Annotated in this window: 55 protein-coding genes, 2 tRNA genes and 1 pseudogene (1 of these 58 only partly in view); 37 read left to right on the forward strand and 21 right to left on the reverse strand. The window is 73.0% G+C overall.

All coding sequences use genetic code 11. The features are described from left to right. Positions 1 to 26 precede the first annotated feature (26 nt). Positions 27 to 1,145, reverse strand: a complete 1,119-nt coding sequence (locus AB0L34_RS02440) for a globin domain-containing protein (RefSeq protein ID WP_357462760.1) — start codon at positions 1,143 to 1,145, stop codon at positions 27 to 29. 143 nt (positions 1,146 to 1,288) lie between these two features. Between AB0L34_RS02440 and AB0L34_RS02445 the strand changes: the two genes are divergently transcribed. Then, entirely contained in the window at positions 1,289 to 2,059 is a 771-nt protein-coding gene (locus tag AB0L34_RS02445) for a CPBP family intramembrane glutamic endopeptidase (protein WP_363701222.1), read from the forward strand. A gap of 120 nt (positions 2,060 to 2,179) precedes the next feature. Here AB0L34_RS02445 and AB0L34_RS02450 read toward each other — a convergent pair whose 3' ends face one another. After that, positions 2,180 to 3,571 carry a hypothetical protein gene (locus AB0L34_RS02450; RefSeq protein WP_363701224.1) on the reverse strand — a complete coding sequence of 464 codons (1,392 nt, stop codon included), beginning with the start codon at positions 3,569 to 3,571 and terminating at the stop codon, positions 2,180 to 2,182. 499 nt (positions 3,572 to 4,070) lie between these two features. Between AB0L34_RS02450 and AB0L34_RS02455 the strand changes: the two genes are divergently transcribed. The 7 genes from AB0L34_RS02455 to AB0L34_RS02485 all read left to right on the forward strand — a co-directional run bounded on the left by AB0L34_RS02455 (position 4,071) and on the right by AB0L34_RS02485 (position 6,824). Further along, positions 4,071 to 4,161: transfer RNA gene (locus AB0L34_RS02455), tRNA-Ser, on the forward strand. Between the two features lie 36 nt (positions 4,162 to 4,197). Next, a tRNA-Arg gene (locus tag AB0L34_RS02460) sits at positions 4,198 to 4,270 on the forward strand. Between the two features lie 231 nt (positions 4,271 to 4,501). Next, complete coding sequence (locus AB0L34_RS02465) at positions 4,502 to 5,002, forward strand: hypothetical protein (RefSeq protein WP_363701226.1); 501 nt, start codon at positions 4,502 to 4,504, stop codon at positions 5,000 to 5,002. Further along, positions 4,962 to 5,264: a hypothetical protein gene (locus tag AB0L34_RS02470; protein WP_357462732.1), complete on the forward strand. Its 303-nt coding sequence runs from the start codon at positions 4,962 to 4,964 to the stop codon at positions 5,262 to 5,264. The genes AB0L34_RS02465 and AB0L34_RS02470 overlap by 41 nt, the downstream gene beginning before the upstream one ends. A 59-nt stretch (positions 5,265 to 5,323) precedes the next feature. Then, positions 5,324 to 6,052, forward strand: a complete 729-nt coding sequence (locus AB0L34_RS02475; RefSeq protein WP_363701228.1) for a hypothetical protein — start codon at positions 5,324 to 5,326, stop codon at positions 6,050 to 6,052. Next, a complete protein-coding gene (locus AB0L34_RS02480; protein WP_363701230.1) occupies positions 6,049 to 6,462 on the forward strand; it encodes a hypothetical protein in 414 nt (137 codons plus the stop codon). Before AB0L34_RS02475 ends, AB0L34_RS02480 begins: the two co-directional genes overlap by 4 nt. Beyond that, the gene (locus tag AB0L34_RS02485) at positions 6,462 to 6,824 is read left to right on the forward strand and encodes a YbaB/EbfC family nucleoid-associated protein (protein ID WP_363701232.1); all 363 of its coding nucleotides are present in this window, start codon (positions 6,462 to 6,464) and stop codon (positions 6,822 to 6,824) included. The genes AB0L34_RS02480 and AB0L34_RS02485 overlap by 1 nt, the downstream gene beginning before the upstream one ends. Positions 6,825 to 7,091: 267 nt before the next feature. Here AB0L34_RS02485 and AB0L34_RS02490 read toward each other — a convergent pair whose 3' ends face one another. Together AB0L34_RS02490 and AB0L34_RS02495 are read right to left on the reverse strand one after the other, a co-directional pair. After that, positions 7,092 to 7,739 carry a response regulator transcription factor gene (locus AB0L34_RS02490; RefSeq protein ID WP_363701234.1) on the reverse strand — a complete coding sequence of 216 codons (648 nt, stop codon included), beginning with the start codon at positions 7,737 to 7,739 and terminating at the stop codon, positions 7,092 to 7,094. 5 nt (positions 7,740 to 7,744) lie between these two features. Next, positions 7,745 to 8,926, reverse strand: a complete 1,182-nt coding sequence (locus AB0L34_RS02495; RefSeq protein WP_363701236.1) for a sensor histidine kinase — start codon at positions 8,924 to 8,926, stop codon at positions 7,745 to 7,747. Between the two features lie 142 nt (positions 8,927 to 9,068). Between AB0L34_RS02495 and AB0L34_RS02500 the strand changes: the two genes are divergently transcribed. Next, on the forward strand, positions 9,069 to 9,521 hold the full coding sequence (locus tag AB0L34_RS02500; RefSeq protein WP_363701238.1) for a hypothetical protein: 453 nt from the start codon (positions 9,069 to 9,071) through the stop codon (positions 9,519 to 9,521). A gap of 9 nt (positions 9,522 to 9,530) precedes the next feature. After that, on the forward strand, positions 9,531 to 10,289 hold the full coding sequence (locus AB0L34_RS02505; RefSeq protein WP_363701240.1) for a hypothetical protein: 759 nt from the start codon (positions 9,531 to 9,533) through the stop codon (positions 10,287 to 10,289). Positions 10,290 to 10,411: 122 nt separating this feature from the next. On the opposite strand, the gene AB0L34_RS02510 is transcribed toward AB0L34_RS02505, so the two are convergent. Further along, complete coding sequence (locus AB0L34_RS02510) at positions 10,412 to 11,617, reverse strand: LuxR C-terminal-related transcriptional regulator (RefSeq protein ID WP_363701242.1); 1,206 nt, start codon at positions 11,615 to 11,617, stop codon at positions 10,412 to 10,414. A 147-nt stretch (positions 11,618 to 11,764) separates the two neighbouring features. Here AB0L34_RS02510 and AB0L34_RS02515 point away from each other — a divergent pair, with 147 nt between their 5' ends. Together AB0L34_RS02515 and AB0L34_RS02520 are read left to right on the forward strand one after the other, a co-directional pair. After that, positions 11,765 to 12,850, forward strand: coding sequence for an S-(hydroxymethyl)mycothiol dehydrogenase (locus AB0L34_RS02515; RefSeq protein WP_363701356.1), 1,086 nt, complete (start codon positions 11,765 to 11,767; stop codon positions 12,848 to 12,850). After that, positions 12,847 to 13,479: an MBL fold metallo-hydrolase gene (locus tag AB0L34_RS02520; RefSeq protein WP_363701244.1), complete on the forward strand. Its 633-nt coding sequence runs from the start codon at positions 12,847 to 12,849 to the stop codon at positions 13,477 to 13,479. The genes AB0L34_RS02515 and AB0L34_RS02520 overlap by 4 nt, the downstream gene beginning before the upstream one ends. A gap of 262 nt (positions 13,480 to 13,741) precedes the next feature. On the opposite strand, the gene AB0L34_RS02525 is transcribed toward AB0L34_RS02520, so the two are convergent. Continuing rightward, positions 13,742 to 14,449, reverse strand: a complete 708-nt coding sequence (locus tag AB0L34_RS02525) for a glycosyltransferase family 2 protein (RefSeq protein WP_363701358.1) — start codon at positions 14,447 to 14,449, stop codon at positions 13,742 to 13,744. A gap of 122 nt (positions 14,450 to 14,571) precedes the next feature. On the opposite strand from AB0L34_RS02525, the gene AB0L34_RS02530 reads away from it, so the two are divergent. Both AB0L34_RS02530 and AB0L34_RS02535 read left to right on the forward strand, forming a co-directional pair. After that, positions 14,572 to 16,806, forward strand: a complete 2,235-nt coding sequence (locus tag AB0L34_RS02530) for a hypothetical protein (RefSeq protein WP_363701246.1) — start codon at positions 14,572 to 14,574, stop codon at positions 16,804 to 16,806. Between the two features lie 261 nt (positions 16,807 to 17,067). Then, complete coding sequence (locus AB0L34_RS02535; protein WP_363701248.1) at positions 17,068 to 18,666, forward strand: ricin-type beta-trefoil lectin domain protein; 1,599 nt, start codon at positions 17,068 to 17,070, stop codon at positions 18,664 to 18,666. Positions 18,667 to 18,794: 128 nt separating this feature from the next. Here AB0L34_RS02535 and AB0L34_RS02540 read toward each other — a convergent pair whose 3' ends face one another. From AB0L34_RS02540 to AB0L34_RS02560, 5 genes are all read right to left on the reverse strand, one after another. After that, positions 18,795 to 19,376: a hypothetical protein gene (locus AB0L34_RS02540; protein WP_363701250.1), complete on the reverse strand. Its 582-nt coding sequence runs from the start codon at positions 19,374 to 19,376 to the stop codon at positions 18,795 to 18,797. A gap of 59 nt (positions 19,377 to 19,435) precedes the next feature. Beyond that, positions 19,436 to 20,875: a HAMP domain-containing sensor histidine kinase gene (locus AB0L34_RS02545; RefSeq protein ID WP_363701252.1), complete on the reverse strand. Its 1,440-nt coding sequence runs from the start codon at positions 20,873 to 20,875 to the stop codon at positions 19,436 to 19,438. After that, positions 20,868 to 21,560 carry a response regulator transcription factor gene (locus tag AB0L34_RS02550; protein ID WP_363701254.1) on the reverse strand — a complete coding sequence of 231 codons (693 nt, stop codon included), beginning with the start codon at positions 21,558 to 21,560 and terminating at the stop codon, positions 20,868 to 20,870. Before AB0L34_RS02550 ends, AB0L34_RS02545 begins: the two co-directional genes overlap by 8 nt. A gap of 68 nt (positions 21,561 to 21,628) precedes the next feature. Continuing rightward, positions 21,629 to 22,141, reverse strand: a complete 513-nt coding sequence (locus AB0L34_RS02555) for a hypothetical protein (RefSeq protein ID WP_350702644.1) — start codon at positions 22,139 to 22,141, stop codon at positions 21,629 to 21,631. Positions 22,142 to 22,255: 114 nt separating this feature from the next. Then, on the reverse strand, positions 22,256 to 23,257 hold the full coding sequence (locus AB0L34_RS02560; RefSeq protein WP_363701256.1) for a phosphotransferase: 1,002 nt from the start codon (positions 23,255 to 23,257) through the stop codon (positions 22,256 to 22,258). Positions 23,258 to 23,402: 145 nt separating this feature from the next. On the opposite strand from AB0L34_RS02560, the gene AB0L34_RS02565 reads away from it, so the two are divergent. Next, the gene (locus tag AB0L34_RS02565) at positions 23,403 to 24,056 is read left to right on the forward strand and encodes a class I SAM-dependent methyltransferase (RefSeq protein WP_363701258.1); all 654 of its coding nucleotides are present in this window, start codon (positions 23,403 to 23,405) and stop codon (positions 24,054 to 24,056) included. A 16-nt stretch (positions 24,057 to 24,072) separates the two neighbouring features. Here the strand turns inward: AB0L34_RS02565 and AB0L34_RS02570 are convergent, their stop codons facing one another. Next, the gene (locus tag AB0L34_RS02570; RefSeq protein WP_363701260.1) at positions 24,073 to 25,245 is read right to left on the reverse strand and encodes an acetyl-CoA C-acyltransferase; all 1,173 of its coding nucleotides are present in this window, start codon (positions 25,243 to 25,245) and stop codon (positions 24,073 to 24,075) included. A gap of 88 nt (positions 25,246 to 25,333) precedes the next feature. On the opposite strand from AB0L34_RS02570, the gene AB0L34_RS02575 reads away from it, so the two are divergent. After that, positions 25,334 to 25,765, forward strand: a complete 432-nt coding sequence (locus AB0L34_RS02575) for a PH domain-containing protein (RefSeq protein ID WP_363701262.1) — start codon at positions 25,334 to 25,336, stop codon at positions 25,763 to 25,765. A gap of 7 nt (positions 25,766 to 25,772) precedes the next feature. Here AB0L34_RS02575 and AB0L34_RS02580 read toward each other — a convergent pair whose 3' ends face one another. Continuing rightward, the gene (locus tag AB0L34_RS02580; protein WP_363701264.1) at positions 25,773 to 26,687 is read right to left on the reverse strand and encodes a rhomboid family intramembrane serine protease; all 915 of its coding nucleotides are present in this window, start codon (positions 26,685 to 26,687) and stop codon (positions 25,773 to 25,775) included. A gap of 94 nt (positions 26,688 to 26,781) precedes the next feature. Continuing rightward, on the reverse strand, positions 26,782 to 27,312 hold the full coding sequence (locus AB0L34_RS02585; RefSeq protein ID WP_350682508.1) for a peptidylprolyl isomerase: 531 nt from the start codon (positions 27,310 to 27,312) through the stop codon (positions 26,782 to 26,784). A gap of 84 nt (positions 27,313 to 27,396) precedes the next feature. On the opposite strand from AB0L34_RS02585, the gene AB0L34_RS02590 reads away from it, so the two are divergent. After that, the gene (locus AB0L34_RS02590) at positions 27,397 to 28,209 is read left to right on the forward strand and encodes a hypothetical protein (protein ID WP_363701266.1); all 813 of its coding nucleotides are present in this window, start codon (positions 27,397 to 27,399) and stop codon (positions 28,207 to 28,209) included. A 76-nt stretch (positions 28,210 to 28,285) separates the two neighbouring features. Here the strand turns inward: AB0L34_RS02590 and corA are convergent, their stop codons facing one another. From corA to AB0L34_RS02610, 4 genes are all read right to left on the reverse strand, one after another. Next, positions 28,286 to 29,428, reverse strand: coding sequence for a magnesium/cobalt transporter CorA (corA, locus tag AB0L34_RS02595; protein WP_363701268.1), 1,143 nt, complete (start codon positions 29,426 to 29,428; stop codon positions 28,286 to 28,288). Between the two features lie 353 nt (positions 29,429 to 29,781). Next, a complete protein-coding gene (locus tag AB0L34_RS02600; RefSeq protein ID WP_363701270.1) occupies positions 29,782 to 30,876 on the reverse strand; it encodes a PLP-dependent aminotransferase family protein in 1,095 nt (364 codons plus the stop codon). Between the two features lie 106 nt (positions 30,877 to 30,982). Beyond that, a complete protein-coding gene (locus AB0L34_RS02605) occupies positions 30,983 to 31,441 on the reverse strand; it encodes an ester cyclase (protein ID WP_363701272.1) in 459 nt (152 codons plus the stop codon). A 91-nt stretch (positions 31,442 to 31,532) separates the two neighbouring features. Next, the gene (locus AB0L34_RS02610) at positions 31,533 to 31,925 is read right to left on the reverse strand and encodes a CBS domain-containing protein (protein ID WP_363701274.1); all 393 of its coding nucleotides are present in this window, start codon (positions 31,923 to 31,925) and stop codon (positions 31,533 to 31,535) included. A 115-nt stretch (positions 31,926 to 32,040) separates the two neighbouring features. Between AB0L34_RS02610 and AB0L34_RS02615 the strand changes: the two genes are divergently transcribed. From AB0L34_RS02615 to AB0L34_RS02635, 5 genes are all read left to right on the forward strand, one after another. Continuing rightward, on the forward strand, positions 32,041 to 32,490 hold the full coding sequence (locus tag AB0L34_RS02615; RefSeq protein WP_350682518.1) for an NUDIX domain-containing protein: 450 nt from the start codon (positions 32,041 to 32,043) through the stop codon (positions 32,488 to 32,490). Next, on the forward strand, positions 32,487 to 33,254 hold the full coding sequence (locus AB0L34_RS02620) for a hypothetical protein (protein ID WP_363701276.1): 768 nt from the start codon (positions 32,487 to 32,489) through the stop codon (positions 33,252 to 33,254). Before AB0L34_RS02615 ends, AB0L34_RS02620 begins: the two co-directional genes overlap by 4 nt. 79 nt (positions 33,255 to 33,333) lie before the next feature. Further along, the gene (locus AB0L34_RS02625) at positions 33,334 to 34,065 is read left to right on the forward strand and encodes a phosphocholine cytidylyltransferase family protein (RefSeq protein ID WP_357450650.1); all 732 of its coding nucleotides are present in this window, start codon (positions 33,334 to 33,336) and stop codon (positions 34,063 to 34,065) included. After that, a complete protein-coding gene (locus AB0L34_RS02630) occupies positions 34,053 to 35,120 on the forward strand; it encodes an iron-containing alcohol dehydrogenase family protein (protein ID WP_357450522.1) in 1,068 nt (355 codons plus the stop codon). Before AB0L34_RS02625 ends, AB0L34_RS02630 begins: the two co-directional genes overlap by 13 nt. Further along, positions 35,095 to 35,817 carry a CDP-alcohol phosphatidyltransferase family protein gene (locus AB0L34_RS02635; protein WP_363701277.1) on the forward strand — a complete coding sequence of 241 codons (723 nt, stop codon included), beginning with the start codon at positions 35,095 to 35,097 and terminating at the stop codon, positions 35,815 to 35,817. The genes AB0L34_RS02630 and AB0L34_RS02635 overlap by 26 nt, the downstream gene beginning before the upstream one ends. A gap of 572 nt (positions 35,818 to 36,389) precedes the next feature. Here the strand turns inward: AB0L34_RS02635 and AB0L34_RS02640 are convergent. Next, on the reverse strand, positions 36,390 to 37,664 hold the full coding sequence (locus tag AB0L34_RS02640; protein ID WP_363701278.1) for a glycosyltransferase: 1,275 nt from the start codon (positions 37,662 to 37,664) through the stop codon (positions 36,390 to 36,392). 24 nt (positions 37,665 to 37,688) lie between these two features. Between AB0L34_RS02640 and AB0L34_RS02645 the strand changes: the two genes are divergently transcribed. The 5 genes from AB0L34_RS02645 (at position 37,689) to AB0L34_RS02665 (ending at position 43,286) form a co-directional block, all read left to right on the forward strand. After that, a complete protein-coding gene (locus tag AB0L34_RS02645; RefSeq protein ID WP_357450513.1) occupies positions 37,689 to 38,549 on the forward strand; it encodes a DNA-formamidopyrimidine glycosylase family protein in 861 nt (286 codons plus the stop codon). A gap of 265 nt (positions 38,550 to 38,814) precedes the next feature. After that, positions 38,815 to 40,386 (forward strand): sugar transferase, encoded by a 1,572-nt coding sequence (locus tag AB0L34_RS02650; protein ID WP_363701360.1) that lies wholly within the window; start codon positions 38,815 to 38,817, stop codon positions 40,384 to 40,386. Between the two features lie 39 nt (positions 40,387 to 40,425). After that, on the forward strand, positions 40,426 to 41,652 hold the full coding sequence (locus AB0L34_RS02655) for a histidine kinase (RefSeq protein ID WP_363701279.1): 1,227 nt from the start codon (positions 40,426 to 40,428) through the stop codon (positions 41,650 to 41,652). A gap of 126 nt (positions 41,653 to 41,778) precedes the next feature. Further along, on the forward strand, positions 41,779 to 42,540 hold the full coding sequence (locus tag AB0L34_RS02660; protein ID WP_350682550.1) for a LytTR family DNA-binding domain-containing protein: 762 nt from the start codon (positions 41,779 to 41,781) through the stop codon (positions 42,538 to 42,540). 95 nt (positions 42,541 to 42,635) lie between these two features. Then, on the forward strand, positions 42,636 to 43,286 hold the full coding sequence (locus tag AB0L34_RS02665) for a DUF5701 family protein (RefSeq protein WP_363701280.1): 651 nt from the start codon (positions 42,636 to 42,638) through the stop codon (positions 43,284 to 43,286). Positions 43,287 to 43,365: 79 nt separating this feature from the next. On the opposite strand, the gene AB0L34_RS02670 is transcribed toward AB0L34_RS02665, so the two are convergent. Further along, positions 43,366 to 44,640, reverse strand: a complete 1,275-nt coding sequence (locus AB0L34_RS02670; RefSeq protein ID WP_363701281.1) for a sialidase family protein — start codon at positions 44,638 to 44,640, stop codon at positions 43,366 to 43,368. Next, positions 44,627 to 45,148: a sigma-70 family RNA polymerase sigma factor gene (locus tag AB0L34_RS02675; RefSeq protein WP_363701282.1), complete on the reverse strand. Its 522-nt coding sequence runs from the start codon at positions 45,146 to 45,148 to the stop codon at positions 44,627 to 44,629. Before AB0L34_RS02675 ends, AB0L34_RS02670 begins: the two co-directional genes overlap by 14 nt. Before the next feature lie 285 nt (positions 45,149 to 45,433). Here AB0L34_RS02675 and AB0L34_RS02680 point away from each other — a divergent pair, with 285 nt between their 5' ends. From AB0L34_RS02680 to AB0L34_RS02725, 10 genes and pseudogenes are all read left to right on the forward strand, one after another. Continuing rightward, positions 45,434 to 45,847 (forward strand): hypothetical protein, encoded by a 414-nt coding sequence (locus tag AB0L34_RS02680; protein WP_363701362.1) that lies wholly within the window; start codon positions 45,434 to 45,436, stop codon positions 45,845 to 45,847. A 1-nt stretch (position 45,848) separates the two neighbouring features. Beyond that, on the forward strand, positions 45,849 to 47,489 hold the full coding sequence (locus tag AB0L34_RS02685; RefSeq protein ID WP_363701283.1) for a cation acetate symporter: 1,641 nt from the start codon (positions 45,849 to 45,851) through the stop codon (positions 47,487 to 47,489). A 96-nt stretch (positions 47,490 to 47,585) separates the two neighbouring features. After that, positions 47,586 to 48,350, forward strand: coding sequence for an ABC transporter ATP-binding protein (locus tag AB0L34_RS02690; RefSeq protein ID WP_350702602.1), 765 nt, complete (start codon positions 47,586 to 47,588; stop codon positions 48,348 to 48,350). Continuing rightward, positions 48,335 to 50,035, forward strand: a complete 1,701-nt coding sequence (locus tag AB0L34_RS02695; RefSeq protein WP_363701284.1) for an ABC transporter permease — start codon at positions 48,335 to 48,337, stop codon at positions 50,033 to 50,035. Before AB0L34_RS02690 ends, AB0L34_RS02695 begins: the two co-directional genes overlap by 16 nt. A 103-nt stretch (positions 50,036 to 50,138) precedes the next feature. Beyond that, positions 50,139 to 50,630, forward strand: coding sequence for an SRPBCC family protein (locus tag AB0L34_RS02700; RefSeq protein WP_363701285.1), 492 nt, complete (start codon positions 50,139 to 50,141; stop codon positions 50,628 to 50,630). 216 nt (positions 50,631 to 50,846) lie between these two features. Further along, positions 50,847 to 51,377 (forward strand): annotated as a pseudogene (locus tag AB0L34_RS02705) (flavin reductase family protein); the annotation flags it as partial. 284 nt (positions 51,378 to 51,661) lie between these two features. Continuing rightward, positions 51,662 to 52,033 carry a DUF485 domain-containing protein gene (locus AB0L34_RS02710; RefSeq protein ID WP_350702596.1) on the forward strand — a complete coding sequence of 124 codons (372 nt, stop codon included), beginning with the start codon at positions 51,662 to 51,664 and terminating at the stop codon, positions 52,031 to 52,033. Then, positions 52,011 to 53,684: a cation acetate symporter gene (locus tag AB0L34_RS02715; RefSeq protein WP_363701286.1), complete on the forward strand. Its 1,674-nt coding sequence runs from the start codon at positions 52,011 to 52,013 to the stop codon at positions 53,682 to 53,684. Before AB0L34_RS02710 ends, AB0L34_RS02715 begins: the two co-directional genes overlap by 23 nt. An 84-nt stretch (positions 53,685 to 53,768) precedes the next feature. Continuing rightward, a complete protein-coding gene (locus AB0L34_RS02720) occupies positions 53,769 to 54,746 on the forward strand; it encodes a UDP-glucuronic acid decarboxylase family protein (RefSeq protein ID WP_357450479.1) in 978 nt (325 codons plus the stop codon). Positions 54,747 to 54,824: 78 nt separating this feature from the next. After that, a protein-coding gene (locus AB0L34_RS02725; protein ID WP_363701288.1) for an LCP family protein crosses the window boundary here: on the forward strand, positions 54,825 to 55,863 show its 5' portion. It continues 209 nt past the right edge of the window; only the first 1,039 of its 1,248 coding nucleotides appear in the window; it begins with the start codon at positions 54,825 to 54,827; its stop codon lies beyond the right edge, outside the window.

Genomic DNA, 55,863 nt, shown 5'->3' on the forward strand with positions numbered 1-55,863 from the left:
GCCCCGGTTTGGGGGGAGGAACGCTTCTAGAGGCCGCCGAAGGTGTCGTAGCGGGTGTTCTCCGGCGGGACGTCGTCCTCGGCGAGGACGCGCAGGGTGGCCCGGACCATCCGGGCGGAACCCGAGACGTAGCAGTCGTGCGCCGTCCACGGCCCGTACCGGCTGGCAACGTCGGAGATGTCGCCCAGCTCGCCGTCGAAGTCCGGGTCGTCGCTGCACGCCGGGGTCACCGACAGCCACGGGTGCGCCGCCACCAACTCCCGGAGCGCGGCCAGGCCGTACAGGTCCGCCTCCGTGCGGGCGCCGTAGAAGACGTGCACCCACCGGGTCCGGTTGTAGCTGGCCAGCTCCTCCACGAGCGCCTTCACCGGGGCGAGCCCGACGCCGCCGGCCACGCAGAGGACGTCCCGCTCGGAGGAGCGGTCCAGCGTCATCGACCCCATCGGCGCCGCCACCCGGAGCAGGTCACCCGGCTTCACCCGGCGGACCAGCGCCCCCGAGACCCAGCCGGCGCCGGCCGGCGTACGGACGTGGAACTCCAGCACGTTGTCGTCGTTCGGGGCGTTGGCGATCGAGTAGGTGCGCCACACCCGGGGCTGGTGACGGGGCACCTCGACGCTCACGTACTGGCCGGCCCTCCAGCGCAGCGGGTGCTGCAACGCCCGGCAGGTGAGCACCGCCGTGTCCGTGCCGTACCGCTCGTGCGTCAGCACCTCCGCGTGCCAGAACGGCGGGTTGTCGTCGGCCGCCGCTCCGGCGAGCATCTTCTCCGAGATCGCCGCGTACGCGTCCCGCCACGCCTGGTCGTACTCCAGGTTCCAGCCGTCGCCGGCGGTGCTGCGCAGCGCGTCCAGCAGCGCGACGCCCATGGTCTCGTAGTGCGCCGCCTCGACGTGGTACTTCCGGTGGTCCCGGCCCAGCGAGCGCAGGTACTCGTCGAAGCTCTCCGGGTCGCCGACCGTCTGGCTGGCGGTGACGATCGCCTCCAGGATCCGGTCGCCCTGCCCGGTCATCTGCACCGGGAAGAGCTTCCGCAGCTCGGGGTCGAGGAGGAAGAGCCGGGCGTAGAAGTGACCGCCCAGCCGCTCCCGGTGCTCCTCGACCAGGGTCCAGCTCTCCTTCAGCAGCCGTGCGAAGTCGTCCACGAGCGCGCTCCTTCTCCTGACGGCGGATCGGGCGCCCATAGAATGTCCACGGAGCGTGTCGACCGGTCGCACAGAGTGTGCGATCGGCTCGTGAGGTTGGTTCGGCGCTGCCGCCGGGCGTCGTCGTCGGGCACAGTGGTGCGGTGACCGTTGAGCTGGACCGCCCGGCGACCCACCGGATGCTCGGCACCGAGACGCTGCTGGTGCTCGGCCTGTCCCTCGGCCAGTCCGCCGTCTACGCGACGGTGTCGATCGTCGCGAAGCTGACCGCCGACGGGCCGCTGTCGAAGCAGACCGCCGCGCTCAACACCTCGGTGTCGCCCCGGCCGTGGCTGGACCTCACGTACCAGCTGCTCGGGATCTGCTTCGCGCTGCTGCCGGTGCTGCTCGCCGTACACCTGCTGGCACGGGACCCCGGTGACCCGGCGCGGACGCTCGGCCTGGACGCCCGGCGGCCCGGCCAGGACCTGGCCCGGGGCGCCGGGCTGGCCGCGCTGATCGGCCTGCCCGGCCTGGCGCTGTTCTGGATGGCGGCCCAGCTCGGCGTCAACGCCACGCTGGTGCCGGCCGCGCTGCCCGAACTCTGGTGGACGGTGCCGGTGCTGGTCCTGGCCGCCGTGCAGAACTCGGTGCTGGAGGAGGTGATCGTGGTCGGCTACCTGGTCACCCGGCTGCGTCAGCTCCGGTGGCGACTCGGTGCCATCATCGCGACGAGCGCTCTGCTGCGCGGCTCGTACCACCTCTACCAGGGCTTCGGCGCCTTCGTGGGCAACGTGGTGATGGGCGTCGTGTTCAGCCTGTTCTACCTGCGCACCCGCCGGGTCATGCCGCTGGTCGTCGCGCACACCCTGCTCGACGTGTTCGCCTTCGTCGGCTACTCCCTGCTGCCGAGGGAGTGGTTCGACTGGCTGTGAGCCCCGTCCGCTGGCTGTGAGCCGGTCCGCGCCGCCGCCTGCCCGCCGGCTTCCGCCCTTCCGCCGGCACCCGACCGGCCGTCGTCGGCTCAGCCAGCCGCTGTTCGCCGGTAGGCGGGCTCAGCCGGCCGCTGTCCGCCGGTAGGCGCTGATCGCGCGGGCGGCGAGGCGCTCGGCCCCCGCCGCGTCGCCGGCCGCTGCCGCGAGCACCGCCGCGCCCGGCAGCAGCCGGGACGCCGCCCGCAGCGCCAGCCAGCCACCGGCCTGGGCGGCGAGCGGCGCGGCCAGCCGCCACGCCGCCTCCGCCGCCCGCGGCCACGGCGCCTCACCGGGCCCGTCCGCCGCCCGGGCCGCCGCCAGCGCCGCCTTCGCGCTCCCGGCATCCGGGTGCACGCGAGTCAGCACCAGCAGCTCCACCGCCCGGTCCGGATGGGCCGGGTCCCGGCCGTACGCCGCGGCCAGGTGCAGCACCAGGTTGGCCTGGGTCCACAGCACCGCCGCCAGCTCGGCCAGCGGCGCGAACAGTCCCGCCAGCGCGGCCGTCGCCCCACCCGCCCCGGCCTGTCGCACGAACCGCCGGGTCGCGAGCCGGGCCAGCCCGTCGGCACCCGCATCGGGGTACGCGTCACGCAGCCCCTGCGCCCAGTCACGGGCACGCGGGCCGAGCACCTCGACGGCGGCCAGGGCCAGCAGTTCCGGAGCGAACCCGGGATGGCCGAGCACCCGCGAGGTGATCCCCCGCAGGGCCGGTTCCGGCGTACGGCCCGACGGGGTGCTCGGCGGCCGGGCGTCGGCTGTGGTGCTCGGCACACCGGCTCCCGCGCTCTCGAACAGGGCGCCGGGGGCGGCGGTCGGTGTGTCGGCGCTCCCGATCCCGGCCCCGGCCTCGGCGATGTCGGGGGTCGCGGCGCTGCGGACGGCGGTGCTCGCGCCCACGTTCGCGGTGCTCGTCTCCTCCGCGTTCGTGCCCACGCCTGCGCTGCTCACCTCCCGCGCGTTCGTGCCGGTGGCTACGGTACGCGCAGGTGTGGCCTTCCTCGCGGTCGTCGCCTTCCGAGCGGGTGTGACCTTCGTCGCGGCGGACGTGTCTGCCGTCGCGGCCGGCGGCAGGTCGACGGCCTCTCGCGGCTGCTCGGCCGGTGGGGCCTTCGTGGCGGCCGCCGTCCTCGCAGGGGTCTTCTTGGCGGTGGCCTTCTTGGCCCCGGTCTTCTTGGCCGGGGTGGCGGTGCCCGCGGTGGCCTCCCGCACCGGGGTGGTGGCCCGCGCTGCGGCGACTTCCTCGACCGGGGTCCCGGCGGCGGCCTTCTTCGCGGGGGTCTTGCTGGCGGGGGTGGCGCGGCGCGTTCGCTCCGCGACGGCCGGCGCGGGCGGCCCCTCGCCCGGCGCGCTCCGTGCCTGCGCCGCCACCGGCCCCGCTGACTCGCCCTCGCCCTCGCCCTCGCCCGGACCGTTCGTCCCCGCCGTCCCGGCAGGGACGTCGGTCGGTGCCCCCTGACGGGCTCCGGTGGTCACGGGATCCGCGCCGCTCGTGTTCGGGACGTCACTCTGCCCGACCGCCCCGGCCCGGTCGGCGCGCCCCCGGGGTGCCGGACCGGCCGAACGATCGGCTTGGCGAGGCAGCGGCGGGTCGTCCGCAGGTGGCTGGAAGAGCACCGCCGGGGCCGGCTTCACCCGCCGGGGGCGTTCCTCGGCATCCTCCGGTCGCCGGGTCGACGGCGAGGGCGCGGGCGGTGCCGGCTCCGGTGGCGCGGGCGGCGGCGTGAAGGTCGGCTTCGGGGAGCGCCGCCGCGCCCCCTCAGCAGGCTCTCGTCGGGTCGGCTCCCGCGGCGGCTGCTCCTGCATATCGATGGAGCCTAGTCCCGATAAGGCTCGCGCACAGCCGGGAAAGCCGGAACCGGCCGGGCCCCACGCGCTCCGGCACGCCGGGCGGCCGGTCGTACGGGGAAGTCGCTTTGCTCCTGATCGCTGCGGGCATGTATCCTCGGGCGCGGTGGTCTGCAGGGGCCACCAGGGAGACTTCGCCTAGTCTGGTCTATGGCGCCGCACTGCTAATGCGGTTGGGGTCTTAAAGCCCCTCCCGGGTTCGAATCCCGGAGTCTCCGCGCGAAAGCCGGTTGTGTAGACTGGCCGAGCACCAAGCGCCCGTAGCTCAATGGATAGAGCATCTGACTACGGATCAGAAGGTTAGGGGTTCGAGTCCCTTCGGGCGCACAAGATCGGAAGAGCCTGACCTGCCGAAACGCGGGTCAGGCTCTTCGCTTGTCTGCCCTTGTGGACGCGCGACTGCTCGATGGCTGCTCGTCCGACAACATCCCCCATGTCCCGCCCTGTCGGGTGCGGTGTGAGGGTGTCCGGTCCAGTCCGGTCCAGCGGCCGGTTACGCCGACGATCTCCGCCGTCTCCTTCAGGGCATCGATGGTGGGCGGTCTCGGGTAGTGGGCCATGGACGTGCTCAGTGGGCCGCGAAGGAGAGCAACCGACCGTCCGCTGGACAAGTGGCGCCAGCAGACACGGACCACGCAGCGGGATCGCAGACGACAGTTGGCCATCTACTCGGTGATCGCCGTGCGGGCGGGGCTGGCTGCTGGCCTGGCATGGATCGTGGCGCGCAGACCGGGGCAAGTATCGGGATGCTGCTCGCGCCAGGCGGCGCTCGACCAGTTGCGGAACATGAGTGGCGATCTGGCGCGGTTGTCCGACGCGCTGCAAGGCGCCCAAAGGTGGTCCGTTTCTCGCCGCGCGACGCCAGGCCTGATGAGCTGTCCGGCTGCGGCCATGGCCACATTCGGACAGGCCGAGCCAGCGCTCGCGACGGCTACGCGTCCCTATCCTGGCACCCGTCCGGGCCAGATGAAGATCACTGCCAAGCTGCCCCGGCAGGCGATGATCAAGGAAGCGCAGCATGCCGTCGATACACATCACATCCCTGCGGGGGCTGGGTGAGGCGTTCACCAGGCACTCCGACCAACTGGACCGGGACACCAAGCAGGTGCTTCTCGGGCTGGCCCTCCCCTCCGAGGTGTTCCCCGCGTATGCGGTGGGCGCGCCGACCGACTACGAGCAGGTGCGCTCCGGCGTCGAGGACGTCACCGTCGCCATGGGAAAGATCTTCGACACCATCGGCGTCGCGCTGACCCGGGTCGCTGCCCACTACGAGGAGATGGAAGAGCAGCAGGGCAGCGGATTCAGCTACCGCGACGGTTAAGAGCCCAGCGGGGCTTGAGATTCGGACCACGAGGACTTGAACAGGGGAGGGACCTGCCCGTGCACGAGGGCAAACAACTGCTGGACGACGACGCTGACGACAGCAAGGCCTGGCAGTCCGTGCTGTTCGGGGTCAACGGGGTGTTGGCCGCGTCCTTCCTTCCGGACGCGATCCCCGCGTCGGCGGCGACGTTCACCGTCGGACACGCGTTGGTCCTGCCCAACGTGGTCGATCCCGAGGCGTGGTTCCGCAGTTCGGGCTCGTGGGGCGAGCTCAAGAACGCCTACGATCGCATGCACGGCGACCTGGAGAGCAGGATTGCCGAGACGAAGAGCCGCTGGCAGGACAGCGCGGCCAACGAGTTCAACGGGTTCGTGACCGGCGAGTTGCAGCCGATCCTGAAGAGACTCTCCGAGACCTGCGCGTTGATGGACTCCGCCTGCTTCCAGATGGGCGCCGGCGTGGCGGGCGTCATCGCCTCCTACCTCGTCGCCGCCGCCAGCGCGGCGGTCGCGGCCATGGCGGCGAACGCCTCCGGCCCGGCCTCGCCCGCGGTGAAGATGGCGATTTTCGCGGCCTGGGCCGCCTTCGTCGCCGGCCTGATCGGCCTGTTCGTTTCGTTCGTCGCGGTGCTCTGGTCGACTTCCAAGACCGTGAGCGACGCGTACGACGCGCTGGCCAACAAGCTCGGCGAGAAGGACGGGCAGATCGACGCGGGCAGCCTCACCCTGCCCGAACCGGTTCGGATCGCGATCTCGAAGCCGCAGGAGTGGGAGAAGCAGCAGTGACGGATTGGATAGGGGAGATCGGCGGCTCGGCACGGGAGGCTCAGCGGCAGGGCTACGCCGGGGAGTCGATGCGGCGCGTCACCGAGGCGGTTGACGGCTTCGCCGCCGAGATCGCGGCGCTGACCGACGAGTCGGCCGAGGGTTGCGACAGCCTGGAGCTGGTAGCCGCCCGCGTCACCGGCGACTATCGCGTCGAGCACGTCTACATCAGCCCGCAGGCGATGGCCACGCTCGACGCCACGGAGCTCGGCGCAGCCTGCCAGGAGGCGATCGGCGCAGCCCGTACCAACATGGGCGAGCGGCTGACCCAGCGCCTGGCCGGGATCTCCGGCGGCGCGGACGTCCCGCCGCCCATGGACCTGAGCGCGGCGCTCGACCGGATGCGACTCGCCGTCGAGCGGATCCGGTGATGGACGTCGACTCGTTGCGCCGCATCTGCGGCGACATGGTGGCGGCGATGACCCGGGCCGCCGAGTTCGCCGAACGGGCACCGCACGCCGAGTACGAGGCCACCTCCCCGGGCGGGGAGGTCACCGTCCGGGTGTCCGGGGCGAAGGAGCTGCAGGAGATCTGGATCGACACGCGGGCGAAACGGACCGTCGACAACCTCACGCTCGGCGAACTGGTGACGCAGACGATCCGCGCCGCCGAGCTGCGGGCCGATGACGCGCGGGCGCAGCTGCTCGACGGAACGTCCATCGGCGGGTTCGCGGTCGGTGACGTCCTGCGCGACCCCGGCCAACTGCTGTCCCGCTTCCAGCCCGGGCACTGAGCCGCACCCGTCCGCGGGACGGCGCGGTCCACGAGCATTCAGACGGCTGCCGGATGATTTCGATGACTTGTGGAGACGATCGGATGTCGTGCGGCGGCCGCTGCACGGCGTTGACGCCGAGGGGCTGGCTGGCGACGCCAGGTTGATGAGTAGGTCGGGCGACGCCAGCTCTGATGAGCTGTCCGGCTACGGCCATGACCACATTCGGACGGGCCGGGCCAGCGCTCGCGGCGACCACGCGTCCCTATCTTCTGCTCAGCACACTTCTCACCGAGGGGTGTCGACGAGGCCGGCGCGGTGCGCGATCACGACCAGCTGGGCGCGGTCACGGGCGTCCAGCTTGTGGAGCAGCCGACTCACATAGGTCCGAGCGGTCGCCGGGCTGATGAAGAGCCGCTCGGCGATCTCGGCGTTGTTCAGTCCGAGGCCGATCTCGGCGAGGACCTCGAGTTCCCGTGGTGCGAGCCGGTCGATGAGGTCCGGGTCGGGCCCGGACCGGGACCTGGCGGCGGCCCGCATGACGGTCGTGGTGACATCGGGGGACAGGACCGGCCGCCCCGCAGCGACCGCCCGGATCGCCTCGCGCAACTCCTCCGGGGCGATGTCCTTGAGTACGTAGCCGGCCGCGCCCGCCCGCAGCGCCTCCAGCACGGTCTGCTCCTCAGCGAAGGTGGTCAGGACCAGCACGGCGACATCAGCGAGAGCGGGGGACTCGGTGATGATCTGGGTCGCTGCGATGCCGTCGAGGCCGGGCATGCGGATGTCCATGAGAACCACGTCCGGTCGCAGCTCGCGTACCCGGGCGACGGCAGCCCCGCCCTGATCCACCTCGGCGACGATCTGGATGTCACCGTCATGTTCGGCCAGTGCCTTCAGGCCGCCGCGCAGCAGTACCTCGTCTTCGGCAATGACCACCCTGATCACCGTGCTCCTCCGATCGGCAGTACCGCCTCGACACTGAATCCTGTGGGGGTGGGCCCGGCCGTGAGGGTGCCGCCGAGCAGTGCCGCCCGCTCCCGCATGCCGTCGATTCCCCGCCCCCCGTCGCCCCGGGTGGACCGGAGACCGGGTTCCGTCCGCGCGCCGTGACCGTCGTCGGTGACGCGTACGCGCAGCTCGTCTTCGCTGCTCCGGACAGTGATCGTGGCATGGTTGGCGCTCGCGTGGCGGAGCACGTTGGTAACCGACTCCTGCACGATCCGGAAGGCGGTGCTCGCCGTCGGGGCGGGAATGGCGGCCTCGTCGACGTCGATCGAGACCGTCACGTCGAGTCCGGCGTCGCGGGCCGCCTGCGCCGTGCGTTCGATGCCGGTCAGGGTGAGCAGGGCCCGGCCCGCGTCCTCGCGATCGGACTGGAGGATCGCCAGGGTGCGGCGCAGATCCGCCAGGGATGACCGGGTGGCGTCGACGACGTTGTCGAGGGCCCGCGCGACGGCCGCGTCGTCGGTGCCGAGCGACTGCTGCGCGACGCGTGCCTGGACGGAGACCAGGGACAGCGCGTGGCCGATCGAATCATGGACGTCCCGTGCGATGCGCAGGCGTTCTGCCTCAAGGTGGCGGGCTGCCCGTTCCTGCTGTTGGTGCCGTTCCAGGGCGACCACGCGGCGTTGCTGGTTGCGCAGGGCGCGCGTGCTGCGGACGGCGAGGGCGAGGGCGATCGCGCAGCCGATGAGGGCCACGTTCGTGATCAGGTCGTAGGCCAGGACGGCGCTGGACTCGCCGTCGGTGGTGCGGAAGTACAACGACACCGCGAGCAGGACCGCTCCGACAGCGGAGGCCACGGCTGCGTGTCCCCGCTCGGCGGCGCTGTAGAAGGCCCCGACCAGCGGCACTGCCATGCCGATCGGTGGGTACCCGCCGGCGTAGTAGGCGAACACGAGCAGAACCGCGGTGATCAGCACGGCGACCGGCAGCCGGTTGCGGAGCAGCAGCAGCGCACCGAAGCCGGCCGCGAACACGTACGCCCCGACGTCGTGTCGCCCACCGTCGTGCGAGCCGATCGCGATGATGAGCGCGACCGCGATGGCCTGGCCGGCGGCGACAAGAGCGGTGAGGACCCACGGGGGCACCTCATTGTCGCCCGCGCCACGGGTCATGGCCATGAACGACATGGTCGCATCCGTCTGCCGGGTGACGTGTACGTCGAGGGGCGACGTCCCATGTCGCCCCACGGTGCAGCGCCCACCGAAAAGTGACGAGACTCGACCGACAGGCCGGCCGAGCAGGCGACCCTAGCGTGAAGACATGGAACCTGCCTCAGTTCTTCGACGCCTCAACTGGCCGCTGGTGATTGGCCTTGCCGCGCTGGCGCTCGTCCGGCCCCTCTTCTCCATCGTCGGCCTGAGCGATGTGTTGGGGAAGCCGGCAACACCGCTCATCCTCACCATCGCCATCACCTCGGCCTGGGTGCTGATCGTGGGCCTGAGCCGGGTACGTGAGCCGCTGCTGACCCTCGTGGCCGCCGGGCTCACCTACGCGGCCGCGGCGATCCTGCTCAGCGCGGTGCTCTCGCCGATTCTCACCGGAGAGCTTCAGGGTCCGCTCGCCATGCCGTTCGCGGTCATCCCGCTGTTCGTCACCAACATGATGTGGGGCCTCATCGCGGGCGGGCTGGCGGTGCTCGTTCGGCGGCTGCGCGACGGCCGGCACACCACCGCGCATGCCCCGGGCCACGAAGACCGACGCACCCACCCGTAGGAGACAGGTATGACGCTCTCGACGGCGGAGTCGGTGGACTCCGAGCAACGGATTCTGCTCCGGATCGGCGCGGTGTGCGCGATCGCTGGACCACTTGTGCTCGGCGCGTCGTTCGCCCCGCACGGTGACCTCCCCACGCGCGAGGAGAGCCTCGTAGGCGAGGCCGTGGCCCTGCGGTTCATCGCCGATCACCAGACCTGGCTGCTCATCCATCTGGGCACGATCGTGGCTGGGCTCATCTGGCTCGGTGCTTTCGTCGCACTCGCGAACACCCTGATGCCGGGCGCCGCCCGCGCGGTCGGCCGGTTCCTGATACCCAGCGCGATCGTGGGGAGCCTCTTCGTCGTCTTTGACTACGGCGTGGACGGCTACGCGCTCAAGATCCTGGCCAACGAGTGGGCAACCGCTACCGGCCCGGAACAAGAGGCGCTGCAACGCATGGCCGAAACCGGAATCTGGTTCCTCAACGGCACCTTCCACAGCGAAATCGTCGTGTTCTACGGGTTGACCATGCTCTTGGCCGGACTGGCGGTCGCCCTCGATACCCGCTATCCCCGTTGGTTCGCGGTTGCCGGGGCGATCGCCGGCGCGCTGGTGCTCACCAATGGCCTGCTGGCCTTCGCCGGGATCGGGTTGGCGCCGGCCGGCGGCACCGACCTGTTCCTCTTCGTGATGGTCCTGCCGCTGGAATCCCTCTGGCTCATGGTCCTCGGCCGCCTCATGTGGCGGAACGCCAAACGCCGAGCCGCCCAGCCTCCAGTCGAGTAGGGGGCGGCCGAGCGGGCGTCTTCCTCCGACGGACCGTCCCGCCACCACCATCGTCGTACGCGTCATGGAAATCCGACGCGCCCTGACGAGCCACCAACCGGCCTGGCCGAACGGCGTTGGTGCTAGATGCCCGCGTCGAGCGCCAGCGCCGTCGCCTCGCCGCGGGAGCTGACTTCCAGCTTCTTCAGCAGACCGGCGACGTGGAACTTCACGGTGCTTTCGGTGATGCCGAGTTCGATGCCGATGGCCTTGTTGCGCTTCCCCTGGGTGACAAGGCGAAGTACCTCGAGTTCCCGCCGGTTCAGGCTGCTCAGCTTGCGTCCGCCGGAACGGTCGGGAGCTGGGGCGAGTGGAAGGCTGATGGTGGCGCGGCTGCCCCAGTCGGGCACGGCGTCGAACTCGACGGTGGCGCCCAGCGTACGGGCCCGGCCGTCGAGCTCGCGGCGCAAGGCGTGGGTGTCGAGGCGGCCGGCGCCCTGGTCGCGCACATCGACCCGCAGCGACGTGCCGTCGCAGTCCCAGGCGATACGCAACCGGGCGAGTCCCGGCTGGGCGGTGAAGGCCAGCACGACCGTACGGGTCATGGCGTGCGCCGCGCGGGCAATCTCGCCGGGCACCGGGCGTACGTCCTTGGGCGGTGGCACGAAATCCAGCTGCGCGTCGTGGTGGCGCAGCACCTGGCGGATCTCCTTGCGCAGCTTGGCGAACACGGCCGGCGCTGGTTCCTCGGACGAGGCCAGGTCGGACTCCTGAGCGGTGCGCAACGCCACGAGCGCGGCGGACGCCGAGTCGGTGGCGGCGAGACGGGCGCGGCGATCGTCGAGGCCGGTGGAACGCAGCGTCGTGAGAATGGTGACGAGCGCGGTCTCGTGGGCCGCGGCCATCTCCGCGATCGTGCGTGCCCGCTCGGTCGACGCCGCGCGCGATTCAGCGAGGTAGTCCGGACTGGCCTGGGCAACCTGCTGCCGGATCGACGTCGCGACGATACCGAAGACCTCCGCCAGGACCTCGGACTGGGGAAAGTGCCTGGCCGCGCTGCGGGCGACGAGGACGAGCAGCGTGTCCACCGGATCCCGCACCACCCACACCGCGCGGGCCTCCCCGGCTATCGTCGCCGTGGTGCGGAGCGGACGGCCGGGTTCGGTGCGCGCCTTGAGGTCCTCCAACTCCGCGAGGGTGACCTTGTTGATCGTCTCGATCGCCCCGGCCACCTTGCGAGGGCGGCCGGTGCACTCGCGGGTGAAGATGATCAGTGCGGTATGCGGCCAGCGGTCGGCCAGGTACCGGGAGAACCGCCCGGCGATCTCGTGCAGCGGCCCCTCGATCACCTCGCGCAGCCCGGCAAGTTCCGTTCCCATTCGAACACCCTAGCCGGAAGACCAGGTTTCTCTCGTCCGTCGGCCAGGTCGCCTATAGGGAAAGCGCAGCTAATGTCGCTGTCGCATGAACCACCGATCGAAAGAGGAACCATCCCCATGCCACAGCAGGTGCGCGGTGTCATCGCCCGTTCCAAGGGTGCGCCGGTCGAGCTGACGGACATCGTCATCCCCGACCCCGGTCCCGGCGAGGTCGTGGTCGCGGTGGCCGCCTGCGGTGTGTGTCACACGGATCTGACCTACCGCGACGGCGGGATCAACGACGAGTTCCCGTTCTTGCTGGGCCACGAGGCCGCGGGCACCGTCGAGAGCGTCGGCGAAGGCGTCGAGTCGGTGCGACCCGGCGACTTCGTCGTCCTGAACTGGCGAGCGGTCTGCGGTCAGTGTCGGGCCTGCAAGCGGGGTCGCCCGCAGTACTGCTTCAGCACGTTCAACGCGACCCAGAAGATGACCCTGACCGACGGCACGCAGCTCACCCCCGCCTTGGGCATCGGCGCATTTGCGGACAAGACGCTCGTGCACGCCGGCCAATGCACGAAAGTCGACCCGTCCGTCGACCCGTCCGTCGCGGGCCTGCTCGGCTGCGGGGTCATGGCCGGCATCGGCGCGGCGATCAACACCGGTGCGGTGGGACGCGGGGATTCCGTGGCCGTCATCGGCTGCGGGGGAGTCGGCGACGCCGCCGTCGCCGGCGCTCGTCTGGCCGGCGCCTCGACGATCATCGCCGTGGACCGCGACGCACGCAAGCTCGAGTGGGCCCGAGACCTCGGAGCCACCCACACCGTCGACGCCTCAGCCACCGACGCCGTCGCCGCGATCGCGGAGCTGACCGGCGGGTTCGGTGCCGACGTCGTGATCGACGCGGTCGGGCGGCCGGAGACCTGGAAGCAGGCGTTCTACGCCCGCGACCTCGCGGGCACCGTCGTGCTCGTCGGCGTGCCCACCCCGGACATGCGCCTGGAGATGCCGCTGCTCGACTTCTTCTCCCGCGGCGGCGCGCTGAAGTCCTCCTGGTACGGCGACTGTCTGCCTGAGCGGGACTTCCCCATGCTGATCGACCTGTACCTGCAAGGCAGGCTGCCGCTGGACAAGTTCGTCACCGAACGCATCGCGATCGACGACGTCGAGAAGGCGTTCCACACCGTGCACGCCGGCGAGGTGCTGCGCTCGGTCGTGATGCTGTGAGTGGCACGCTGCGGATCGACCGCGTCGTCACCTCCGGGGTGTTCCAGCTCGACGGCGGCACGTGGGAGGTGGACAACAACGTCTGGCTCGTCGGCGACGACGACGAGGTCGTCATCGTCGACGCCGCTCACGACGCCGAGCCGATCATCGAGGCCGTGGGCTCCCGTGCCGTCGTCGCCGTCGTGTGCACACACGGGCACAACGACCACGTCACCGCCGCGCCGCGTCTCGGCAGGGAGTGCTACGCGCCGGTCCTGCTGCACCCCGGCGACGAGGGGCTGTGGCGGCAGAGCCACCCGGACGAGAAGTTCTGGCCGGCGACCGACGAGCAGCGGATCGCCGTGGCGGGCACGGAACTGCGGGTGATCCACACCCCGGGGCACTCGCCCGGGTCGATCTGCCTGCACCTGCCCGAAGCAGGGGTCCTGTTCACCGGCGACACCCTGTTCTCCGGCGGCCCCGGCGCCACCGGCCGCTCGTTCTCGGACTTCCCGACGATCATCTCCTCGATCCGGGAACGGCTGCTCACCATGCCCGGCGACACCCGGGTCCACACCGGTCACGGTGACGGCACCACGATCGCCGCCGAAGCCCCGCACCTGGACGAGTGGATCGCCCGCGGTCATTGACTCGGGCACGTCGGCCCACCGGGTCACCGGGTCACCGGGTCACCGGGTCACCGGGTCACCGGGCCGACGTTGCCGGTGCGCTCGCCGTTGTCGAACAGGCGGCGCTCCGCCGGCCGTACCGCTGCAACACCGTCCGACGCCACTCCCGGCTCGGACAGCAATCCCCGATCACCTAAGAGAAACACCCGACCGGCACCGGTCACGCTGGCCCAGCCGCCTGGACCGTTCAAGATCAGGGGTCAAGCCCCGTCCCGGCGGCGGGTCAGCGGGTCGGAGCGCCGAAAGGACGGCGGCGGGTGCGCTCGCGGCCGAGGATCCAGAGCGCCTCGACACCGTCCTTCCACGTGATCTTCTTGCCCTCCTCGCGCCCCCGCGCCCGGTAGCTGATCGGCACCTCGTACGGACGGATCCGACGACGCAGCAACTTACCGGTCACCTCCGCCTCCATCCCGAACCCCCGCGAACGGACATCGAGCGAGCGGTACAGGTCGACCGGCATCAGCTTGAAACAGGTCTCCAGATCACCGATGTAGGAGTTGAACAACACGTTCGCGGCCATCGTGACGCCCTTGTTACCCATCACGTACCAGAAACTGTAGGCACTGTGACTACCGAAGGTGCGATTGCCGTAGACGACCGTGGCCCGCCCGTCGAGCACCGGATCGAGCAACTTCGGAATGTCCTGCGGGTCGTACTCCAGGTCAGCATCGAGGATGACCATGTAGTCGCCCTCCGCATTGTCGACCGCCGTCCTGATGGCCGCACCCTTACCAGCGTTGCGCTGATGGGTGACGACCCGCAGACGCGCGTCGTCGGCCCGACCGAGAATCTCACCCGTACCGTCCCGACTGCCGTCGTCGACCACGACCAACTCGATCTCACACGGATAGTCGACCGCCAACGCCTGCTTGAGAGCATCCGCGATGCGTTCTTCCTCGTTGTAGACCGGCATGAGGATCGAGAGCTTCACGGGAATCTCCACGGTGGCGACAATACGTCGGCCCTAGCCTAGCGTGGCTGGTCAGCGGGGCGCTGCGCAGCACCGTGGGCATCGACCGTGGCGGCCTCAGGAAGATGGTGTTTACTTCCGCCATGTCGGCAGCCGGCTACCCGCTCGCCTTGGCCCCCGTCGCCGCGATCGGACTGCTCACCGTCGCCCTCCGGCCGCTGGCCACCGAGACCGTGGCGCCGCTGCGCCTCGCGCTGGTCCGGGCCGCCCTGGTCACGGGCGCGTTCGCGGTGCTCACGGTGGAGGTGCTCGGCGCGCTGGGGCTGCTCACCCTGCCGGCGTTCGCCGTCGCCTGGCTGCTCTTCCTCGCCGCCACGGGCGCGGCCGCCGGACGGCGCCGCCGCCGGGACGCCGCGCGACGGGCGGCGGCCGTCGCGGCGCCACGCCGCGCCCTGGTCGGCGCGACCACCGGCCCCACCACCGACACCCCGGCCCCGCCGCCCGCACCGGATGCCGGCGCGCCGGGCGCCGCCGGAGCCCGGCGGTCCGGCTGGTGGACCGGTCCGGCCGGAGCCTGGCGTACGGCGGGGCGGGGCGAGCGGCTGCTCGCCGGCACGGTCGGCGGGCTGCTCCTGGTCGAGCTGCTGATCGCCCTGCTGGCTGAACCGAACAACTTCGACTCGCAGACCTACCACCTGCCGAAGGTGGAGCACTGGGTGGCCCAGGGCGACCTCGACTTCTGGCCCACCGCCATCCACCGGCAGGTGACCATCCCGCCCGGCGCCGAGTATCTGCTGCTGCACCTGCGCCTCTTCACCGGCGGCGACGCGCTGCACCACCTGGTGCAGTGGGCGGCCGGGGTCGGCGTCCTGCTGGCGGCGACCCGGATCACCGCCCAGCTCGGCGGCAGCCGCCGGGCCCAACTGCTCACCGCGTTCGTGCTGGCCACCACTCCGATGGTGGCCCTCCAGGCGACCAGCACCCAGACCGACCTGGTCTGCGCCGCCTGGGTGGCCTGCGCGGCGACGCTCGCGCTGGACGGGCTGCGCCGGCGCACCGGGGTCGGGACGATGCTCGGGCTGGGGGCGGCCACCGGGCTGACCGCGGTCACCAAGACCAACGGCCTGATGGCGCTCGGGCCGCTGCTGGTGCTCTGGGGGCTCGCCCAGCTCCGGCTGGCGCGGGGCGGCACCGCGCGGGAGCGCGCCGGAGCGCTGCCCGGCCGGGCCGGCGCGGTGGGCGGTCCGGATGCCGGTCACGCCGGTGGGGCTGCCGCGCCCGGCCTCCGACCGGGACGTCAGGTGGCCCGGACGGTGACCGGGTCCGTGCTGATCCTGTTGGTCGCGGCGGTCGTGGTCGGGCCGTTCCTCGCCCGGGTGACCGCCGAGTTCGGGCACCCGCTCGGCCCGCCCCGGCTGCGCGAGTCCGTCCCGATGGAGCGGCACGACCCGCCCTCGGTGCTCGTCAACGCGCTGCGGATCGCGCACACGGCGTTCGACACCCCGCTCGCGCCGCTGCGCCGGGCCGGTGCCGAGGCGATCGTCGCCGGCGCCGAACTGATCGGGGTGGACCCCCAGGACCGGGCCACCACCTTCGGCCGGGAACGCTTCCCGGTGCCGTCCTGGTACCCGGACGAGGACCGGGTGGCCTTCCCGCTGGCCGGGGCGCTGGCGCTGATCGGGACGGGGTTCGCGCTGGTCAGGCCGGGCCGGGTCGGCCCGACGCAGGCGGGGCCGCTGCGCGCGTACGCGGTGGTCGTGGTGGTGGCCGTGCTGCTGCACACCGCCATGGTCAAGTGGCAGCCGTGGGGCAACCGCCTGCTGCTCTACGCGCTGGCGCTGGCCGTACCGCTGGCGGGGCTCTGGCTCGACGCGCTGTTCCGCCGGTCGGCCGCGAGGGACGGCGGCGCGGGCCGGCGGTCGGTGGCGGCCGGGCTCGCGGTGACCGTGCTGGCCACCTGCGCGCTGGCCGGGGTGCTCGCGGTGTCGTACGGCTTCCCGCGCCGGCTGGTCGGTGCGGGCTCGGTCTTCACCACCTCCGAGTGGGAGACCAGGTTCCTGCGGCGTCCCCAGTGGGCGGAGGAGTTCCGCTGGGCGGCGGACGCGGTACGCGCGACGGGCGCCCGCCGGATCGGCCTGGTGCAGCAGAACGACAACTGGGAGTACCCCTGGTGGCTGCTGCTGCGTGACGCCGACGGCCGCCCGCCGGAGCTGGTGGCGCTGCAGTCCGTGCTGCCCGGGCGCCCGCCGGCCGACCCGGCCTCGGTGGACGCGATCGTCTGCACCGGCAGCCGGCCGGCGTGCGCGGAGCTGGTGCCGGCGGGCTGGCGCGTCGAGTTCCGGGGCTACGTCGGCTACGCCCTGCCGCCCGGGCGCTGACCCGCCCGGCGCCCCCCGGTCCGCGCACCGCCGACGCCACCCGACGCCTCCGGCCGCGCATCGACAAGGCCGCCCGGCCAGGCCGGAGAGGGCGGCCGGAGCGGCGGCCGCAGCACTCCTGACGTTGCCCGTCTCGCCCGGATCGTCCGGTTCTACACTCCGCGCGCAACGATTCCGAGATGCATTCACATATCTCGAAGCCAGCGTTACCGTCTGGTAACTCGATCGACGTCCCGCGATCGAGCCGAAAGGAGTGCGTCGATGCATGGTTCCCCTGCCAGACGCGAACGCGCGACCCGACGACGGGTGCTCACCATCGTCGCCGCCGCCGCGCTCGTCCTGCCGATGCTCGCCGGAACGGCCGCCCCCGCCACCGCGGCCGACCGTCCGGCCATCCAGCCACTCCCCGACAACCTGGAGGCGATCCGCGCCGCCGAGGCCACCGCCCTCTACGGCGCGCCCGCCATCCGCCCCATCGAACAGCGCCGCACCGCGCTGATCACGATGGGCGACAGCGAGATCTCGGGCGAGGGGGTGGGCAACTACGTCCCCGGCACCCACGAACCCGGCAACTGGTGCGACCGCTCGTACGACCAGGCGGTCTTCCGCACCGGGATCCCCGCCGACGAGAAGTACAACATCGCCTGCTCCGGGGCGACCCCGTGGAACCTGATCCGGGGCGGGCCCACCCAGCACAACGAGCTGAACCAGGGCGACCACCTGGCGATCAAGGCGCGCAACACGCACATCAAGCTGATCTGGGTGGTGGTCGGCGCGAACGGCGACGGCACGATCCAGTTCGGCCCCGTCGCCACCGACTGCACCGTCCGCCGGGTCTTCCTCCAGGGCCCGTGCTACCCCACCTACACCGACCAGTGGACGGTGCGCACCGACGGCAGCCGGCAGGCGGTCGAGGACGCGCTCACCGACATCCGGCAGACCATGACCGGCGCGGGCTACCTGCGGTCGGACTACGAACTGGTGCTCATGTCGTACCCGAGCCCCGGCAGCCCGGACGTGGAGGACAACCCGAACTTCCCCGGCTGGTACGCCGGCGGCTGCCTGCTCTACCTGGCTGACGCCGCGTTCGCCCGGAACAAGGCGGTGCCCATGTTCGAGTCGGCGCTGCGGGCGGCGGCGACCAACACCGGCACCCGCTACCTCGACGCGAGCCGGCTGTTCCACGGCCACGAGGTGTGCACCGACAACACCGCGGTCCGCGGCCTCCACATCGAGATCGGCGTCTGGGACGAGAACGCGGCGCGGCAGTCGTTCCACCCGAACCACCGGGGGCACGGCATGTTCGCCCAGTGCGTCACCCAGTTCTGGAACTCCGGGCAGCAGCGCGCCACCTGCGTCGACCCGGCCAGCACCGGCAACGGCGTGCTCTACCCGGGGCTGTTCGAGTTCAGGCAGCTGCGCAACGCCGCCACCGGCACCTGCGTGGACGGCAAGGGGTACGACTCGCGCAACGGCACGCCACAGCAGTCGTACGGCTGCCACGGCGGGCGCAACCAGGGCTTCTGGTACGACCCGGCCCGGCAGTCGCTGCACTCGGAGCTGTCCCACGACCGCTGCCTGGACGTCTCGGGCGGCACGCTGAACTCCGGCACGGCGGTCGACATCTACGACTGCCACGGCGGCGTCAACCAGAAGTTCGTGCTGGCCGGCAACCAGATCAAGGCGGCCGGCAACACCAACCTCTGCCTGGCCTTCGACAACCCGTGGCTGGGCACCCCGCGGCTGCGGCTGGCCACCTGCGCCACCAGCACGCGCCAGCAGTGGTCGTTCGAGTCCCGCGCCTTCGCCAACCCGGTGGGCTACGGGCACGACGACTTCATCGGCTCCCGGGTGTACTGAGGTGGGGTGTGGCCGGCCGGGCCCGGCCGGCCACACCCTCGTACCTCGTGGTCTCGCGCGAACGGAGCGGCCGTCTCCCGCCGGGGAACGGCCGCTCCGGCCTGCTCGCCTCCGGACCGGCCCGGCGGCTACCTCTGCTTGACCGGCACGACGATCAGGCGGGCCACGCCGCCGTCGCCCTCCTTGGCGCCGGCCACGCCGACCGTCGTGCCCACCCCGATGTCGGTGGACGCGATCGTCGTACGGCGCTCGACGACGCGCAGCTCGTTGCCGAAGGTCCAGGTCATGGTGAAGCCGTCGGTGGACTTCACGGTCATCTTCCCGCCGTCGATCGCGGTCACCTCGCCCCGCTGCACGGCGACGGTCCTCGTGCCGCCGTCCTTCGTCCGCACCACGGCCTCGCCGTGCAGCGTGCTCTTCCGCAGCAGCACCCGGGCCTGCCGGTGCTTGCGCCACTCCTCCGCGCGCTCGCGCCGCGGCTTCTCCCCCGTCGCGCTGGGCGAGGCGGGAGCGGCCACGGGGTCGACGGCCAGGTCGCCGGCGTCGAAGCCCATCGCGGCGAGCGCCTGGCCCTCCGCGCCGAGCGCCGCGACGACCTCGACGGCGCTCTCGCGGGCCGGTTGGCCCGCCACCTCGGCCGCACCGCAGCCGGTGAGCCCCAGCGCGACCGCCGCGAGCAGCGTGCCGGCGGCGATTCCCCAACGTGCCATGAGTCTCCCTCTCGTCCGTCCGTGGAGTCCCAGCCTCCCGCCGTCCGGCGAGCGGCGGGTCAGGCCGATGTTCGAGCTCGGTAAGGATCCGGGGGCAGCCGGACGGTGAACGCCGCTCCGCCCTCCGGCGCGTGCCCGGCCGTGATCTCCCCGCCGAGCCGGCGGACCAGGCCGGCGGCGAGCGCCAGCCCCAGCCCGCTGCCGACCTTGCGCACCCCCCGGTAGCGCTGGTGCAGGGCGCCGCGCTCGAACGCCACCGCCAGGTCGTCGTCGGTGAAACCGGGTCCGCCGTCGCGGACCTCCACGACGCCGCCCGCCGCCGGGTCCGCGCCGGCCGTCCGGACCGCGAGCACGACCGGCGCCCCCGGCGGTACGACGCGCAGCGCGTTCTCCAGCAGCCCGTCCACCACCTGCCGGATCCGCCCCGGATCGGTGTACGCCGGCACCGGTTGCTCCGGAACCTCGGCACGGAACGTGACCCCCACCGCCGCGCACCGGCCGGCCCAGGTCCGGCCGGCGTCGGCGGCCAGCCGGGCCAGGTCCACCGGCACCGGTTCGAGCGGGAAGTCGGCGGCCTCCAGCCGGGCCAGCGCCAACAGGTCGCTGACCAGCCGGTCCAGGTGCTCCGCCTCGGCGAGCACGGTACGGCCGGTGCCCGCCGCGTCCGCCGCCCCGATCACCCCGTCGGCCAGCGCCTCGGCGTAGCCCCGGATCGCGGTCAGCGGGGTGCGCAACTCGTGCGAGACGGAGAGCAGGAACTCCCGCTGCCGGCCCTCGCTGGTGGCCAGCGCGGCGGCCAGCCCGTTCAGCGCGTACGCCAGGTCGGCCACCTCGTCGGGCGGCTCCACCGGCACGCGTACCGTCCGGTCCCCGGCGCGCAGCCGGGCGGCGGCGTCGGCGGCGCGCCGGATCGGCCGGGCCAGCCGGCGGGCCAGCAGCAGCCCGGCGACCACGCCGGCGGCCAGCCCGGCCAGCAGCGGCAGCCAGAGGCTGGGCAGCACCTGCCGCCACGGGGCGGTGACCCGGGAGCGGGTCAGCACCACCCCGTTGCCGCCCGGCAGGGCGCGGCCCTCGATCAGCGTGCGCCGCCCGTCGAGGGGCCGGCGGGTCGACACGTTCCGTCCCTCCGCGACGCGCTGCACCACCCGGGGCGGCAGGCCGGGCCGATCCGCGACGCCCCGCCGGACCAGGTACGCGTCGACGCCCTGGGCGCGAAGCTGGCGGACGAGCCGCTCCTCGTCGGCGGTCCGCCCGGTCTCCAGCCGGGGCCGCAGCACCTCGGCGGCGAGCCGGGCCTGGGCGGCCAGCGCCTCCTGGTCGCGCCGCTCGACGCCGCGCACCGCCAGGGGCACCGCCACGATCGCGGTGACCAGCACCGAGACCAGGGCCACCGCGCAGGTGACCAGCACCGCGCGGGAGGTGAGCGTACGGGCGGGGCGGGGGCGGGACGGCCGCGCCGGCGGGCCGACCACCGGCAGCGCGACGGTGGGCTCAGCCATCGGCGGCGTACCCGACGCCCCGGTGGGTGCGGATCACGCTGGCCGCGCCGAGCTTCGCGCGGACCTGCGCGACGTGCACGTCGACGGTGCGGGTGCCGGCGTGGGCCGCGTACCCCCACACCCCGGCGAGCAGTTCCTCCCGCGTGAAGACCCGGCCCGGCCGGGCCATCAGGTACGCGAGCAGGTCGAACTCGGTCGACGTGAGCTGCACCGGGGCCCCCGCGACGGTCACCGTACGCCGGGCCGGGTCGAGCGTCACCGCGCCGACGACCCGCGGCCGACCCATTGCCCCGGGCGCTCCGGCCGTGCGCCGCAGCACCGCCCGCACCCGGGCGACCAGCTCGCGCGGACTGAACGGCTTGGTGACGTAGTCGTCGGCGCCCAGTTCCAGCCCGACGACGCGGTCCACCTCGTCGTCCCGGGCGGTGAGGAAGATGACTGGCGTCCAGTCGCCGGCCTCGCGCAGCCGCCGGCAGACCTCGGTGCCGGCCAGGCCGGGCAGCGCGATGTCGAGGACGCAGGCCACCGGCCGCAGCCGGCGGGCGGCGGCCAGGCCGGCGGCGCCGTCCCGTTCCAGGTGTACGCCGAACCCGTCGCGGACCAGATAGAGCCGGACCAGGTCGGCGATGGCCGGCTCGTCCTCCACCACGAGGACGAGCCCGCGGGTCGGGGCGTCGACGGTCACCGGCCCATGATTCCCGACGCGGCGGCGCCGGGCGGGTCAGCGGATGTTCGGGTTCGGTAAGAAGACGGTCAGCGCACCACGGCCGGCCGGAAGGCGGCGGGTCGCGCGACCGCCGGGGCCTCGCCGATGGTGGCGACGAGCCGCTCCCGGGGCGTCCGCAGCCGGGTCCGGAAGGCGTGGTTGAGCAGCGCGTCGAGCTGCCACACCTGCTTCGGGTGCCGGGTGTGGATGAGGAACCGCTCGCGGACCCCGTCGATCGCGGTGGCCGCCAGCTCGACCGAGTGCAGGCGCGGGTCCGGGCTCCAGGTGACGTTGCTGAGTTCCCGCAGCTCGGTGTTGAGGTGCAGGCGCAGCCGGTGCAGGACCCGCGTCTGCTGGGTGACGACCAGCCGTCGGTGGGTCAGCAGGAAAAGGTACTCGCCGGCCATCGGGCGGTCGGGCCGGCTGCACCGGGTGACCAGGATGGTGGCGTCGCCGGAGCCGACGCAGCGGCGGAAGACCGGCATGTGCCGGCTGACGGTCTGCATCGCCAGTCCGGCCTCGGAGGCGGCCGGGAGGAACGTTCGGGAGAAGACGTCCATGCCCTGCCCAACGACGGGCGTCGGAGGGTGACGTGGGTCACGCGCAAATTGCAGAACTTCCACACCCGCGCGCCGCACCGCCTGTCCGACTTCCGGGCCCGTCGCGCCGGACGTTCAGACCGGGTCGGGCTCGAACAGCTCCGTCAGCCAGCCGGGCACCGCGGACGCGTACTGCGCCCGCGCCGGGTCCCGCGTCATGAGGGCCCGGCGCCAGGAGAGCGACCGGCTCACCCGGGTGACGCGGACGGCCAGCCGGGCCGCCTCGCGCAACGTCGCCCGGTCGTGCCGGTCCGACCACGGCTCCAGGTACGCGTCCCGCAGCCGCGCCAGCGTCGGGTCGCCGGCCGGCAGCTCGAAGGCGTCCGCGACCGAGTTCAGCGTGACCAGCAGGGTGCCGAACGGGTGGGCGACCGAGGCGTCCCCCCAGTCGAAGAACCGGTGCCCGTCGGCGGCGACGAAGACGTTGCCGTCGTGCAGGTCGTCGTGCTGGATGCTGGGCGCGACGCCCGAGTCGGCCAGCCGCCGGCAGTGCTCGGCGAAGGTGTCCCGATGGGCGCGCAACCGCCCGTACGCCTCGACGTCGAGCCCGTCCTCCGCCCCCAGCAGCAGCGACTCCTCGTCGTCCAGCAGCGCCTCGAACAGCTCCGGCAGCACCTCCGGCCGGTGGTCGGGCACCCCGAGTGCGAGCAGCTCGCCGGCCCGGGGCGCGACCGTGCGCTGGAGGTCGGCGTACTCCGACAGGACCTGCTCCCAGCGGGCCAGCAGGTCACGGTCGCCGCCCAGCGCGTCGCGCAGCGAGCGGCCCCCGTCGGGCAGCAGCGACCAGCCGCGCTCGGCGTCGACCGCGATCGGGTCGAGCACCCGCCCCGGGGCGAGCCGGGCCAGCGCGGCCAGCAGCGCCGCCTCGTGCCGGGTGCCCGGGTTGTTCGCCTTGAACCAGGCGTCCCCGGCGTCGGTGGGCACCCGCCAGACGAGGGACCACGGCCGGACCCGGGGCTCGACCGGCCCGACGACCCGCCGGCCGTGCCGGCGGAGCTGGTCGCCGACCCAGCCGAGCGCGGTGTCCCGCCAGTGCGGGTCGGCCCAGTCGGCGTACGGCGTGGAGGCAGTGGTCACGCCGCGGAATCTAGCCCCGTCCCCGGTGTCGGGGCGACACCTTTATCTCCCGGCGCACCCCGTGGCCGGCGACGCTCGACGCGTCCCCTCCGGTCCCGGCGATGGTCGTCGCGGCCGGCGGCGGGGACGGCTACCCTTCACCGCCATGCCGGACGCCTCGTTCCTCGCCGCCACCCGCGACTCCTACGACACCATGGCCGTCGACTACACCGAGTGGCTTCGTACGGACATGGACGGCAGGCCCCTCGACCGGGCGCTGCTGGCCGCCTTCGCGGAGGCGGTGAAGGCCAACGGCAACGATCCCGTCGCCGACGTCGGCTGCGGACCCGGCCGCGTCACGATCCTGCTGCACCGACTGGGCCTGGACGCGTTCGGCATCGACCTGTCGCCCGGAATGGTCGCGCTGGCCCGGGAGACGTACCCGCAGCTGCGGTTCGAGGTGGGCTCGATGCTCGCCCTGGAGCTGCCGGACGCCTCCCTCGGCGGGCTGCTCGCCTACTACTCGGTCATCCACGTCCCCTGGCACCGGCGGCCCGAGGTCTTCGCCGAGTTCCACCGCGTGCTCGCGCCGGGCGGGCAGCTCCTGCTCGCCTTCCAGGTCGGCGACGACCGCATGCACCGCGACGAGGCTTTCGGCAAGCCGATCTGCGTCGACTGGTACCGGCAACAACCGGACGAGGTGACGGCACTGTTGCGCAAGGCCGGTTTCGACCTGTGGGCCACGGTCGTGAAGGAGCGCGAGGGCACGGAGACGACCCCGCAGGGCTTCGTGTTGGCGCGCAAGCCTGCCGGGGCGTAGCCCCGCCCCGACGTCGTCAGAGCAGTTCGACGATGGTGGCGTTGGCCATGCCGCCGCCCTCGCACATGGTCTGGAGACCGTAGCGGATGTTGTTGTCCCGCATGTGGGCGAGCATGGTGGTCATGATCCGGGCGCCGGAGGCGCCGAGCGGGTGGCCGAGGGCGATCGCGCCGCCGCGCGGGTTGAGCCGCTCCGCGTCCGCCTCGGTCTCCGCCAGCCAGGCCAGCGGCACCGGGGCGAACGCCTCGTTCACCTCGTACACCCCGATCTCCTCGATGCCCAGCCCCGCGCGGCGCAGCGCCTTGGCGGTGGCCGGGATGGGCGCGGTGAGCATGGTGACCGGGTCGTCGGCGGCGACCACGGCGGTGTGGATCCGGGCCAGCGGGCGCAGGCCGTGCCGGCTGGCCCACTCGCTGGTGGTCACGGCGAGCGCCGCCGCGCCGTCGGAGATCTGCGACGCGGAACCGGCGGTGACGACGCCGTCGGGGCGGAACGGGGTGGCCAGCTCGCCGAGCTTCTCCAGCGAGGTGTCCCGCCGGATGCCCTCGTCGGCGGCGAACTTGCCACCATCGGTCAGGGCGACCGGGGCGATCTCGGCGTCGAAGGCGCCGGCGTCCTGCGCGGCGGCCGCCTTCTCGTGGCTGGCGAGGGCGAACTCGTCGAGCTGGGCGCGGGAGAAGCGCCAGCGCGCGGCGATCAGCTCCGCCCCGACGCCCTGGTTGAACGGCAGCGGCGCGTCGTCGGCGAAGCCCTCGACGCCGCGGTAGCGGTCGCGCAGCTGGTCGCTGAAGGGCATCCCGCCGGCCACGCTGGAGCCCATGGCCACCCGGGTCATCGACTCGACGCCACCGGCGACCACCAGGTCGGCCTGGCCGGAGAGGACGGTGGCGGCGGCGAAGTGCAGGGCCTGCTGGCTGGAGCCGCACTGCCGGTCGAGGGTGGTGCCGGGGACCGACTCGGGCCAGCCGGCGGCGAGCACGCCGTTGCGGGCGACGTTCCACGACTGGTCGCCGACCTGGGAGACGCAGCCCCAGACCACGTCGTCGACCTGGGCCGGGTCGATCCCGGTGCGCTCGGCGAGGGCGCGCAGCACGTGCGCCGAGAGGTCGACCGGGTGCACGGCGGCCAGGCTGCCCTTGCGCCGCCCCACCGGGGTGCGTACCGCGCCGACGATGACTGCGTCACTCATGACTACTCCCCGGTAACTTCGGCTGCCACCGATACTACGTCCTCGGCGGGCCGCCGTCCTCCCCCGGGGTCGCTGGCATCCTGGACGGATGCGCCCAGACTCGTCCCCGGCCGTCCACCAGTGGCGGGTGCCGGCCACCCTGCCGGCACTCAAGCTGGCCGGCGCGGTCGCGCTGCTCGCGCTCGCGCTGCTCCTCGACGAGGGCGACCCGGTCCAGTTGGGGCTGGCCGTGGTCGCGGCCGCCGCGCTGGCCGGCTGGGCGGCGCGCGACCTGGTGGCCCCGGTCCGGCTGGCGGTCGACCCGGAGGGGGTCACCGTCGTCCAGGGCTTCGCGGGTCGCCGCCGGCTGCCCTGGTCGGCCGTCGAGCGGGTCACCGTGGACCGCCGCGCCCGGCTGGGCCTGACCAGCGAGGTGCTGGAGATCGACGCCGGGGAGTCGCTGCACCTCTTCGGCCGCCTCGACCTCGGCGCCGAGCCCGCCGACGTGGCCGAGGCCCTGCACGAGGCCCGCCCGCGCTGAGCGGCGGTCAGCCGCCGAGGATGACGGCGGTGCGGATCAGCGCCAGGCCGAGCAGCGCCGCCACGACCACCGCGCCGCCGGCGAACTGCACCAGCGTCCGGCGGGACCGTGGGGCGTACGCGAACACGAGCGCCACCAGCCCGCCGACCACCAGCCCGCCCAGGTGCCCGGGGATCGAGATGCCGGGCACGGTGAACGTGAAGACCAGGTTGATCACCAGGATGGGGAGCACCTGGGAGATGTCCCGCCCCATCCTGCGTTCGATGACCACCAGCGCGGCGAAGAGGCCGAAGATCGACGTGGACGCGCCGGCGGTGAGCTGGTTCTGCTCGCTGAACAGGTAGGCGGCGACGTTCCCGCCCAGCCCGGAGACGAGGTAGAGCACGCCGAACCGCAGCGGCCCGAGACTGGCCTCCAGCGACCGGCCCAGCACCCACAGCGCCCACATGTTCAGCAGCAGGTGGACCACGCCGTAGTGCAGGAACATCGCGGTGACCAGGCGGTACCACTCGCCCTCGGCGATTCCGCCGACCGTGCCGTCGGGGAAGATCGCGCCGCCGAGCACCGCACCCCAGTCGGTCAGCGGGGTGCTGCCGCCCATCAGGCCGCCGAAGCCGGAGCCGCCGACCGCCGCGTCCCCGCCCCGGTCCGAGGCGATGGAGAGCAGCATCAGCAGCACGTTCAGCGCGATCAGCGCCTTGGTGACGTAGCCGTGCCGGCCGGCGGCACCGCCACCGAAGACGGTGCGCGCCGGCCGCACGCTACGACGTCCCTCCGCCACGCACTCCGGGCACTGGAAACCGACCGACGCCTCCCGCATGCAGTCCGGGCAGATCGGCCGGTCGCAGCGGATGCACCGGACGTACGTCTCCCGGCCGGGGTGCCGGTAGCAGACCGGGGTGACCGGCGGCGACTCGCTCACCGCGCCCGCCCGCCGACGCGGGCCGCGCGGCCCGCCAACCGGTCCCGACCATCGGAGCGCTCAGTCATGTGGGCAAAGGTACCTCGCGGACGACTCAGGCAGCGGAGCGCTCGATCTCGACCCGCTCGATGACCACGTCCTGCAGCGGCCGGTCGTTCGGGCCGGTCGGGGTGTTGGCGATCGAGTCGACGACCTTCGCGGACTGCTCGTCGGCCACCTGACCGAAGATGGTGTGCCGGTTGTTCAGGTGCGGCGTCGGCGAGACGGTGATGAAGAACTGCGAGCCGTTCGTGCCCGGCCCGGCGTTCGCCATGGCCAGCAGGTACGGCCGGTCGAAGCGCAGCTCCGGGTGGAACTCGTCGGCGAACTTGTACCCCGGGCCACCGCGGCCGGTGCCCGTCGGGTCGCCCATCTGGATCATGAAGCCGCTGATCACCCGGTGCGAGATGGTGCCGTCGTAGTACGGCCCACTGCCCGGCTGACCCGTGCGCGGGTCGGTGTATTCGCGGTTGCCCTCGGCCAGGTCGACGAAGTTCTTGACGGTCTTCGGCGCGTGGTTGGGGAAGAGCTCCAGCCGGATCGGGCCAGCGTTGGTGTGCAAGGTGGCGTAGACAGCCTCGGCCACGGGTACTCCTCACTCGTTGGTCAGTTCCATGCGGATCCTCCCATGTGCCCGATCTGGCAGTGCGGAGGCATCCGAAGGTGGAGGATGACGAAGGAACAACTCCCAGGAGGTGGGACCGTGTTTGGAATCGGGCGGCGTAAGACTCAGGGGCAGCTGGCCAAGGCGGAGCTGAACCAGGGCCTCGGTCACCTGAGGCAGGCCGCGACGTACGCCGCGAAGGGCGCCGGCGCCACCGTCGGCCCGCGGGTCCAGGCGGCCCGGAGCGCCGTCGCGCCGACCGCCGTCATCGTGCGCGACCGCGCGTCCAGCGGTCTCGCGTCCACGGTCGCCGCGCTCGCGCCGCTGGCCCTGGCCGTCCGCAAGGCCCAGGCCGAGGCGGCGGGCAAGGCGGTCACCGGCAGGAAGGCCGCCGCAGCCAAGCAGGCCGCGGTCACCAGGAAGGTCAAGGCGAAGAACATGAAGGCTTCCCGGAAGAAGAACGCGCGGCGCGGCGGGTCCATGTTGACCGGTCTCCTCGCGGCCGGCGCGGTGGCCGGCGTCGCCGCGATGGCGATGCGTCGCCGCCGCGAGCAGCAGGAGTGGGCCGAGTACGACCCGACCCGCACGCTGGAACCGATGCGCGACGAGGTCGAGACCATGGAGATCCGGACCCCGGTCACCGACGCCTCGACGCTGTCGAGCGGCTCGGGCGTGACCGGCGGGCCGACCGGTGCCGGCAGTTCGGCGGCGGCCGGCGGCGCCAGCGCCTCCACCACCGCCCCCGGCACGCAGCCGACGGTCCACGCGACGGACAAGGTCCCGTCGGTGGCCGAGGGCGCCAAGGACGTGTCGGGCCGCCCGGCGGACGACCTGACCGAGGCGCTGGGCAAGGGCGCCAAGACCAACGGGCGTCGCTGACGCCCCGAAGTTCCCGGAAAGCGCCGGCAGAGCGGGTCACCCCGCGCCGCCGGCGCTTCCGCGTCCCCGCCCCCGGTCAGAGCCAGCCGTTGCGGCGGAACCAGCGGTAGAGGGCCAGCGAGATCGCGAGCATGAGGGCCAGCACGACCGGATAGCCGTACGTCATCCGCAGCTCCGGCATGACGTCGAAGTTCATGCCGTAGATGCCGGCGATGGCGGTCCAGACGGCGGCGATGGCCGCCCATGCGGCGATCTTGCGCATGTCGTTGTTCTGGTCGACCGTGACCTGGGCCAGCCGGGCCTGGAGGATGGAGTTGAGCAGGTCGTCGTAGGAGTTGACCTGCTCGACGGTGCGGCTGAGGTGGTCCTGCACGTCGCGGAAGTAGCGGCGGATCTCGTCGGGCACGTCCCGGTTCAGCTGCGCGGTGAGCGTCATCAGCGGGCGTTGCAGGGGCGTCACCGCCCGCTTGAACTCCACCAGTTCCCGCTTCATCTGGTAGATCCGCTGGATCCGGCCGCTCGACTGGCGGTCGAACACCTCGGCCTCCAGCGTGTCGAGGTCGTCCTCCAGCCGGTCGGCGACCTCCAGGTAGATGTCCACCACCCGGTCGGTCACCGCGTACGCCACCGACCAGGGCCCGTGGAGCAGCAGGTCCTGCTTCGTCTCCAGGTCGGCCCGGACGGGGGCCAGCCGGCAGGCGTCCCCGTGCCGGACGCTGATCAGGAAGTTCGGCCCGATGAAGAGCATCACCTGGCCGGTCTCGACGACCTCGGAGTTCTCGGTCAGCTCGGCGTGCTCGCAGTAGCGCGCGGTCCGCAGCACCAGGAAGCTGACATCGCCGAACTGCTCCAGCTTGGGGCGCTGCTGCGCCTTGACCGCGTCCTCGACGGCCAGCTCGTGCAGGCCGTAGGTGGCGGCGATGGCGGTCATCTCGGCCAGCTCCGGTTCGTGCAGGCCGAGCCAGACGAAGCCGTTCTCCTCGCGGCGGGCCGCGGCGAGCGCGTCGGCGAACCGCCAGTCGCCCGGCTGCCGCCGGCCGTCGACGTAGAGGGCGCAGTCGACCACCGCGCTGCGCTGCGGGCCGGCCGGCGCCGAGGGGGCCTGGAGGCCGTCGGGGTTGAGCCGGCGGGTCATCGCCCGCACGGCCCAGTCCCGGGGCCTGAGCACCCGCCCGCCGTTCGGCGAGGCCGTCCGCCCCCGCTGCCCCCTGTCCGTCATCACGCCCCCTCCCCACGCGCTGCCGCGGCTAGCAGGGTACGCCGCCGTCGACGGTCACGGGCGGTGACGATCGACCGTGGTGGCGCCGGGCGGGCCGGGCCGCATCAGGGGGGTGAGGGGACGACACGGCCCACCCGGCACCCTTGGGGGCGGGGGTTGTGCTGCTCGCGTCGCTCCGCGTGCCGCCCGGCGGGGGCCGGGTCGGGCTCGTCGTCGGGCGCGACGTGGGCCGGCGCCGGACGGTGAGTTGCGCTACGTGGTGAGTGACGCTCGCAGCATTGTGGGCCACCGGCCGCCCCGGCGGGAGTCCCGGGACGGCCGGTATCGCCGCACTGTCAGAAATCCGACAGAAATCAGCCCCGTACGGCCGCCATGGCCTCCGCCAGCCGCCGGACGCCCTCGTCGATCAGGTCGGCGGTCACCGCCGAGTACGCCAGCCGCAGGGCGTGCCGCCCGCCGTCGATCACGAAGTCGCTGCCCTTGACCACGGCGACCCCGCGCTCGGCGGCGGCCGGGGCGAGCCTGTCGACCTCGACGTCCTCGGGCAGCTCGACCCAGAGGAAGTAGCCGCCGTCCGGCTCCACGAACCGGGCCTCGGGGATGTGCCGGCGCAGCGACTCGGCCAGCACCCGGGACCGCTCGCCGAGCGCGGCGCACACCGTCTCGATCGAGCGCTCGATGTCGCCGGAGACGCAGAACTGGTGCACGATCGCCTCGGAGACCATGCCGGGCGAGATGTAGAGGCTGGTCGCCTTCTTCGCGATGTCGGCGATCAGGTCCGCCGGGCCGACCAGGTAGCCGACCCGCACCCCCGGGCAGACCGTCTTGGTGAAGCTGGAGGCGTGCACCACGACGTTGCGGGTGTCGAGCGAGAGCATCGACGGCAGCGCCTCGCCCCGGAACCGGATGTCGGCGTACGGGTCGTCCTCGAAGATCGTGAACTCGTACTCGGCGGCGAGGTCGAGCAGCTCGCGGCGCTTCTCCAGGCTCAGCGTCACGCCGGCCGGGTTCTGGTAGTTCGGGATGACGTGCGCGAGCCGGGGGCGCACCCCGGACTCCAGCAACTTGCGCAACTCGGCGGTGTCGAGGCCGTCCGGCTGGATGGAGATGCCGTGCAGCTCGCCGCCCATCCGCTGGAGGTTGAGCAGGGTCCGGTCGTACGTCGGGCGCTCCACCACCACCGCGTCGCCGGGGCGGACCAGGTGGTCGAAGAGGAACGCGTCGGCCTGCAACGACCCGTTGGTGATGAGCACCTGGTCGGCCGAGACCCCGTGCTTCTCGGCGATCCACTTTCGTAGCGGGAGGTAGCCGACGGAGGTGCCGTACGCCGTCACCCCGGCGGGGTCGGCGTCGAACGCGCGGACGGCGGCGGCCTTGAGCCCCTCGACATCGACGATGTCCAGCGAGGGAGCGCCACGGGCGAAGGAGATCAGCTGCTCGGCGGTCATGGCTGTTCAGCGTACGGAAGGCGGTGGGGTGCGCGCCGACGGCACGGCGATGTCCGCATCCTGAGCCACCGGGACGGGTGACCCGCGTCAACCGGTCGGCGGCAGATCAGACCGGAAGGCCGAGCGGGTCGTGCTGCGCCTCGCGGGAAAGCCCGTCCACGTGCAGCCCGAGCGCCGCGATGAGCTGGCCCCAGTCGAAGTACGACCGCCAGGCCGAGACCTTCCCGCGCCGCACCCGGACGACGTCGACCACGTCCCAGCTCACCACCCGGCCCGTCGGCGCGACGGTGCCGAACGGGGTGTGCAGCACCCCGGTGTGGGTGCCCGTGAGCCGCTGCTCGACGGCCGCGCCCCCGGCGGTCTGCACCGACCCGAGCCGGTCGACGGACAGGTCCGGGAAGGCCCCGGTCCAGGTGCGCAGCAGTGCGGGCAGCTCGATCGGGCGCACCGTGACGCCCGGCATCGAGTAGAAAGCGTCCGCCGCGTAGAGGTCCGGCAGCCGGGCCACGTCCCGCCGCAGGAGCATCGCGTACTGCTGCTCGACCAGCCGATCCGCGCCGCGCATGAGGACCTCCCCGCGGGGCCGCGGCCCGTCCGCGCCCGCAGGGAATCCTTACCCGTCGATCAGCCGGCCACACCCGCGCCGGCCCGGCCGCTCAGCTCGCGTCGACCATCCGGCTGGCCGCCCAGACCCGCATGATGTCGCGTACGGAGATCACCCCGGCCACCTCGCGCCCGTCGAGCACCACCAGGTGCCGGAAGCCGCCCCGGGCCATCGCGGCGGCGGCCTCCTCCACCGTCCACTCCGGCCCGGCGTAGACCACGTCCCAGGTGAGGTGGGCGCCCGTCCGCTCGACGTCGCAGTCCAGGCCGGCGCCGATGGCCTTGAGCACGTCGCGTTCGGTCATGATGCCGACCCCCTCGGAGTCGGGATCGATCACGACCGCCGACCCGACGCCGCGGGCCGACATCATCTGGGCCGCCTGACGGAGCGTGTGCTCCGGGCCGACCACGAGGACCTCGCTGGACATCGCTTCCCGTACCTGCATCACGCATCACCCCTGTGGGACGGTGGCATCCGGTAGGGGACATGGTCCGCTCCGGATGTTTCCGGGACAAGACCGGGCATCGCCGCGACACCCGACCGCTCGCTACTGTCGTGGCGTGTCCACCGAGCCTCTGCGCTGCGCCGGCGCGCTGATCGTCGACGACGAGGGCCGCCTCTTCGTCCAGCGGCGGTCTCCCGACCGGCGCATCTTTCCCAACTGCTGGGACATCGTCGGCGGCCACCTGGAACCGGGCGAGGACGTGGACGACGCGCTGCGCCGGGAGGTGACCGAGGAGACCGGCTGGACGGTGTCGCACGTGCTCGGCCACGTCGGGGAGTACCGCTACGTCGCCGACGACGGCCTGGAGCGGATCGAGAGCGACTGGCTGGTCCGGGTCGACGGCGACCTCGCCCGGCCGACGCTGGAGGCGGGCAAGCACACCGAGTTCCGGTGGCTCGCCGCCGACGAGGTCGACCTGCTCGACGAGCACCGTGACGTCAACGACGGCCTGATCCGGCGGATCGCGGAGGAAGCCTTCGCCGCCCTGCGTTCGATCGGTCTGTGAACGACACCGTCGAGCTGGCGCCGCACCGGTTCGCCGGCCTGGTCGCCCCGGCGGTGGACCGGGCCTTCGTCGCCGGCATGCTGGCCGGCCGCGGCGGTGGCGGCGCGGAGCTGAGCCAGCGGTACGGCGGGCCGGCGGCCACCGGCTTCCTGCTGGAGTTCCGCACCCGCCTCGCGGCGCCCGGCGGGACGGTCGACGAGGCCGGGTTCGCGGCGGTCACCCGCTACCGGGACCCGGCCGACTGCCGGCGGGCCCTGGACAAGCAGGTGGCGTACGGGATGATCCACCGCAGCCCCGACGGCGGGCTCTCCGCCACCGAACGCGGGCTGGCCTTCCTCGCGGAGATCTGGCAGGTGCACGCCGAGGTGACCGAGGAACTCTGGGCCGGGCACGACGACCGCGTGCTGCGGCTGGTGGAGGCGCTCGGCCGGGTGCTCGCGTACGCGCTGGTGCTCGCCGAGGAGGAGGACGGCGACGGGGCCGCGTTCGCCGCGATGGCACCGCCGTACGAGCCGGACGGCACCCCGCCCGGCGTGCTGCTGCTCAACCGGCTGGGCACGCTGCGTTACCACCGGGCCGACGCGCACGCCGCCGCCTGGACCGCCGCCGGGCACACCGCGGCGAGCGTCGCCGCCCTGCCGCCCGGGCCGGAGCAGCTCGCCATCGAGCTGGAGACCGACCGGCGGGCCGCCGGCCCGTACGCCGTGCTGACCGCCGAGGAGCGGCTGGCGATGCTGGCGGACCTGGCGGCGCTGCCCGGCTGACCCGGTTGGCCACAGCGGCGCAGTCACGCGGCGCTATCCTCCAGCGGTGACCGGGAGTCGTACGAGGGAGGACGCCTCAATGATCGGGATGGTGCTCGCGGCCGGGGCGGGGCGCCGGCTGCGCCCGTACACCGACACCCTGCCGAAGGCGCTGGTGCCGGTGGACGGTGACACCACCATCCTGGACATCGCGCTGCGGAACCTGGCCGAGGTGGGGCTCACCGAGATCGTGATCGTGGTCGGCTACGCGGCCGACGCGGTGCGCGAGCGGCAGGCCGACCTGGAGAAGCGGTACGGCGTCACGCTGACCCTGGTGCACAACGACAAGGCCGAGGAGTGGAACAACGCGTACTCGCTCTGGCTGGCCCGGGAGCACTTCGCCCGGGGCGTGCTGCTGGTCAACGGCGACACCGTGCACCCGGTGAGCGTGGAGAAGACCCTGCTGGCCGAGCGCGGCCCGGGCATCCTGCTCGCCGTCGACACGATCAAGGCGCTGGCCGAGGAGGAGATGAAGACCACCTTCGACGCGGCCGGCCAGCTCACCCGGATCACCAAGATCATGGACCCGGGCGAGGCGTACGGGGAGTACATCGGCGCGACGCTGATCGAGCCGCAGGTGGCCGACGCCCTCGCCGACGCGCTGGAGGCGACCTGGCGGCGCGACCCGAACCTCTACTACGAGGACGGCTACCAGGAGTTCGCCGACCGGGGCGGCGAGGTGCGGGCGGCGCCGATCGGGGACGTCTCCTGGGTCGAGGTCGACAACCACGCCGACCTGGCCCGCGCGCGGGAGATCGCGTGCCGCTACTAGCCCGTACGGTCAACACCCCGCTCGCGATCGAGGTGCGGCGGGGGGCGGTGGCCGACCTGGGGCCGCTCCTGGCCGACCGGCGGATCTCCGCCGGCGGGGACGTGGCGGTGGTGGTCGGGCCGGGGCAGGGCGAGCGGATCGTCGAGCTGTGCCGGCCCACCCTGGGCTCGGCGGACGTGTTCACGGTGGCCGGGGGCAGCCTCGACTCCGCCAACGAGCTGGGCGACCAGCTCCGCCGCCGCAACTACGACGCGGTGGTCGGCATCGGCGGCGGCAAGACCATCGACACCGCGAAGTACGCCGCCACCCGGTACGGCATCCCGATGGTGACCGTGGCGACGAGCCTGGCCAACGACGGCATCGCCTCGCCGGTGGCCTCACTGACCCACGAGGGCGGCAAGGGCTCCTACGGCGTGCACATCCCGATCGCGGTCATGGTCGACCTGGACTTCGTGGAGCACGGGCCGGACCGGCAGACCCAGGCGGGCATCGGCGACGCGGTGAGCAACCTGAGCGCCTGCGCCGACTGGGAACTCGCCCACCAGGTGCGCGGCGAGCCGATCGACGGCCTGGCGGTGACCCTGGCCCGGACGGGCGCCGAGGCGCTGATCAACCACCCCGGGAAGATCACCGACGACGGCTTCCTCACCACGCTGGCCGAGGCGCTGATCCTGGGCGGCATCTCGATGTCGATCTGCGGTTCCAGCCGGCCCGCGAGCGGCGGCGACCACGAGATCTCGCACGCGATCGACCGGCTCTTCCCCGGCACCGGCTCGCACGGCGAGCAGGCCGGCGTCGGCGCGCTGTTCTGCACGTTCCTCCGGGGCGACCTGGAGCGGTTCGGGCAGTTGGCCCGCTGCCTGCACCGGCACGGGCTGCCGACCGGCCCGGCGGGCCTCGGGCTCACCGACGAGCAGTTCGTCGAGGCGGTCGACTTCGCGCCGCGTACCCGGCCGGACCGCTACACCATCCTCGAACACCTGGCGATGTCGCCTACCGAGATCCGGGAGCGGCTGGCAGACTACGCCGGTGCAATCCGCGACCACCTTGGCTGAGCCCCGCCCCACCGTCGCCGACTTCCACCGGGTGAACCGGGGCGGCGGCCTGTTCAGCGAATCGGTCAGCCAGTGGCTGGGCGCGGTCTTCGCGCTCGTCGCCCAACGCCTCGGGCTGCGCCCGACCGCGCTGACCATCACCAACCTGGTGCTCGGCCTGGCCACCTCGGTCACCGTGGTCGCGCTCGCCGGCCGGGTCGCCGCCGGCGAGGTCCCGGCCTGGGCGGTCGGGCTGCTCGCCCTGGTCGGCTGGCAGGTGGCGTACTGCCTGGACTGCGCCGACGGCCAACTCGCCCGGGTGACCGGGCAGGGCAGCGCGGCCGGCGCCCGGGTCGACGTGCTCTGCGACGTGGCGGCCCAGATCGCCCTGGTCGCCGCGCTGGCGGCGACGGCGGTGGCGCAGGAGCCGTCCACGCCGAGCTGGCTCGTCGCGATCTTCGCCGGCACCTGGATGGTCAACCTGGTCACCTCGGTGATGCAGGCCGGCCCGAACGCGGCCAGCATGGTCACCTCGACCTCGCTGCCCGTACGCCTCGTGAAGCTGGTCCGCGACTACGGCGCGGTGATCTTCGCCGCCGGCCTGGTGCTGATGTTCGCCCCCGCCCTCGCCCTCTGGGTGATGGTCGCCTTCACGATCGTCAACGGCGGCTTCCTGCTCGCCAGCATCGCCTTCTCCGCCCGCGCCTCGCTGCGCTGAGAGGAACATCCGACCACCTCCGGGTCCGCCCGGCTGCCACCAGCACCCGGCCTGACGCCCGGCACCGAGCACGAACACCGGGCACCGGGCACCGGGCACCGGGCACCGGGCACCGGGCACCGGGCACCGGGCACCGGGCACCGGGCAGTTACCCTCCGTGATCGCCATGCGCGTGTCGCGACACCCGCCGGTCTCCCGCACCGCACGCTTTGCTCTGCACCCATCCACGCACCGGACACGTGCGGTAGCCGGTGCGCCGGTGGGTGCAGAGCAAAGCGTCGGCGAGTGGTCACCGGGGGCGAGACGCGGATCATGGTGAAGGCGCTGCTCAAGAGACATTGCATGGCACTTGAGGCGACATTTGGGGCACCGCACGAGAGCAAGTGCAATCACGCTCAGTGAAGCGAGCCGCTCCCTGACTGACAGTCACGCGGAGCGACGGCCGACTGGCTCATCGGCACGCCCCGCGTCCCACCGGAGCGACAGCGGTTCAGCAGCCGACCGAGGGCTGGCAGCGTCAGGATCCGACCGAGGGCCGGCCGGCTCAGCGGTCGACCGGCACGCCGGCCGGTTCAGCGGTCGGCCGGCGTGCCGGTGCGCAGGACACCGGCGTAGATGTCGAGGAGTTGCTTGGTGACCACGTCGGGGTGGAAGGTGCGCTCGTAGCGCAGCCGGGCGGCCGGCGCCAGCGCCGCGGCCCCGGCGGCGGCCACCGGCAGGGCGGCGGCCAACGCCGCCGGCTCGGGAGGCGCCACCCAGCCGGCCTCGCCCCGCCGCACACCCGCCGGCAGGGGCGCCGGCCCGTCCCCGGCGACGGCGGAGGCGACGGCGGCCGGTCCGGTGCCGGCGGGCTCGCGGGGCGCGTCCGCGCCGACCAGGTAGGGGATGCCGCCGAGCGCGGTGCCGAGCACCGGGCGGCCGGCGGCGAGCGCCTCGATGATCACGGTGGGCAGCACGTCGTGCCAGGTCGAGGTGGCCAGCACCACCGCGCTCGCCTCCAGCGCGGCGCGCACCCCCGCCCGGTCCAGCGGCCCGAGGAAGGTCACGTCCGCCCGGTCCGCGGCCGCTGCCTCCACCAGCGGGCGCAGCTCGCCGTCGCCCGCGATGCGCAGCGGGCCGAGCGCCCCGTCCGGGTGTCGCCGCCAGGCGTCCAGGAGCAGGTCCAGCCCCTTCTCCGGGGAGAGCCGGCCGAGGAAGAGGAACCCCTCGCCCAGCGGGGCGGGGCGGCCCGGGTCGGGGATCGCGTTCGGCTTGACCACGATCCGCCCGGCCGGGATGCCGTAGTCGCGCAGGTGGTCGGCGACCGCCGAGGTGAGCGCGATGAACCGGTCCACCGAGCGCCACGTGCCGCGGTGCACGGCCAGCGTGGTCGCCATCAGCGCGCTCTGCGCCCGCGAGCCCCGGTAGCAGCGGTGCACGATCGCCGGCACGCCCAGCGCCCGGCCCCGGCAGTCCTGGCAGATCATCCCGTCCCGGAAGTAGAGCCCGGAGGAGCAGACCTGCCGGTAGTTGTGCACCGTCTGCACCACCGGCACGCCGTGCCGGTGCGCGGTCCGCACCACCCAGGGCGAGATCAGGGGGTACGGGTTGTGCAGGTGCAGCACGTCCGGCCGGTGCTCGGTGATCAGCCGGCTCAGGTCCTCCTGCGCGCGGGGCGCCCAGATGGGGGAGATCGGCAGCAGCGCCTTGGCCGACTTCGGCATCGTCGGGATCTCGTCCGAGCTGCGGATGAACGGCAGCACCTCGACGCCGGCCGCGGTCAGTTGGGCGATCTCCGCGTCGACGATCGTGTTCTCACCGGACGGCTGGGCTTCCCGGTACCGGTTGTGCGCCACCACGATTCTCACGGGAAAGAAGGCTACCGTTGGCTGGTGCCCGAACTACCGGAGGTTGAGGCGCTCGCGGGTTACCTGCGCGAGCGCGCGGTGGGGCGGCGCGTCGACCGCATGGAGGTCGCCGCGATCAGCGCCCTGAAGACGTACGACCCGGCACCGACCGCCGCCGCCGGGCGGGCCGTGGTGGACGCCCGCCGGCACGGCAAGTTCCTCGACGTGGTGCTCGACGGCGACCTGCACGTGGTGGTGCACCTGGCACGGGCGGGCTGGCTGCACTACCGGGAGGCGTTCCCGTCCGCCGCCCCGCTGCGCCCCGGCAAGGGCCCGGTCGCCCTGCGGGTACGCCTCGACGACGGCTCCGGCTTCGACCTGACCGAGGCCGGCACCCAGAAGAGCCTCGCCGTCTACCTGGTGACGGACCCGGCGACGGTGCCCGGGGTGGCCCGGCTCGGCCCCGACGCCCTCGCCGCCGACCCGGCCACCTTCGCCGAGCGGATGCGCAGCCGCAAGGGCCAGGTCAAGGGGGTGCTCACCGACCAGACGGTGCTGGCCGGCGTCGGCAACGCGTACTCCGACGAGATCCTGCACGCGGCGAAGCTGTCGCCGTTCGCGCTGACCCACCGGCTGACCGACGACCAGCTCGCGGCCCTGCACGCCGCCACCCGGGAGGTGCTCGGCGACGCGGTGCGCCGGTCGGTCGGGCAGAAGGCGGCCGAGCTGAAGGGCGAGAAGCGCTCGGGCCTGAAGGTGCACGCCCGGACCGGGCAGCCCTGTCCGGTCTGCGGCGACACCGTCCGCGAGGTCTCGTTCGCCGACTCCAGCCTCCAGTACTGCGCCACCTGTCAGACCGGCGGTAAGCCCCTCGCTGACCGTCGGTTGTCGCGGCTCGTACGGTGAGTGACGACACTCCCCGGCTACGGAGAGGAATCGACCCTCTCGTTCCGAAGGTCGGAGTCGGAGCTCTACCGGGGGCGCAATCCATCGGTATAGTGGCTCGGTCCCCGGCTTCTGAAATGGCGCGGAGCCGGCCAGACGCCAGGCGGCACCACACCGGCGCAATGTCCCTCGGGTCGGCGTACGGGTCGGCACCGCGTGGGAGACTGGGACGGTGGGCGACCCGGGCCCTCACGGCGAGTGAGCGGCACGTGTCATGCGGGAGGACATGGGTGAGGTGACGACAAGCCTCCAGCGCCCGGTAACCAACACAGGCCGGAGCAAACTCGTGCGGCACGTCGACAGCTTCGAGATCCAGCCGCCGGCGTCGCCGTCCCCCAACGGCGTACCCCGGTCCGCGTGGGCCCGGGCCCGCCGCCGGGTGTCGCGCTGGCACCGCCCCTACATCACCCTCCTGCTGCTGCTCGACTTCGCGGCCGCCGCGGCCGCCAGCCTGATCGCCATCGAGACGTTCGACCAGTCCCGGGCGGGCTTCTACAACGCCGAGCAGGACCCGACGTGGTTCCACACGGTGGCGTTCGTGCTGCTGCCGCTCGGCTGGGTGGTCAGCCTCTGGGCCAACCGGGCCTACGACCGGCGCTACCTGGGCCTCGGGCCGGACGAGTACAAGCGGGTCATCCGGGCCGGCGTGGCCGTCACGGCGACGGTGTCCTTCCTCGCCTTCGCCACCAAGACCGACCTGTCCCGTTACACGGTCGGCACCGCCCTGCTCGCCGCGCTGCTGCTGATCCTGCTGAACCGGATGCTCTGCCGCTTCGTGCTGCACGTGGTCCGGCGCAACGTCGGCCAGGCCGGCCACCGGATGGTGCTGGTCGGCACCCTGCCGGAGTGCCTGGAGGTCTACACCGCGGTCACCCGCAACCCGGCCGCCGGGCTGGTGCCGGTCGCCATCCACGTCACCGACGGCTACGCGGCCGCCAAGGGCATCGAGACCCCGGTCCCGGTGTACGCGGGCCGGGACGTCCTCGCCCTCGTCCGCGAGGTGGGCGGCGACACGATCGCGGTCTGCGGCTCGGCAAGCGCCGAACCGGGCGAGCTGCGCCGGCTGGCCTGGCAACTGGAGGGCTCCGGCGTCGACCTGGTCGTCGCCCCGCAGCTCACCGACATCGCCGGCCCCCGGGTGCACATCCGGCCGATCGAGGGCCTGCCGCTGCTGCACGTCGAGGAGCCGACCCTGTCCGGGCCGGCGCTGCTCGCCAAGAACCTGATGGACCGAGTGGCCGCCGGGCTGGGCCTGCTGCTGCTGGTCCCGGTCTTCCTGGCCATCGGGATCGCGATCCGCATCTCCGACCCCGGCCCGGTGTTCTTCCGCCAGCCCCGGGTCGGCCACGAGGGCCGCACCTTCCGGGTCTGGAAGTTCCGCACCATGTACGTGGACGCGGAGGACCGGCTGGCCAGCCTGGTCGACCAGAACGAGACCGACGGCATGCTGTTCAAGATGAAGCAGGATCCCCGGGTCTTCCCGGTGGGCCGCTTCCTGCGGGCCTCGTCGCTGGACGAGCTGCCCCAGCTGATCAACGTGCTCAAGGGCGAGATGTCGCTGGTCGGGCCGCGCCCGCTGCCCGCCGACGACGGCGACTTCCTCGGCGACGTCCGCCGGCGCCTGCTGGTCCGGCCGGGCATGACCGGGCTGTGGCAGGTCTCCGGCCGCTCCGACCTGTCCTGGGACGAGGCGGTCCGGCTCGACCTCTACTACGTCGACAACTGGTCGCTGGCGTACGACCTGAGCATCCTGTGGCGCACGGTCGGGGTGGTGCTCGCCCGCAAGGGTGCGTACTGACCCCTTGGCGAGCGGGCCGACAGGGGCCAGGATCGCTGCGTGGGTGGCAACCTCTCGGCCGTCTTCGGCGTCGTCTCGCTGGTCACCGCGCTGGCCGCGGCCCTGTTCGCGGTGGTCCGGCTGCGCGGGCGGCGGGGCATCGCCACGGCCACCCAGCGGGCCACCTACGAGGTGTTGCACACCGCCGGGCTGGCCGCCGAGCCGCTGCGCGCCGGCCTGGGGGCGGCCAACGCGGCGAAGGCCGTACGCCACCTGCGGGCCCTCGTGGGGGCGGCCGGGCTGGCGCTGACGGACCGGGCCACGCTGCTCGCCCTGGACGGGCGGGGCGGGCACCACGACGGCCAACTGGTCGCGGCGGCCCGGCGGGCCGTGGCGACGGGCCGCTCGACCGTGCTCGGCGACTCGGAGCTGCACTGCGACCGGGTGGACTGCCCGGTGCGCGGCGCGGTGGTCGCCCCGCTGACCGGCGCCGACGGGCGTACGGTCGGCGCGCTGGTCGCGGTCGCCGACGGCCAGCCGGAGCCCGGCCTGGTGCAGGCCACCCTGGAGACGGCGCACTGGGCCGGCAACCAGCTCGCCCTGGCCGAGCTGGACTCCTCGCGGGAGCGGCTGGCCCGCGCCGAGGTGCGCGCCCTGCGCGCCCAGATCAGCCCGCACTTCATCTACAACGCGCTGACCGCGATCGGCTCGTTCGTGCGCACCGACCCGGACCGGGCCCGGGAGCTGATCCTGGAGTTCGCCGAGTTCACCCGGTACTCGTTCCGGGCGCACGGCGAGTTCACCACGCTGGCCGAGGAGCTGCGCTCGATCGACCGCTACCTGACCATCGAGCGGGCCCGGTTCGGCGACCGGCTCCAGGTGCGCCTCCAGATCGCCCCCGAGGTGCTGCCCGTGACCCTGCCGTTCCTCTGCCTGCAACCGCTGGTCGAGAACGCCGTCCGGCACGGGTTGTCCCGCAAGCCGGGCACGGGCATGGTGAGCATCGAGGCCCGGGACGCGGGCACGGAATGTCACATAACGGTGGAGGACGACGGAGTGGGGATGGATCCGACCGCGCTGACCGCCGGCATCGCCGAGCTGGCCGGCGCCACCGGGGACCCGGGCGACGACCCGGGCCAGCACGTCGGCCTCTCCAACGTCGACGAGCGGCTCCGCTCGGTCTTCGGGGACGGCTTCGGCCTCGTCGTCGAGACGGGCCTCGGTTCCGGTACGAAGGTGAGCATGCGGGTGCCGAAGTTCCACCCCGGCGTACGGGCGGGCTCGTGAGCGCGAGGAGTGAGCCGGGTCTGCGAGCCCCGCAGTCGCGAACCGAGGTGGCGCCGTGAGCGCGAGGAGTGAGCCGGGTCTGCGAGCCCCGCAGTCGCGAACCGAGGTGGCGCCGTGAGCGGCGGGGTGAACCCGTCCGGTTTCCTCCGGGTGCTGGCGGTCGACGACGAGCCGCCGGCGCTGGACGAGCTGGCGTACCACCTGCGGGCCGACCCCCGGGTGGCCCGGCTGCACACCGCGGGGGACGCCACCGAGGCGCTGCGGGTGCTCCGCGACGGCGACGTGGACGTGGTCTTCCTCGACATCCGGATGCCGGGGCTGGACGGCATGGAGCTGGCCCGGGTGCTGCGCCGCTTCGCCCGGCCGCCGGCGATCGTCTTCGTCACCGCGTACGACGACGGCGCGGTGGACGCGTTCGACCTGGGCGCCACCGACTACGTCCGCAAGCCGGTACGCGCCGAGCGCCTCGCCGAGTCGCTGCGCCGGGTGATCGGCTCCCGGGTGGTGCCGTCGCATCCGGCGGCCCTGGCCCGGGCGGAGGAGGATCCGACCATCCCGATCGAGCTGGCCGGCACCACCCGGATGCTGCCCCGCTCGGCGGTGCGCTGGGTGGAGGCGCAGGGCGACTACGCCCGGCTGCACACCGCCGACGGCTCGCACCTGGTCCGGGTGTCGCTGGCGACCCTGGCCGAGCGCTGGGCGGACGCCGGGTTCGTCCGGATCCACCGGTCGTACCTGGTGCAGCTCAAGCTGATCGCCGAGCTGCGGCTGGTCAACTCCGGCTACGTGGTGGTGGTCGACTCGGCCGAGTTGCCGGTCAGCCGCCGGCACACCCGCGAGCTGAAGGACAAGCTGGTGCGCGCGGCGAAGCAGGACTGGAACCGCTGACCCGGTAGCCGGCCCGGGATCTCGCTCACGGGATCGGGAATAAGCCCGCTGTATCGTACGCTGTACGGTACTCCGTACGACATATGGAGGCCGCCTTGTTCGACGCCGCGACCGAATTCGACCGCCAGCTCGACCGGCTGGTGGAGCTGGGCTACCCGACGCTCGCCGAGCTGACCGAGGACGCCTTCCGTGACCTGGTCGCCCCGCTGCGCGCGGCGGCCGTCGCCGGGGCGGCCGGCCTGCCCGCCCCGACCGAGGGACGGGTGCCGTTCCTGCTGGTGGTCACCCGCGACCTGGTGCCGGTGGAGGAGCGCGTCGCGCGGCTCACCCTGGCCGGCAGGCGGAAGCCAGGCATCATCGACCGGCACTACGCCGAGGGTGACCTACCGAAGTTCGACCCGATCAAGGAGCTGGAGGTGCCGGCCGGGCCGGCGTACCTGCTCTTCGACGTCGACCGGGGCGAGGAGACGCTGAATTTGCCCCCCGCCGCCGCGATGGAGGTGATCACCGGCCAGGGCCGGCTGCCGCTCAGCATCGACGAGGGAATCGCCTTCGTCGCGCTGCACCCCGAGGCGCTGGCGAAGAACAAGTGCTTCTCGCTGGTCGGCTCCCGCTGCGGCGACAAGCGGGTGCCCGCGCTCTGGATCAGCCAGAACGCGCCGAAGCTCGGCTGGTGCTGGTACGGCAACCCGCACACCTGGCTCGGCTCCGCCTCCGCCCGGCCCGAGCGCGTCGGGCTGGGCTGAGCGGTCGCCGGGACGGCCGGGGAGCTGACGCCCCGGCCGTCCCGGCCTGATCGCCTCTGCCCGGCCGTCCCGCGCCCGGTCAGTCCGGGAGAGGGAACCGGGTCCAGGTCACGCCGTCCGTGGTGAGCTGCACGTGGTCCGCGCCGCCCACCGTCATGTCGTCGCGGCCGTAGAGCCAGGCGTACCCGGGGGCGGCGCCGACCCCGCCGTCGCGCCGCTCGTACGCGCGGACCGTGGTGAAGTGCCGTCCGGAGTCTCGGCTGGCCCACAGGCGCGAGGTGAAGGTGGGCACCTCGTTCTCACCGCCGATGTTGTCCGACTCGGCCACCAGCAGTGCGCCGTCCGAGCCGATGGTGGCCGCCTTCATCTCGGGCGTGTCGGGCAGGTCGGTGCCGACGTCCGCCCAACTCTTCCCGCCGTCGGTGGTCCGCAGCAGCTGGACCGGACCCTCCACCGCCATCGGTGACTCACCCGGCGGCGGCAGCGGATTGATCAACAGGTACGCCTCCTGTCCACTGACCCCGACCACCCCACGCACGTCCGCCCCCTTGGCCGGCCGCCAGGTGTTCCAGGTGGCGCCCCGGTCCACGCTCCGAGCGACCACCATGACGCCGATGTCACCCGGCCAGTAGGTCACCCAGATGGCTCCGTCCACGCTCGGGTAGATGCTGAAGGGCGGATAGGGCGACGGTGGCGTGCCGCCGAGCCGGTACACCGCCCCCGTCGACGGGTCCACGGCCACCGGTTCCCGGAGCGCGCCACAGCCCACGTCCCACTGACAGAAGACCGGCCGGGCCTTCGCCGGGAAGGCGGACACCGTCACCATCGCCTGCGCGGCGTCCCGCCAGGTGCGGCCGTAGTCGGTGGAGAGCTTCAGCAGGTCCCCGTCGCGAACCAGATAGGAGCGCTGTCCGAGCACCGAGAACTGCGGGGTGGCGAGCGGCCTTCCCTCGGCGTCCTCGGCGCAGCGGGTGCTGCGGTAGCGGGTCGCCTCGTCGCCGGTCCAGCTCCGCCCGCCGTCATCGGTGTGCCTGAACCGCACGGTGGGACATCCCCCGTCGCTGACCCACACTCCCGCGACGACGCCCGAGTCCGGTCCGGTCAGGAAGAACTGCCCGCCCCGGTCCGGCTTCACCGGAGGCTGGTCCGGCCCGGCCCAGTCGACCCCCCGGTTGCCGGCGGCCAGGGGCAGGACCCCCATGCTGGCGAAGGCAACGACGAGGGCCAGCGCCAACCCGGCGGTACGCTGCCGGCGGCGGGCCCGGGCGGCCGCCCACAGGTCGTCGAGCGGCGGCTGACGGACGGCGTCGGCGACGGTCCCGGCGTTGAACCCGCTGAACTCACGATCGGACATCGACCCTCCCGGTACTCGTGGTGTCGGTGGCGTCGGAGTCGGTCAGCAGCAGGGCGAGGGCCTGCCGGCCCCGGGCCAGCCGGGACTTCACCGTGCCGGCCGAGACGCCCAGCGCGTGCGCGACCTCGTCCACCGGCAGGTCGACGAGGTAGTGCAGGGCGAGCGCGTGCCGCTGCCCATCCGGTAGCTGCCGCAGGGCGGCGAGCAGCGCCAGGTGTTCCGGCGCGGTGTCCGCGACGACCGGCGGCGGGCCGATCCGGCGCAGCAGCCCGTCGAGCACGCGGCGACGCCGGTGGCGGCTGCGCGCCACGTTGACGGCCACCCGCCGCAGCCACGCCTCCGGGTTCTCCAGCCCGGCGAAGCGCCGGGGCGCGGCGAGCGCACGGGTGAACGCCTCCTGGACCGCCTCCTGCGCCTCGCTCAGGTCGCCGGTCACCGCGTACAGCTGGACCACGAGCCGGCGGAAACACCCGGCGTATACCTCCGAGATCAGATCACCGTCGGACACCGTCACCTCCCTTCTCCACCTGTCCCACTCGCCAGCGGGGCAGAAGGTTCCGGTGACAGCGCTTTCCACGGAGTTATCCACAGGGATGACGCGTTCTCCACAGGTTATGCACAACCCGGTGCGGACGGCCCCACCGACCGGGCCGCGCACCCGACGCGACGCCGACCGGCCCCTTGACATTCGCGCTGATCAGGCGAGACTGCCGGGGTGGCCGCCGCCGACGATCGCGCACGGGCGGCCCGGACCGCAGGCCGGCCCGGGCCGCCGGAGCAGCCACGGCCGGGGCTGTCCGGGCAGCCACGGCCGGGCGTACCGGGACAGGCTCCGGCCACCCCGCCCCGGACCCGGATCGTGCTGGCCGAGGTGTCCCGCCGGGAGGACCGGGCGCAGCTCACCCGCGCCGAGTTGGCCCAGCAGACCCGGGTCGGCGAGGCGCTCGTCCGGGGGCTGGTCCGGGCCCAGTTCGCGCTGGCCCTGCGGCTCTCCCTGGTGGTGGCGATCGGGCTCGGCGGGTTGCCGTGGCTGTTCGCCATCGCGCCCGACGTCGGCCGGATCACCGTGCTCGGCGTCAACCTGCCCTGGCTGCTGCTCGGCGTGGTCTCGTTCCCGTTCCTGATCGCGGTCGGCTGGGCGTACGTGCGGCTCGCCGAACGGAACGAGCAGGACTTCACCGACCTCGTCCAGCGGCCGGAGCGCTGACGTGGGCAACGGTCTCGTCGTCCCGGCGATCGTGGCGGTCACCCTGGTCACCGTCGGCATCGGCTTCTACGGGCTGCGGCTGGCGCGCACCACCTCCGACTTCCTGGTCGCCTCGCGGGCGATCAGCCCGACCTGGAACGCGGCGGCGATCGGCGGGGAGTACCTCTCGGCGGCGAGCTTCCTCGGCGTCGCCGGGCTGATCCTCAAGTACGGCGTCGACGTGCTCTGGTACCCGGTGGGCTTCGCCGCCGGCTACCTCGCGCTGCTGCTCTTCGTGGCCGCGCCGCTGCGCCGCTCCGGCGCGTTCACCCTGCCGGACTTCTGCGAGCTGCGGCTCGGCTCGCGCCGGCTACGCATCCTCGCCACCGCATTCGTGATCTTCATCGGCTGGCTCTACCTCGTGCCGCAGCTCCAGGGGGCGGGGCTGACGCTGGCCACGGTGACCGGCTCGCCGTACCCCCTGGGGGCCCTGCTGGTGGCCGTGGTGGTCACCGCGAACGTGGCGCTCGGCGGCATGCGCGCGATCACCTTCGTCCAGGCCTTCCAGTACTGGCTGAAGCTGACCGCGCTCGCCGTACCGGCGATCTTCCTGGCGTTGCAGTGGCAGGCCGACGCCCGGCCGGCGGTGACCCCGCCCGACGGGCCGACGTTCCGGACCGCGACCACCGTCGTGGTCGAGCACCGCGCGACCCTCACCCTTCCCGACGGCCAGATCCGGGAGGTACGCCCCGGCGACGAGCTGTCCTTCGCCGCCGGTGACCCGGTGCCGGAGGTCTCCGGGGTGGCCACCGACGCGGCCGACTGGCTGCTGCCGAGCACCGCCGGGGACGACGACCGGGGCCTGTTCGCGACCTACTCGCTGATCCTGGCCACCTTCCTCGGCACCATGGGGCTGCCGCACGTGCTGGTGCGTTTCTACACCAACCCGGACGGCGCGGCCGCCCGGCGCACCACGCTGGTCGTGCTGGCCCTGGTCGGCGCGTTCTATCTGCTGCCGACCATCTACGGGGTGCTCGGCCGGATCTACACCCCGCAACTGCTGGTCACCGGCCAGACGGACGCGGTGGTGGTGCTGCTGCCGGGAGCCGCGCTGGGCGACGGGCCGACCGGGCGGCTGCTCGCCGCGCTGGTCGCGGCCGGCGCGTTCGCGGCCTTCCTGTCCACCTCGTCCGGGCTGCTCACCAGCGTTGCCGGGGTGATCTCGACCGACGTGCTCGGCCGGGGCTCGGTCCGCGGGTTCCGGCTGGCCACGGTGATCGCCGGCGGCGTGCCGGCGGTGCTCGCGCTCAACCTCGCCGGGCTGGACGTGTCCCAGGTGGTCGGGCTGGCGTTCGCGGTCGCCGCGTCCAGCTTCTGCCCGCTGCTGGTGCTCGGCATCTGGTGGCGCGGGCTGACCGACCTCGGCGCCGCCGCCGGGATCCTGGTCGGCGGCGGGGCCGCGGTCGGGGCGGTGCTGGTCACCGTGCTCGGCCCGCCGCTGTCCGGCTGGCCGGCCACGCTCACCGCGCAGCCGGCCGCGTGGACGGTGCCGCTGGCCTTCACCGTGATGGTGGCGGTGTCCGTGGCGACCCGCCGTCGGGCGCCCGCCGACGTCGGGGCGACCATGCTCCGGCTGCACGCGCCGGAGGCGCTGCGGCTGTGAGCGACCGCCGCCACGTCCCGGGTACGCCTCGGGGATGACCGGGGATCATCCTGCGGCCGGACCGGTGGCCGGCCGATGCCGGATACGGTCGGACCCATGACTGCTGAGCACCCGGCTCTCTCCCTCCGTGGCCTGGCCAAACAGTTCGACGGCAAGGTCGCGGTGGCCGGTGTCGACCTCGACGTCCCGGCCGGTTCCTTCTACGGCCTGCTCGGCCCGAACGGCGCCGGCAAGACGACCACCCTGTCCATGGCGGTCGGCCTGCTCCGGCCCGACGCCGGTGGGGCGTGGGTGCTGGGGCACGACGTCTGGGCCGACCCGGTGGCCGCGAAGCAGTTGCTCGGCGTGATGCCGGACGGCGTACGCCTCTTCGACCGGCTCAGCGGCGCGGAGCTGCTCGCGTACCACGGCCTGCTGCGCGGCATGGACCCGGCGGTGGTCGACCAGCGGGCGGCGGAGCTGCTGGACGTGCTCGCGCTCGGCGACGCCGGGCGGACCCTGGTGGTCGACTACTCGGCCGGCATGAAGAAGAAGATCGGCCTGGCCTGCGCGCTGCTGCACGGGCCCCGGCTGCTCGTGCTGGACGAGCCCTTCGAGGCGGTCGACCCGGTCTCGGCCGCGCTGATCCGGGACATCCTGCACCGGTACGTGACCGGGGGCGGGACGGTCGTCTTCTCCAGCCACGTCATGGAGGTCGTCGAGCGGCTCTGCTCACACGTGGCGATCCTGGCGGCGGGCACCATCAAGCGGGTCGGCACCATCGACGAGGTGCGCGGTGGCCGGCCGCTGGAGCAGGTCTTCGTCGAGGTGGTCGGCGGCCGCACGGCGACCGGTGAGGAGCTGGCGTGGCTGTCGCGGTGACGCACCCGACCAGCCCGGCGACGGCGGTCCGACGGGTCTCCGCCCGGCACTTCGTCCGGCTGAAGCTGCGGGTGATGGGCAACAACTTCCGGGGCCAGGGCTGGCGGGTCGGCCTCTTCGTGGCCGGTGTGCTGGCCGGCCTCTGGCTCGGCGGCACCGGCTTCTTCCTCTTCGCCGCGCCCGGCCTGGCCGACGGGGGCCGCTACGCGCTGATGGTCGCCTCCCTCGGCGGCGGCTTGGCCGTGCTCGGCTGGCTGCTGCTGCCGCTGGTCTTCTTCGGGGTGGACGAGACGCTGGACCCGGCCCGGTTCGCGTTGCTGCCGCTGCCCCGCCGCACGCTGGTCACCGGCCTGTTCGCCGCCGCCTTCGTCAGCGTCCCCACGCTCGCGGTGCTGCTGGCCCTCTCCGGGCTGGTGGTCACCGCCGGGGCGCTGGGCGGCTGGTCCGCCGCCGCGGTGATGTCGGTCGGGGTGGTCGCCGGGCTTCTGCTCTGCGTCGCGGGGGCCCGGGCGGTCACCAGCGCGTTCGCCACGGCGCTGCGGTCCCGCCGGGTCCGTGACCTGGCCGCCGTGCTGCTCGCCGTGCTCGCCGCGCTGCTCGGCCCGTTGCAGCTCGCGGGCGTCGCCGCCCTCGGGGACGCGGACTGGGACCGGCTCGACGGCGTGGCCGAGGTGGTCGGCTGGACGCCGTTCGGCGCCCCCTGGACGGCCGGCATCGACGTGGCCGAGGGCCGCGCCTGGGCCGCCCCGGTGAAGCTGCTGATCACGGCGGCGGCGATCGTCGCGCTGTTGGCCTGGTGGTCCCGCTCGCTCGAGTCGGCCATGGTGGGCGCGGCCAGCGCCGGCCCGGCCCGGGACCGACGCGGCGTGGCCGGCGGGGCGGTCGCCCAGCTCTTCCCGCGCGCGGTCGGCTGGGCCCGCCGGGACCGGTTCGGCGCGCTGGTCGCCCGGGACGTCCGCTACTGGTGGCGGGACGCCCGGCGGCGGGCCAACCTGATCACCGTCGCGGTCGTCGGCCTCTTCGTGCCGGTCATGGTCAACCTCGGCGGCTCGGGCTTCAGCGTGGGGGCGGAGCAGGGGTTCAGCGTCCCCGACACGGCGTCGCCGGTGCTGGTCACCGTGTCGATGCTCTTCGTGGGCCTGCTCGCCGCGGTCACGCTGGCCAACCAGTTCGGCTTCGACGGCAGCGCGTACGCCGCGAACGTGGTGGCGGGCGTGCCGGGGCAGGTGGAGCTGCGCGCCCGGATGGCCGCGTTCTCGATCTACCTGCTGCCGATGCTGGCGGTGATCTCCGTGGTGGTGGCGGTGGTCCTCGGCGAGCCCGGCTGGATCGGGCTGATGGCGGGCACCCTGATCGCCACCTACGGCGCGGGGCTCGCCGTCAACACCTTCGTCTCGGTGCTCGGGGCGTACTCGCTGCCGGAGACGAGCAACCCGTTCGCGCTGAACAGCGGCGCCGGGGTGGCGAAGAGCTTCCTCACCCTGCTGTCCATGCTCGCCTCGGCGGTCGCCGCGGTGCCGATGGTGGTGGCCGCCGGGCTGCTCGGCGACGTCTGGCTCTGGCTGGCCCTGCCGGTCGGCGCGGCGTACGGGCTGGGCGCCGCGCTGCTCGGCGCGTACCTGGCCGGCGACGTGCTGGACCGCCGCATGCCCGAACTGCTCGCCACGGTGACCCCGCGCCGCTGAGAACCGACACCGTCTGGCCGCGACCCGCAGCACCCACACGGTGTGCCGGGCAGAGCCGCGCCGCCCGCGCCGGGGGCTTGCCGGGCGGCGGCACAATGGCCGGATGCCCGTCGTCGAGGCGGTGGCGACCGTGCCGGTGCCACCCGAGTTGGCCTTCGCGGTCTCGCAGACCACCGCGCCGGTGCGCTACCGCTGGGACCCGTTCGTCCGCGAGCAGCGACTCGTCGGCGGGGCGACCCGCCCCGGCAAGGGCGTTCGCACCTTCACCCGCTCCCGGCACGGGCTGACCATGGTCAGCGAGTACGTCTCCTGGGCGCCGCCGAGCCACGTCGGCATGAAGATGGTGAGTGGCCCGTGGTTCTTCGAGATGTTCGCCGGCGGGTGGCGCTTCGCGCCCGCGTCCGAGCCGGGGTTCACGGTCGCCACCTGGCGGTACAGCTTCCGCTGCCGTCCGGCGTTCCTACGTCCGGTCGCCGACCGGATCGGGGTCTGGCTGCTCCGCCGGGACATCCGCCGCCGGATCGCCGGTTACGCCGCCGGCTGCACCGACCCCGAGGTGCTGGCCGCCGCCCGCCGCGCCCTCACCGACGACTGAGCAGCAGAGGTACGCCTCGGCCCGAATCAGGAGTGCCCGACCGACCTGCCCGACCGGCGATGATCAGTTGGCGGAAAACCAGGCGCAGACGGCGCTGGGCACCGGTTCTCCATCAACTGATCATCCGGGCGACCCGGCCTGGCCCGGCCGACCGGGCTGAGCCAGGGCGAGCAGGGGGCGGGCGGAACGGCCCCGGCGGGAGCGGGGGGCGGCACAATGTTTCACGTGAATCATGAGCCGGGCGCCGAGATCCACCACACCGACCCGTTCGCCGTGCCCGCCGGGCAGCGCTCCCCCGTACGCCGGCTGCGGGGCCGGCTGGCCTCGCCGGTGACCCTCTGGACGGCGCCCGGGCCGGCGGGCCTGACGGTGTCGTCGACGCTGGTGGCGGAGGGCGAGCCGGACCGGCTGCTCGGCCTGGTCGACCCGGAGTCGGACCTGTGGGCGGCGGTCGAGTCCGCCGGCCGCTTCGCGGTGACCCCGCTGAACCCGGCGCACCGGCAGCTCGCCGACCGGTTCGCCGGCCTCTTCCCGTCGCCGGGCGGTCTCTTCGCCACCGGGGCGTGGACCGACACGCCCTACGGTCCGGTGCCGACCGACGCCGGGGGCTGGGCGGGATGCCGGCTCGACGCCGCCCGCGAGTACGGCTGGGGCCTGCTGGTGGAGGCCACCATCGAAGCCGTCGAGCTGACCGGGGAGACGGATCCGCTGCTGCACTACCGGGGCCGGTACCGCGAGCTGACCTGACGAGGACCGGCACGTCCCGGACGACTGGCTGCGGAGCATCCGGCCCGGGCCACCGGTTTCGTGGCCCGTCGTGACCGGCGACCACCGGGCCGGAGACGGGACCGGGGTCGGACCGGTGGTTCGACCCCGACGACCGTTCAGCGGAGTGAGCTGCGTCACTCGGCGCAGCCACCGTGCCGTTCGGCGCAGCCGCCGACCGGCGTCGATCTCAGCCTTCCCCGGCGGGGAGCGCGCTTTCTACCGTGCGCGAAAACCCCGACGCCTGTGAAGGTGGTGATCCACAAATGTCCACGGACACACCCGCGTCCGCGCCCTCCGCGTCAGCGGCGGACCGGTACCTCGCCGTACAGCGGTCGGACGAGTTCGCCGGGTTGCGCCGCGCGCTGCGCGGCTTCGTCTTCCCGATGACCGTCGCCTTCTTCCTGTGGTACGCGCTCTACGTGATCCTGTCCGCGTACGCGCGGGACTTCATGGGCACGAAGCTGTTCGGCAGCAACATCAACGTCGCCCTCGTCTTCGGCCTGCTCCAGTTCGTCTCCACCTTCGTGATCGCCTGGCTCTACTCCCGGTTCGCCGACCGGAGGATCGATCCGGTCGCCGACCGGATCCGCGCCGAGATCGGGGAGGTGACGCATGAACACGGTCCTCGCGGCTGAGGCGGGCAGCACCACGGCCCGCAACCTCACCATCACCCTGTTCCTGGTCTTCGTGGCGGTGACCCTGGCCATCACCATCTGGGCCAGCCGGCAGACCAAGACCGCCACCGACTTCTACGCCGGCGGGCGGTCCTTCTCCGGCTTCCAGAACGGCATGGCGATCGGCGGCGACTACATGTCGGCCGCCTCGTTCCTCGGCATCGCCGGCATCATCGCCCTCTACGGCTACGACGGCTTCCTCTACTCGATCGGCTTCCTGGTCGCCTGGCTGGTGGCCCTGCTGCTGGTCGCGGAGCTGCTGCGGAACTCCGGCCGCTACACGATGGCCGACGTGCTGGCCTTCCGGATGCGCCAGCGCCCAGTGCGTACCGCCGCGGCGGTCTCCACCATCACCGTGTCGATCTTCTACCTGCTGGCCCAGATGGTGGGCGCGGGCGCGCTGGTCGCGTTGCTGCTCGGCATCAAGCCGGGCACCACCTTCCTCGGCATGGACGCGGACACCGCCAAGGTCGCCACCATCATCATGGTCGGCGCCCTGATGATCATCTACGTCACGGTGGGCGGCATGAAGGGCACCACCTACGTGCAGATCGTCAAGGCGTTCCTGCTCATGGGCGGCGCGCTGGTGATGACCGTGCTGGTGCTGGCGCACTACAAGTTCAACCTGTCGTCGCTGCTCGGCGATGCCGCCGCCGCCTCCGGCAAGGGGAGCGCCTTCCTGGAACCCGGGCTGCGGTACGGCGTCGACACGCCCGGCGACGCGCTGAAGACCTTCTACAGCAAGATGGACCTGCTCTCGCTCGGCATCGCGCTGGTGCTCGGCACGGCCGGTCTGCCGCACATCCTGATCCGGTTCTACACCGTCCCGACCGCCAAGGCGGCCCGCAAGAGCGTGCTCTGGGCGATCGGCATCATCGGCACCTTCTACCTGCTGACCCTGGCGCTCGGCTTCGGCGCCGCGGCGCTGGTGGGCGGCGAGGCGATCACGGCACAGGACAAGGCGGGCAACACGGCCGCGCCGCAGCTCGCCGAGGCGCTCGGCATCGACTTCCTCGGCGGCGACCTGGGCGGGGCGACCCTCCTGGCGATCATCGCGGCGGTCGCCTTCGCCACCATCCTGGCCGTGGTGGCCGGCCTGACCCTCGCCTCCTCGTCGAGTCTGGCGCACGACTTCTACGCCAACGTGATCAGGAACGGGGCGGCGTCGGAGCGGCAGGAGGTGCGGGTCGCCCGCGTCTCCGCCCTGGTGATCGGCGCGATCTCGATCGTCCTGTCGATCTACGCGCAGAATCTGAACGTGGCCTTCCTGGTGGCGCTCGCCTTCGCGGTGGCCGCCTCGGGCAACCTGCCGGCGATCCTCTACAGCCTGTTCTGGAAGCGGTTCAACACCTCGGGCGCGGTCTGGGCCATCTACGGCGGCCTGCTCTCCGCCGTCCTGCTGGTGTTCTTCTCGCCGGTGGTCTCGGGGGCACCCACCGCGATGTTCCCGAACCATGACTGGCAGTGGTTCCCGCTGTCCAACCCGGGCATCCTCTCCATCCCGTTCGGCTTCCTGTGCGGCTGGATCGGGACCATGATCTCGACGGAACACGACGAGGAGAAGTACGCCGAGTTGGAGGTGCGCGCACTCACCGGCGCCGGTGCCCACTGACCCACCCGACGGAGGGGTCCCCGGCGCCGGGGGCCCTCCCGCCACGCCCGGTGCGGGACCGGGGCGATGGGTAGGCTGACCGGCATGAACGTTGCTGCGCGCTTCGGAAGCGGTCACCGTGTCCTCGTCACCGGCGGCGCCGGTTTCGTACCGTCGCACCTGGTCGACGCGCTGATCGCCCGCGGCTGCACGGTGGTCGCCCTGGACAACTTCGTCACCGGGTCCAAGGAGAACGTCGCCCACCTGGCGGACGAGCCGAGGTTCACGCTGGTCGAGGCCGACATCTCCGACGGACTGCCGACCCACCACCCGGCCATGGCCGAGCGGTTCGACGCCATCCTGCACATGGCCTCCCCGGCGAGCCCGACGGATTTCGAGAAGCTGCCGGTGGAGATCCTCCGGGTCGGGTCGGTGGGCACCCTGCACCTGCTGGACCGCGCGGTCGCCGACGGCGCCCGGTTCCTGATGGCCTCCACCTCGGAGGCGTACGGGGACCCGAAGGAGCACCCGCAGCGCGAGACGTACTGGGGCAACGTCAACCCGATCGGCATCCGCAGCGTCTACGACGAGGCGAAGCGCTTCTCCGAGGCGGCCACCATGGCCTACCACCGCAGCCGTGGGCTGGACGCCGCGATCGTCCGGATCTTCAACACGTACGGCCCCCGGATGCGGCCGGACGACGGCCGCGCCATCCCGACGTTCATCTCCCAGGCGCTGCGCGGGGAGCCGATCACCGTGCACGGCACCGGCAACCAGACCCGCTCGATCTGCTACGTGGCGGACCTGGTCCGCGGGATCCTGCTGCTGCTCGACTCCCGCGAGACGGGGCCGATCAACTGCGGCACCGAGCACGAGATGAGCATGCGGCAACTCGCCGAGACGATCGTGTCCCTCTGCGGCAGCAGCTCCGAGGTGACCTACATCACGCGCAGCGCCGACGACCCGGAGATGCGCCGCCCCGACCTGACCCTCGCCCGTGAACTGCTCGGCTACGAGCCGACCGTGGCGCCCGAAGACGGCCTCCGGCGCACGATCGAGTACTTCCGCGAGCGGCTAGGGTAACCGACCGCCCGGGCGACGCCGACAAACGCCGGCTTCGCCTGGAGGCGACAGTGGCCGGTCGTACGTACCCTGAGTTACATGTCAGCGACCACGCCCGCCGGTGTCCCGCTCCCGTACCTGCACCGCAGCGCCGGGCGCGCGTCGGTGCCCGGCTCCGGCCGGGACACCGCGGGTCGCGCCCGGCCGGCCGAGGCCCGCTGGTACCCGTCGCCGGACGAGGCGCGGTCCGGCGGCCCGGGTGGCCCGTCGGGTCCGGGTGGCCCCGGCGGACCGGGCGGACCGGGCGGTCCCGGCGGCCCCTACCGCCCGGGGCGGCGCGGCGCGCGTCCCCGGTGGGGCCGGATCGGCCTGGTGGCCGGCGTCGCCGTGCTGGTGCTCGCGCTCCTGGGCGGGGCCGGCGCCTGGTTCTACGCCCGGAGCCTGAACGACGACCTGGCCCGCACCGACCCGTTCTCCGAGATCACCGGCGGCCGGCCGGCCAAGGCGGTGGACGGCGCGCTGAACATCCTGCTGGTCGGCAGCGACTCGCGGGACCCGGACGCCCCGGTGGATCAGTCCAGCAAGTGGCGGGCCGACACGATCATCGTGATGCACATCCCGTCCGACCACCAGCAGGCCTATCTGGTCTCCATCCCCCGCGACCTCTACGTGCCGATCCCCGAAGGCGCCAACGCGGAGTGCGGCTCCGGCCAGCGCGGGAAGATCAACGCGGCGTTCGCGTTCGGCGGGCTGCCACTGGCCGTCCGGACGGTGGAGTGCTTCACCGACGTGCGGCTCGACCACGTGATGGCGATCGACTTCGCCGGCTTCAAGCAGGTCACCGACGCCCTGGGCGGCGTCGACCTGAAGGTCGAACGGACCATCACCTCGATCCACAAGCCGTACCGGACCTTCACCAAGGGCACCAACCACATGGACGGCGCCGAGGCGCTGGACTGGATCCGGCAGCGCAAGCAGTTCCCGGACGGCGACTTCGCCCGGATGCGCCACCAGCAGGAGTTCCTCCGCGCGCTGATGGACAAGGCGGCGAGCACGGGCACGCTGACCAATCCGAAGAAGCTGAACGACTTCCTCAAGTCGGTGACCGCCGCGGTCACCGTCGACGAGGGCTTCTCGC

It is taken from the genome of Micromonospora sp. NPDC052213, assembly GCF_040679695.1.
Lineage (GTDB): Bacteria > Actinomycetota > Actinomycetes > Mycobacteriales > Micromonosporaceae > Micromonospora.

Coding starts and splice junctions, on each gene's coding strand:
- AB0L34_RS02465 (WP_363701226.1), top strand. CDS start 4,502: ATGGACGTGCTCAGTGGGCCGCGAAGGAGAGCAACCGACCGTCCGCTG.
- AB0L34_RS02470 (WP_357462732.1), top strand. CDS start 4,962: ATGCCGTCGATACACATCACATCCCTGCGGGGGCTGGGTGAGGCGTTC.
- AB0L34_RS02485 (WP_363701232.1), top strand. CDS start 6,462: ATGGACGTCGACTCGTTGCGCCGCATCTGCGGCGACATGGTGGCGGCG.
- AB0L34_RS02495 (WP_363701236.1), bottom strand. CDS start 8,926: ATGGCCATGACCCGTGGCGCGGGCGACAATGAGGTGCCCCCGTGGGTC.
- AB0L34_RS02500 (WP_363701238.1), top strand. CDS start 9,069: ATGGAACCTGCCTCAGTTCTTCGACGCCTCAACTGGCCGCTGGTGATT.
- AB0L34_RS02505 (WP_363701240.1), top strand. CDS start 9,531: ATGACGCTCTCGACGGCGGAGTCGGTGGACTCCGAGCAACGGATTCTG.
- AB0L34_RS02515 (WP_363701356.1), top strand. CDS start 11,765: ATGCCACAGCAGGTGCGCGGTGTCATCGCCCGTTCCAAGGGTGCGCCG.
- AB0L34_RS02530 (WP_363701246.1), top strand. CDS start 14,572: ATGTCGGCAGCCGGCTACCCGCTCGCCTTGGCCCCCGTCGCCGCGATC.
- AB0L34_RS02535 (WP_363701248.1), top strand. CDS start 17,068: ATGCATGGTTCCCCTGCCAGACGCGAACGCGCGACCCGACGACGGGTG.
- AB0L34_RS02540 (WP_363701250.1), bottom strand. CDS start 19,376: ATGGCACGTTGGGGAATCGCCGCCGGCACGCTGCTCGCGGCGGTCGCG.
- AB0L34_RS02545 (WP_363701252.1), bottom strand. CDS start 20,875: ATGGCTGAGCCCACCGTCGCGCTGCCGGTGGTCGGCCCGCCGGCGCGG.
- AB0L34_RS02555 (WP_350702644.1), bottom strand. CDS start 22,141: ATGGACGTCTTCTCCCGAACGTTCCTCCCGGCCGCCTCCGAGGCCGGA.
- AB0L34_RS02565 (WP_363701258.1), top strand. CDS start 23,403: ATGCCGGACGCCTCGTTCCTCGCCGCCACCCGCGACTCCTACGACACC.
- AB0L34_RS02570 (WP_363701260.1), bottom strand. CDS start 25,245: ATGAGTGACGCAGTCATCGTCGGCGCGGTACGCACCCCGGTGGGGCGG.
- AB0L34_RS02575 (WP_363701262.1), top strand. CDS start 25,334: ATGCGCCCAGACTCGTCCCCGGCCGTCCACCAGTGGCGGGTGCCGGCC.
- AB0L34_RS02590 (WP_363701266.1), top strand. CDS start 27,397: ATGACGAAGGAACAACTCCCAGGAGGTGGGACCGTGTTTGGAATCGGG.
- corA (WP_363701268.1), bottom strand. CDS start 29,428: ATGACGGACAGGGGGCAGCGGGGGCGGACGGCCTCGCCGAACGGCGGG.
- AB0L34_RS02600 (WP_363701270.1), bottom strand. CDS start 30,876: ATGACCGCCGAGCAGCTGATCTCCTTCGCCCGTGGCGCTCCCTCGCTG.
- AB0L34_RS02605 (WP_363701272.1), bottom strand. CDS start 31,441: ATGCGCGGCGCGGATCGGCTGGTCGAGCAGCAGTACGCGATGCTCCTG.
- AB0L34_RS02610 (WP_363701274.1), bottom strand. CDS start 31,925: ATGCAGGTACGGGAAGCGATGTCCAGCGAGGTCCTCGTGGTCGGCCCG.
- AB0L34_RS02625 (WP_357450650.1), top strand. CDS start 33,334: ATGATCGGGATGGTGCTCGCGGCCGGGGCGGGGCGCCGGCTGCGCCCG.
- AB0L34_RS02650 (WP_363701360.1), top strand. CDS start 38,815: ATGGGTGAGGTGACGACAAGCCTCCAGCGCCCGGTAACCAACACAGGC.
- AB0L34_RS02670 (WP_363701281.1), bottom strand. CDS start 44,640: ATGTCCGATCGTGAGTTCAGCGGGTTCAACGCCGGGACCGTCGCCGAC.
- AB0L34_RS02690 (WP_350702602.1), top strand. CDS start 47,586: ATGACTGCTGAGCACCCGGCTCTCTCCCTCCGTGGCCTGGCCAAACAG.
- AB0L34_RS02700 (WP_363701285.1), top strand. CDS start 50,139: ATGCCCGTCGTCGAGGCGGTGGCGACCGTGCCGGTGCCACCCGAGTTG.
- AB0L34_RS02710 (WP_350702596.1), top strand. CDS start 51,662: ATGTCCACGGACACACCCGCGTCCGCGCCCTCCGCGTCAGCGGCGGAC.
- AB0L34_RS02715 (WP_363701286.1), top strand. CDS start 52,011: ATGAACACGGTCCTCGCGGCTGAGGCGGGCAGCACCACGGCCCGCAAC.
- AB0L34_RS02720 (WP_357450479.1), top strand. CDS start 53,769: ATGAACGTTGCTGCGCGCTTCGGAAGCGGTCACCGTGTCCTCGTCACC.